This window comes from Agromyces bauzanensis (assembly GCF_014645655.1).
Taxonomy (GTDB): Bacteria; Actinomycetota; Actinomycetes; order Actinomycetales; family Microbacteriaceae; genus Agromyces; species Agromyces bauzanensis.
This window is the reverse complement of sequence record NZ_BMMD01000019.1, coordinates 1-54,247: the sequence shown is the minus strand read 5'-3', so window position 1 is coordinate 54,247 and position 54,247 is coordinate 1. Positions and strand designations below refer to the sequence as shown.

The window sequence follows — 54,247 nt, the reverse complement described above, 5'->3', positions numbered from 1 at the left end:
CCCCGCTCGATCTCGCAGGATTCGAGGGGCTGGCCGACGAGGGTCACGACGGCGCGGGCGTCGTCGTGGCCATCGTCGACACGGGTCTCGATCTGGAGCATCCCGCCTTCGAAGGCCGCGTGGTCGATGGCTGGGACTTCGTCGACGACGACGACGTCCCGCAGGACGGCAACGGTCACGGCACGCATGTCGCGGGAACCGTCGCGGCGGCGATCGACTGGGGCACCCCGTCGGGAGCGCCCGCCGCGGCGATCATGCCGGTCCGCGTGCTCGACGACAACGGAGCCGGCTCCCCCGAGCTCGTGGCACGCGGCATCCTCTGGGCCGCCGACCATGGGGCCCAGGTGATCAACCTCTCGCTCGGGGATTCCGGTGCCCTGGACCGTGTCCGCAGGAGCGGGCCCATCGGACTCGCGCTGCGCGAGGCCGCGGCGACCGCGGTCGTCGTGGTCGCCGCGGGCAACGACGGCCAGTACGAGCAGGTGTTCCGGGCGGGCGTCCCGGGTCTCGTGGTCGTCGCGGTCGACGGCTTCGGCGAAGCCGCTCCGTTCACCAACATCGGCGACGACCGCGCGGTCGCGGCGCCCGGCGTCGAGATCCTGTCGACGGCGCCCAGCTATCCGACGACGCTCTTCCCCGAGGGCACTGACGGGTCCGCGGTGCTCAGCGGCACATCGATGGCCGCCCCCTTCGTCGCGGCCGTGGCGGCGTTGCTCGTCCAAGCAGGGCTCTCGCCGGCCGAGATCCGGGACGCGATCCCCGCGACCGCCGCCAACCCGGCGGGCGATCCGCGGCTCGGGGCGGGGATCGTGAACGCGAGGGCCGCCCTCGCGACCGCGCCCCCGGCCGCGCCGACCCTGATGAGCTCGGCGGAGGAGGCCGTGGACGCGGCGGTTACCGAGCCGTACCTGTTCGTGCTCATCGCGGTGCTCGTCGTGTTCGTCGTTGTGCTCGTCGTGGCGCTCGCCGTGGCGATAAGGCGGGTCTGATCGTGGAACCGGCCGCGATTGCGACGGTGGCTCCCGCCGCGATCCGCGCGAGCGGGGTCTCGAAGACCTACCAGCTCGGCTCTATCGAGGTTCGGGCACTGCACGACGTCTCCCTCGAGGTGGCCGCGGGCGAGATGGTCTGCATCACGGGTAAGAGCGGCTCGGGCAAGAGCACCCTCCTGCGTCAGCTGAGCCTCATCGATCGTCCGAGTTCCGGGACGATCGAGCTCGACGGCGTCGATGTGTCGGGTCTCAGCGAGCGACGGCGTGCCGCGCTCCGGCTCGCGCGGCTCGGTTACGTCTTCCAGGAGTACGCGCTCATCCCCGAGCTCACGGCCGAGGAGAATGTCTTCCTCCCGGCGATGATGCTCGGAGGCCGCCGCGCCGACTACCGCGCGCGCGCGGCACAGCTGCTCGAGGGGGTCGGGCTCGGCGACCGGAGGCGGCATCGGCCGAAGGAGCTCTCCGGCGGCGAGCAGCAGCGAGTCGCGATCGCGCGGGCGCTGGTCAACACGCCCGCGATCGTCTACGCCGACGAGCCCACCGCGAATCTCGACTCGGTCTCCGGGAACGTCGTCATGGAGACGATGCAGCGTCTCAACCGCGACCTCGGCGTCACCGTGGTGTTCGTCTCACACGACCCGGACGACAGCCGTTTCGCGCGCCGGCTCGTCCTGCTGCACGACGGCGCGCTGATCGCCGAGCCCGTCGAGGTCGAGTCGTGAGCCCCGCGCGCACCGCGCGGGTCGCGGGCTTCCTCGCTCTGCGTTCGATCACACGCGGCAACGCCGGGGTGACGGCGATGGCGATCGCGATGATGGCGGTCGTCTTCGTGAGCGTGTCGTTTCTCCCCGCGCTCATCGGGGGTGCGACCGCCTCGATCGATCGCCAGCTCCGGAACACCTTGACGGGCGACCTGACGATCACCGCGGCAGAGGGCGTCGCGATCACCGCCGTCGACGCGTATCTGGCGGAGCTGCGCGCCGTCCCGGGTGTGCAGGCCGCGACCTCCGCCCGCCGGGTGGGGACCCAGATCGCCTTCGGTGACGAGTCGAACGCGTGGGGCGTCGACGCGATCGATCCGGTGAGCTTCGGCAGTGTGTTCAGCACCGCGCAGGCCCTCGTGGAGGGGGAGTTCCTCTCGCCCGGCGACATCGACGGAATCGTGCTCGGCATCGACATCGCCGGCGCCGACCGTGAGGAGTTGCGGGCGTACGCGAGCTCGTTGAAGTCGGTCCATGTGGGCGACCGAGTCGATGTCACGATGATCGGAGGAGCGGTCGAGACCTTCGTCGTGCGCGGGATCTACCAGAACAGCTTCGCGCTGAGCGATCAGGCGGCCTACATCTCGACCGCGGCCGCCGATGCCCGGGTTCCGACCGCCGACTTCGGCATGCAGGTCGAGGAGATGTACGCCGCCACCGACGAGATCGCCGCCGGGGTGGAGGAGGCTCGCGGGCAGGCTGCGAGCCTCTCGTCCGGCGCCGATGCGCTCGCCGAGGGGATCGCGGGACTGAAGCAGGGGGCCGACGAGCTGGCGAACGGAGTGTCGCAGGTCGCGGACGGGGCAGCGGAGCTCGCGGACGCCGCCACCGAGCTCGCGGCCGGCGCCGTCGCGCTGGCCGCGGCGACCGAGGGGCTGGCGACGACGCTCTCCACGCTCGCCGCAGACGCCGCCGGCTCGGCGGTCGCCGCGGCGGGCGCGGCCGCGAGCGGGACTCAGCTCGCCGCCGCGGAGGCCGCATCCCTGGCCGCGGCCTGCCCGGTCGAGTCCGACCCGGAGTTCTGCACCGATCTGGCCGCGCACGCTGCCGCGGTCCAGCTCGAGGCCGAGCAAGCGGCGGCGAGCGAAGCGCTCGTCACCGCGACGGCGACTGGCGTCTCCGCCGCCGCGACGGCGGCGGAAGAGCTCGCGGCGCGAGCGGGCGCGCTCGCCGGCTCGGTCGCCGAGCTCGCCGCGAACGCGGCGACGCTCACCGACGGGGCTCAGGCGATCGAGTCGTCCGCGCACAGCCTTGCCGCGGCCGCAGGCGAGTCCCATTCCGCGGCCCTCCGGGTCGCCGACGGCGCCGCCGGGATCGCCGAGGGACTGGCCGCGAGTGCCGAGAACGTCCCAGCCTCGGGTGAGGGGGAGCGCGAGGCGCTCACCGAGGCGCTGAGCGCCGGGGCTTCGGCCCCCGGGGCCGACACGGCGACGCGGATCACCGTGATCGGCGAGCCGGGAGTGTCCACCGCCGAGCTCACCGCGGCGATCGCGCCCCTCCGCGACGACGTCGAGTTCCAATCGCCGGAGCAGCTCGCCGCCGCGATCCAGGATCAGCTCGACACCTTCGAGCTCGTCGACGGCATCATGCGGTTGATCTCGCTCCTGGTCGCTGCGATCACGGTGTTCATCATCACCTATGTCGATCTCACGAACCGCCGTCGCCAGATCGGGATCGAGCGCGCGATCGGGATCCGGGCGAACGCGATCGTAGGCAGCTACATGCTCAAATCGATGATCACGGCGACCCTGGGGGTGGTCACCGGCGCCGCGCTCTTCGCCGTGGTGATCGTGCCGCTCGTCGAGCGCTTCCCCTTCGTGTTTCCCAACGGCCCCGTGACCCTCGTCGCCGACGTGGGGTCCTTCGTGCGCACCGCGGGCATCCTGCTCGTGGTCGCGGCCGTCTCGGCCGTCATCCCCGCTGTGCAGACGGTCAGGATGAAGATCCTCGACGCGATCTGGGGCGCCTGACCCATCGCGGGCGGCTACGCCGAGAAGCTCTGGCCCGATGCGGCGCCCTGCTCCCGCGCCTCCGTCGAGGCCCACTTGGCGAGGCCGGACGCCGGGCTGACCAGGTCAGGGCGACCCTGTACCGCGTCGAGCCCGATTGTCGACGGCGCGATCCGGCGGCGGCGCTGCGCGGCTGTTTCCACGACGGGAACATCGACGCGCTCATCCGCACGATGCCCACCATGGTCGACGCCGAGCATCCTGACCGCTTCCCCGAGCTGATCACGGTCGGCGGGCAGATCCGGGCCGAGCTCGCCGGCTCCCGCGGGCGCAGGAACGACGCCGCGGGGGCCGAGCGCGACCGTGTGCTGAGCGTGGGGCCGACCCCGCGGCTCTCGCTCCGCCGGTGCCTGCGCCCGGGGCCCGACTCGCCTCGAAGCACGGCCGATCGCGCCTCGACACGCTCGTCATCCCGGGTGCCGGGGGAGATCCGACACGCCGGGCTCTCTGCGGCGGCCGCGGCTCGCGTTGGCGGCGCGAACTCGAGCCGCCACGGCGAGGAGCCGCCGTCGCCGCGGGCACCGCGCCGGGCTCACGAAGCGCGGCGCAGCGGCATCCCCGCGAACTCCGTGCCCAGTCGGCTCGCCGCGTCGTGGGCCGCCGTTCGCCCCGGCTCGGCGTCGGCGACCGCGAGGTTCGGCCGGAACGCGATCGACGAGACATCCATGATCCCGGCCCAGCGAAGCCAGTCCTCGAAGTAGGGCTGCTGGAAGTCGCTGCCGAACGCCGCCGGGCGACCCTTTCCGTACACGGAGCTCGTGTACACGACGGCGGCGCGACGGCCCTCGAGGAGGCCCGTGTAGCCGGTCTCGGGATCGAACCCGAACACCATGCCGGGCTGGCTGACGACGTCGATGAACTGCTTGGCGATGTAGGGGACGCCCGCGTTCCACATGGGCAGGCTGAAGAGGTAGAGGTCGGCCGCCGCGAACCGTTCGAAGGCGACGCGGGCGCGATGCCAGGCGGTCTCCTGCGGGCCGGCTGGCTGCTCGCCGGCGAAGATCCGCATCTTGGCGCCGGCGCCGTCGGGGCCGAAGTCGGGCAGCGAGCCGTCCCACAGATCCCATTCGTCGACGGATGCCGCGGGGTTCGCCTCGCGGAACGCGTCGACGAACGTGCGGGCGATCGCGAGCGACTCGGAGGCCTCGCCTCGGGGCGAGGCCGAGATGTGGAGGAGGGTGGTCATCGTCTGATCCTTCCTTGCGTGCAGACGCACATATATCTGGGATGCTGGGAGTGTAACATGTACGTGCGCACGCACACAACCATGATACGATGGGCGCATGCCGAAGCCGAGCGACGCCGAGCGCACCTGGGAGGGGGTGCTGCGCCTGCACGCCGCGCTGCTGCCCCGACTCGACCGCGTGGTGGCGCGCGACGGCGGCATGCCGCTGGGCTGGTACGACGTGCTGCTCGAGCTCAACGACGGGGGCGGGCGATTGACCATGGGGGAGCTCGCCGACCGGGTCGTGCTGAGTCGCACCCGCGTGAGCCGGCTCGTCGACGAGCTGACCGCCGCCGAGCTCGTGACCCGGGAGCCCAATCCCGACGACGGCCGCTCGGCGTTCGCCGTGCTCACCGCCGAGGGGAAGCGCCGATTCCTCGCGGCGGCGCGCGTGTACCTGCCGGCGATCGAGCGGGCGTTCGCACCGGTCGACGCCGACCGGCTCGCCGAGGTCGCCGGGGGACTCGAGGCGGTGCTCGAGGCGGTGACGGGGGAGCCGGGCGCACGTGAACGTCGCGCCGGCCGGGAGCGCGGCTGATCGGGCACACGCCGGGTCGCGGCATCCGCTCGTCCGTCAGCCGCTGCGCTGCGGACCCGGCCGAAGCTACCCTGTGCGCATGGGCGCACGCCGGCCGGCGTGCCCACTCACGAGGGGGGACGACCGATGGAGGTCACCGACAACGGGCCCGAACCGAACGCGTTCGACATCGAGTCGGCGACGACGGAGAACGATGAGTATCGCACCGTCGCGTGGACCGGCAAGTACCTGCAGGTCACGCTGATGTCGATTCCCGTGGGGGAGTCGATCGGCCTCGAGGCGCACCCCGAGACCGACCAGTTCCTGCGGTTGGATGCCGGGCGCGGCCGGGTGAAGATGGGCCCGTCGAAGGACGAGCTCACGTTCCGGCAGGACGTGTGGGACGGCTGGAGCATCCAGGTGCCGGCCGGCACCTGGCACGATGTCGAGAACACGGGCGATGAGCCGCTGCGGCTGTACGCCATCTACGCGCCCGTGCATCACGCGCACGGCATCGTCCAGGAGACGGGCGAGGACGCCGAGCGCGATGAGGAGACGGGAGTGGACGAACCGCCATCGTGGAGCGTCCAGCCCCCGAAGTCCGATCCCGACCAGCACGCCTGACTCGGAGAGGATGCCCCGGCATCGGCCGGTAGTACCGGCGTCTCTGGTCGCCGCGTCGCGGGCCTGCGCCGCGCCGGATGCTGCCCGTCACCTGTTGAACGAGTGGCGGACCGCCCGATCGACACTCGGCGGGAGATCATCGCCGGATTGTCGCACCTCCGCGTCGACCGGTGTCTCGATGTCGAGAACGCGAACGCTCGGAGGACACATGAACGGGAGGACTCGGGCTGGTCTCGCCAACATGAGCGACGACGCCTTCGTCACCCACCGCAACCTGCTCACGGGTAGCCGCGGCGTGCCAATCGGTCATGCGGCTCCGCCGTGTCGAATCCGCCTGACGTGAGGCGGATTCGATACGAGCCACACGGCAGACGTGATGGTGCGATCCAGAGCTCGACGCGTGCGCGATCAGACCATCGAGCGCGTGCAGCGCCGGCGGACCGCGGCCGTGCTCGCGTTCCTGCAGAGTGCCGGCGGAGACTCCGCGTCGTAGGCTGAGGGCATCGATCATCCGCAACGGCGCGGGATGCCGCGCGAGGGGGTAGGCCAGATGGATCTCACGACCGAGGCGACCGAGGCGACCGACACGACCCAGCACGTCGTCACGACCGAGATCGAGAAGATCGCGCGCGCGTTCTCGAGCCACCGCTTCGATCAGGCGGTGCCGCACCTCACCGACGATGTCGTCTGGACGCGGGTCGGCGAGAAGCCGCTGATCGGACGGAAGGCCGTGAAGAAGGCCTGCGAGCGCACCGCCGCCGACCTCGCCGGCGTCACGACGGAGTTCCAGCGGTTCCGCACGGTGGTCGGCGACGAAAGCGTCGCGGTCGAAAGCCTGGCCAGGTACACCGGGGCCGACGGCGACGTCTCGATCGTCGCGTCGTGCGACGTGTACGACTTCGACGAGGAGCGCGTCACCGAGATCGTCTCCTACTTGGTGGAACTGCCCGGCTGACCCGTGCCGGTGTCGTGCCGAGCGTCCCCTGCTGTCCCGCGCGTCGACGTCGTTCGTCCCGACTGCCTCCGTGCATCGATGCGAATCGATAACGATTCTCGAGCGTCCATCGCCACGGGCCGATCGTCGCCGCGCGGCCGTCATAGGATTGCGCCACCCTAAGAAATCCCCCCAGAGAGGTCCTCAATGATGAGTGCACGACACCTGACCGCCGTTGCGGGCGGCTCGCTCCTCCTCCTCGCCCTTGCGGCATGTTCGCCGACGCCCTCGGGCGACACGGAGGCCGGCGGTCTCGTCGGCGCCGGCACCGGTGCCGACTGCGTCATCGAGGCCGAGATCCCCATCGCCGCGGCGTTCAGCCTCACCGGCGGCGCGGCGCAGTACGGCAGCAGCCAGAAGAACGCCCTCGAGATGGCGGTCGACGACCTCAACGAGGTGGGCGGAGTGACCTACGCGCTGACCGTCGAAGACGACGCGACCGATCCGCAGCAGGCGATCCAGGTGTTCGACGGGTTCATCAGCGACGGTGCGAGCATCATCGTCGGCCCGACGCTCTCCAACACGGCCAAGCAGACGGACCCGGTCGCGCAGGAGGCCGGGGTTCCCGTGCTCGGCGTGTCCAACACCGCCGCCGGCATCACCGAGATCGGCGACTACATCTTCCGGGACTCGCTCACCGAGGACGCGGTCATTCCGCAGACGGTGGCCGCCGCCGTCGAGAAGTACGGGCTCGAGAAGGTCGTCGTGATGTACAGCAACGACGACGCGTTCACAGAGTCGGGGTACCAGGCGTTCGCCGCCGCGCTCGAGGAGGAGGGCGTCGAGGTCATCGAGACGCTGACCTTCTCCAAGACCGACACGGACTTCCGCGCCCTCCTCGACAAGGCGAAGCAGTCCAGCCCCGATGCCCTCGTGGTTTCGGCGCTCGTCGAGGCGGCGGTGCCGCTCGTCACCCAGGCGCGTGAGATCGGCATCGACGCGCCGATCATCGGCGGCAACGGGTTCAACTCGCCCGCGCTCATCGAGGGCGCCGGGGAGGCGGCAGAAGGCGTGATCGTCGGTGCGGCGTGGAACTCCGCGTCCGACAACGAGCAGAACGTCGCGTTCATCGAGGCGTACACCGAGCGGTTCGATGGGGCACCCGACCAGTTCGCGGCGCAGGCGTACGCGGGCATGCAGATCATCGACGAGGCCGTTCGTGCGAACTGCTCGGGCGAGCGCGAGGACATCAAGGCCGGCCTCGGTGAGATCACCGACCTGCCCACTGTCCTCGGCGACGTCACGATCAACGAGAACCGTGACGCCGAGCATGAGGCGCTCGTTCAGGTGGTCGAGGACGGCAAGTTCGCCCTCCTCGACTGAAGCTCGCCGCGGCACGCACTCCAGCGTGAGCCGTGCGTCGTCGGATGGTTCGGCGGCGCACGGCTCGACATAGGGACGACATCATGCAGCTATTCCTCGATGGGATCTTCCTCGGCTCGATCTACGCGCTGTTCGCCATCGGGTTCACCCTCGTCTTCGGCATCCTCGATCGACTCAACCTCGCCCACGCCGCCGTGTTCTCCACGGGCGCGCTCGTGGGGATCGAGGTCGTCACACGATGGGGTGTCTCGATCTGGTTGGCCATCCCGATCGTCTTCGCGCTCGGCGCGTTGCTCGGCGTACTCATCGAGCGGATCGCCTTCCGGCCACTCGCCGGACGGCACGACGCGCATTTCGCCGGGCTGATCTCGTCGATCGCCCTCGGGGCCGTCATCCTGTCGGTCCTGCAGGCCCTCTACGGGGCGGACACGCGCCGCTTCCCGGCCGAGGCCTTCCCCTCCACCCGGCTGGAGTTCCTGGGTGCCACCTTCTCGCTCCTGCAGCTCATGATCCTCGTGATCAGCGTGACGCTCATGGTCGTTCTGACGTGGGTCGTCGCGAAGTCCAAGCTCGGACGCGGCATGCGCACGATCGCCGAGAACCCGCATGCGGCCGCGGTGCTCGGGCTGAACGTGGGGCGCATCAGCAGCACGACGTTCGCGATCTCATCCGCCCTCGGCGCGGTGGCGGGTGTGCTCTTCACGCTCAACGTGAACGCCGCCAACCTGGGAATCGGGCACGCGGTCGAGCTCAAGGCCCTCGCCGTGATCGTCCTCGGCGGGCTCGGTTCGCTGCCGGGCGCCCTCGTCGGGGGGCTCATCCTGGGACTCGCGGAGGTCTACGCGGTCAACACCGTGGGCAGCTCGTGGCGCGACATGGTCGCATTCGGCCTGCTGTTCCTCGTGCTCGTCATCCGGCCGCAGGGCATCTTCGGCGGTCGTAAGGTGCGTGAGGTCTAGGCATGTTCGAATACTCGTCTCTGCTCACCTTCATCGCGCTGACGGCGATCCTCGCGTACAGCTTCTACGCGGTGCTCATCGCCGGGCAGTTGAGCCTCGCGCAGGTCGGGCTCGCGTCGCTCGCCGCGTTCACGTCGTCACTCGTCGTCCCGAACGAGCCGCTGTTCGGGTTCATCCCTCCGCTCATGGTCGGCGTCGTGTTCGGCATGGCGGTCGGCGCCATCGCGGCATTCGTGCTCGGTCTGCCCGTCATGCGACTCCGCGGGGTGTTCCTCGCCATCGCCACGCTCGCATTCGGCGAGATGGTGCGGATCTTCCTCATCAACCAGTCGTGGACGAACGGAGCACAGGGACTCAGCTTCCCGAAACTCGTCGGCATCGAAACGGCATGGATCGCGCTCGCGCTGGTCGCGTTCTGGTTCTGGCGGCTGTCGGGCTCGCGCATGGGCCGGGCATTCGCCGCGATCCGTGAAGACGAGCTCGCGGCGACCACGATGGGCATCAACGTCCCCCGCTACCGCATGGCCTCGTTCGTCATCGCGGGCGCGGTGGCCGGCCTCTACGGCGTGCTCTTCGCGCACTTCACGAGGTTCGCCGACCCGAACCAGTTCTCGTTCGAGGCCGCCGTCGACGGACTCGTCACCGCCGTCGTGGGCGGCACGACGTTCTTCGTCGGGCCGCTGCTCGGATCCGTCTTCCTCTCCGCGCTTCCCGAACTCCAGCGAACCCTCGGCATCGACGCCGGCTGGATCCGTCCCGCGATCTCGGGACTCCTGCTGCTCATCGTGATCCTGTTCCTCCCGGGCGGGCTCGCCGGACTCATCCCGCGCCGAAGGTCCTCCACCCGTCTGGTGAGCGACCCGGCGGCACTTCCGCAACTCGAGCCCCTTCCCGCACGCGGCACGGAGGTCATGGCGCTTCGGGCGCTCGGCAAGTCCTACGGCGGCGTGCGGGCAGTGCACGATGTCGACCTCACGCTCGCCACCGGGGAGATCCTCGGCCTGATCGGGCCCAACGGGGCGGGGAAGACGACCCTCGTGAACATGGTCACCGGCGTGACCGTGCCGACGGGCGGATCGGGAACGGTGCTGGGCATCGAACTCGCTGCCAAGACGCGCGCGCATCAACTCGCACGCGCGGGCATCGCGCGCACCTTCCAGCAGATCAAGCTCTTCAATCGTCTCTCGGCCCTCGACAACGTGCTCGTCGGCGGCTACCGCATCAGTCGGAACACCATGCTCAGGCGGCTGGTGTTCCTTCCCTCCGCTCGCCGGTTCGAGCGAGAGGCGGCGGCCGTGGCATCCGCGCAACTGATTCGAGTGGGGCTGGGAGACAAGGCGACGACGGCGGCCGGAGACCTCTCGTACGGCGACCAGCGCCGGTTGGAGATCGCCCGCGCGCTCGCGTCGCATCCCACGCTGCTCGTGCTCGACGAGCCGGCCGCGGGCATGAACCACGTCGAGGCCGAGCGGTTGTCGGAGCTCATCCGTTCCCTGGCCGCCGACGGCGTCGCGGTGCTCATCATCGAGCACAACGTGCGGATGATGCTCGCCCTCTGCGATCGCATCACGGTGCTCAACTTCGGCGAGGTCATCGCGGCGGGCACGCCCGACGAGGTCGCGCGGGACCCGAGGGTGCTCGAAGCCTACCTCGGAGCCGAAGGGGATGCCGCAGCCACGGCCGCCGCGGAGGAACTCGCAGAGGTGGCGGCCGAAGCGGTCAAGGGCCACGACGGCGACGCGGCCGGAACGGAGGGCGCACGATGAGCGAGCCGATCCTCAGCGTCGAAGGCCTGCATGTGAGCTACGGGCGGGTCGACGCGGTTCGAGATGTCTCGTTCGCGGTCGAGCCCGGGGCCCTCGTCGCCCTGATCGGTGCGAACGGTGCCGGCAAGACGTCGATCCTCAACGCGATCGCGGGGCTCGTGCGCCCGCGGAGCGGCGCCGTGCGGTTCAACGGCCGGGACATCACCCGCAAGCCGGCGTACCGCCTGGTCAAGGCTGGCCTCGTGCAGGTGCCCGAGGGTCGCGAGATCCTCGGCACGCTCACGGTCGACGAGAACCTCAGCCTCGGCGGTTGGCATCGCAGCCGGACGATGGCCGGCAGCATCGCCGAGGTCTACGAGCGGTTCCCGATCCTGCACGAGCGCCGGAAGTTGCCGGCCGGCGCCCTGTCCGGAGGTGAACAGCAGATGCTCGCGATCGCCCGGTCGCTCGTGGCGAAGCCCGAGGTGCTGCTGCTCGACGAGCCGTCGATGGGGCTCGCCCCGAAGATCATCGACGAGGTCTTCGCGGTCATCGCCGAGATCCGGGCCACCGGCACCACCGTGGTGCTCGTCGAGCAGAATGCCCGACGAGCACTCGCGGCGGCCGATGTCGGCTACGTCCTCGAGACCGGCGAGATCACCCACTCCGGACCTGCCCGCGACCTGCTCTCCGATGAACGCGTGATCGAGGCGTACCTCGGGCTGAGCTGAGGGCAGCTGCCGCACTCGGTCACCGCCGCCGATGACCGCGACGCGCACGACGGACTACTTCACCGATGCCGGCCACCGCCTCCTGCACGCGGCGGGTCGCCAGCAGCGCCACGAGGTTCAACGGCCCGGGCGCGCGCAGGTCCATGGTGTTCGTCAGCGTCGCCCCGTTCAGCGTGACCTGGCCGTTCAGCTCCTTTCCCGACATCCCGACGAAGTGTTCATCCAGGGATTCATCCGGGTACTCCTATACGAGGAGCAGCCGACCGCCTGCGGAGAGTGTGTACCCGGATGTCACTCCCGTGCCACACTCGAGGAATCATCGCATTCCGCGGGGGTCGGAGGGAGGGCTGTGATGGTCAAGAACATCGTCATGTGCTTCGACGGCACCGGCGCCGAGGTGCGCGCGAGACGCAACTCCAACGTCGTGCTGCTCTATTCGATGCTCGACCTCTCGGATCCGTCGCAGCAGGTCGCCTACTACGATCCCGGGGTCGGGACCGAGGCGGCGGCGGGGGCGTGGTCGCCGCCGGCGCGTGCGCTCTCGAAGCTGCTCGGTCTCGCCTTCGGCGTCGGCATCCGCCGGAACCTCGGCCAGGCGTACCTCTGGTTGGCGGACCACTGGGCGCCGGGGGACCGGGTCTACCTCTTCGGGTTCAGCCGCGGGGCGTACACGGCGAGGGCGCTGGCGGGGATGCTCCGGACGGTCGGGCTCATCCGGCCCGGGTCGGAGAACCTCGTGAACTACATGGTGGCCGGGTACACCCGGCGACACCGCGACGAGCGGGACGAGGCGGGGCGGGCGTCGTTCTGGGGGGACGCCCACCGACTCGCGGCGGTGTTCGGCCAACCGGTGGACGACCGCGGCCGCACGACTCCGCCGATCCACTACCTCGGCCTGTGGGACACCGTGAAGTCCGTCGGGATCCTACGGTGGTCGGTGCACTGGCGGTACACGAACAAGCTCCCGACGGTCGACCGAGTGCGGCACGCCCTCTCCATCCACGAGTGGCGCCGGCCGTTCCTCCACGATCCGGTGACCGCCGGTCAGGAGAAGCCCGTGCTCGAGGAGGTGTGGTTCGCAGGCGTCCATTCCGACGTGGGAGGCGGCTTCGACGACGATCGCCTCAGTCGCATCGCGCTGAAGTGGGTGGTGGACGGCGCGATCGACAGCGGCATCCGGATCAGGTTCGAGAGCCACGAGGGGCGACACGGATACGAGCGCATCTGCCGGCTGGAGCCGCCGGACGCCGACGGAGCGGTGAATGGCATGAGCGGGTGGTGGCGGCTCCTCGGCGTCTCACGGCGGCGGATGCCGCCGACGGCCACCGTGCACTCGAGTGTGCGAACCCGAGTCGAGGGCGGGGCGGCCGACATCCCGGAGCTGTCCCCGACCGTGACGTGGGGCGACCCCGATTGGCTGGTGCCGAGATCGGTCACCGTTCCGGAATCGTGAAGCTCACCTGCGTCCAGCGCCCACCGGGATCGCTGGTCACCGCGTCATCGTCGATGACGTCGTCGGCCCGCACGATGTGGGCCGACTTCCCGGCGAGGGCCGTGATGAGGTCCGGCTCGGGAATGGTGTCGTCCCACGCCTTCACCGAGCCCCACGGCAGCATGGCGTAGAGGGGCTCGCGCCGGCTGTCGAGCACCTCCTCGACGAAGCGCCGAGGGGTGGCGTTGTGCGAGCCGTGGTGGCCGATCTTGTAGAACAGCAGGTGGTCGAGTTCGGCCCGAGCGTGCGGGTCATCCAGCACGTGTCGCCAGGCGCCCTCCTGCGAATCGCCCACGAAGAGCAGGCGCCGGCCGTTGACGTCGAGCACGAAGAAGACACTCGTGTTGTTGACCGACCGCTCCAGCACCGCGGCGGCGGCCAGCAGCGCATCGACCTCGGAGCCGAGATAGTCGAGCCTCGTCTTCTTCGCCGCCTCCAGCAGGCCCTCAGGGATCACCGTCGCGATGTCGCGCTCGTCGACGATGTACGGCTGCGCGAAGAGCGGGCGTGGGGCGCTGGTGACCGTCGGGTCGAGGTCGTCGGCGTAGGCGAGCCAGTGGTCCTTCTTGGGGGGATTCATGCGCTTGAGGTCGGCGGGGTCGCGCGAGGGGCCGAGCACCGAGACGGTGGCGCCCGGCACCGAGGTCGCGATCCGGTTCCGGATCGGATTCCGGTCCGGGAGGAATCGGACCGTCGGCGTGTTGGCGAATCCCGTGCCGTCGCCACCGAGGAGCCGCGTCATCGCCGCCAGGTTCGGGCCCTCGAAGACGGCGTTCATCGCGAAGTCCTCGGCGACCGCCCGGAACGACGAGTCGGAACCGGGTCGCCCGCTCGCCGCGAGCGCGCGGGTCGCCCTCGCGATCGCGGCGGCGCTCTCGTCCTGCTCGGTGCGAAGCGAGACCGCGTCGGGGTCGTCGGGATCCTCGACGAACGACACCCATACCTCGCCGACGTCGACCTGCGACCAGGCATCCTCGGCGAATCCGCTGACATGGTCGGCGTGCCGGTGCGTCGCGACGATCACGTCGACGCGGGGCGGAGCGCCTTCGGGTGCGGCCTCGAGCAGGTCCGACACGATGGTGTCGACGGTCTCGCCGATCTCGCGGCTGCTGCCGTCGATCCTCGGCCGGCCGTGCGCGTGCACGCCGCAGTCCACGAGCATGCGCCACGTGGTGCGGTCGTTCGCCACCGTGACGAGGAACGAGTCGCCGAACCCGACGGTGTACATGCGGATGGTGACGGATGTCGCGGCCATCGTCAGGTCCTCGCTTCGTCGTTCATGGCGGGTTGCCCTCGGCCGGAGTCCGTTGGGGGTCGCGGTTCGTCCTCCTCATTCGCGTGCAGCCGTGCGAAGTCGATGCGGAGGACCGACGGGGCGGTGAGCCACGCCGCGAGCGGGTCGTCGTCGGCGACGCTCCGGGCGAACTCGAGGATCGCCCGCATCCGCTTCCGGCCGGCTTCATCCTGCTGCTCCGCGAAGGCGCGAAGGGACTCGGGCAGGTCGGTCGTCGGGGTCGACCGCGGGAGCGGCTTGGGAACGATCGCCTCCACCAGTCCGTCCACCCTCGCGATGACCGTGCAGGCGGCGCGGAGCGGGACGCCCTTGAGGCCCTCCCGCGCCTCGAGGTCCTCCCGCCGCTGCATGAACTGCACCACGATGATCGGTCGCGGCTGGCGGTCGGCCGCCGTCAGGTAGGACACGTGCGCGCCGGTCATCGCGATCGGGTGCCCCGGATCCAACCCGAGCGCGTCGGCGTAGGTCCTGCTCCATGCCAGGAGGCTCTGCCTGATCCGTTTCCACGGGATGGTGCCCGACTCGCCGTGCACGTCCAGGTCGAGGGTGGTCGCGACGATCAGGCTCTCGAGGTCGGAGAGGGGATCGCCGGCCAGGGTCAGCGGCCCGCCGCCTGGGAGTTCGGGAGGCTGCGGCCACACCAGCGCCTCGTCGGCCAGGGAGGTCACCGCCTCGGGGAAGATGCCCCGCTGGCGGAGGGACTCGACCAGGGTCCCCCTGAGGTGCCCGGTGTCGGACGGGTAGAGCGAGCGGTCCGCCGTCACGATCGCGCGGACGACGTCGCCGAACGTGACGTCGACGACGGGCAGGTACTCGAACGCTCGCACGACCATGGAGAGCAGCCGGTCGGCGTTCCGTACGGCTTCGATGGTCACGCGATTCACGAGGTCGGGGTGGAGTGCGCCTGCGGGGAGCACGCCGGTGCCGCCGCTCGCGATGCGCCGGAGGTCGGCGATCCGCGACCTGTAGGTGTCGAGGAACGCCTCGAACACGGCGGTGACGAAGTACGCGCCCCGCTCATGCGGTTCGGTGGCGTTCGCGAACCCTTCGGGCGTGCGGGCCGAATCGATGGCCGTGCGCAGCGCCCCGCCCCGCGCGGTCGTGGCGCCGAACTCCTTCGCGAGATCGAGGATCGCGTCGGCCTCACGCAGCTCCGTCTGCGAACCGGCCACCGCCGCCGCGACGATCTCGGGGAACGCGAAGTGGTGGAAGAGCGCGACGAGATCGGCGAATGCCTCATGCCACGCGAACACGTCGGGATTCGTCGCCTCGGCGAAGTACCTCCGAAGGCGGTGGACGAGCGCGTGGGTCACCTCGTGCGCGATGATGTCGGTCGAGAGGCACGTGAACACGACCTGCTGGGGCAGGTTCGGGCCCGGGTTCTCGTCGGCAAGGAAGTACCCGAAGACCACGGCCCGCCGTTCGGGGTCGAAGTAGGCGTTGCGGCCCTCGAAGGCGTGCGGGATCAGGCGCAGCGGCTGGCTGCCGCGCCACTCGAAACGGCGGCCGAGGAACCGCTCGAACCGCTCGATGACGCTCATGGCGACGCCGTAGACGATCTGCTGGTGGGCGCGGGGATCGCGTTCCGATGGCGCCATGCCGCCCTGCGCCAGGAGTGCCGGGTGGTCGAGGTCGACCGGGTGGTACCACACGTGGCGTGTTGCGTCGTAGTCGACCACCTGGAGGAGCGTTCCCATGGGGCCCGGCTGCAGTCCTCGCTCGAACGGGATGTCGAGGGTCAGCACCCTTCCGTGGAGTCGGGTCGACATCGGATCGAACGCATAGGCGCGGAGCCGTCGCCGCTCCGGAAGCTGGATCGTGGGTCTGTCATTCGTCGGCAGCATCGACTTCCCCCTGAATCCGAGTGTTTCTCAGGATAGTTCCCTGCATGCGTTCGCGGGAACAGGGCACGCACTGAGGTCGAAGGTGCCCCGCCGCGCGACCTCGGCGAGAATGGAACCCGACGCGAAGGGGTTCCGACATGGGTGAGCAGGCGATCGGTTCGACGACGGATGCCACGACGCCCGCGGATCCCGCCGTCGCAGCCGCCCCGCACGAGCCCGGCCATCACGCGCTCGGCTGTACCGAGTGCTTCGAGGAGCTGCAGCGGAACCACGACTGGTGGAAGGCGCGGCCCGAGGGGTCGCGTCTCGTCGGCCTCGTCGTGCCTCGCGACGATATGCCGCCCATTCTCGAGCAGCGCAACGATCTGACGCGGTTCGGCGTGCAGATCCTCGACTTCCGTTACCCGACTCCCGATGCACCCGAGACCTGGGAACAGCGCCTCGCGCGCCTGTTCGAGACGCTCCGGGCCGGCGACGTGCTCGTCGTCGTGAACGAGCGCGCGCTCGGGCGAACGCCCGACGAGGTGGCGCGCACCATCCGCACGCTTCGTCGGCACAACCTCGTAGTGAAGGTGCTGAGCCACGGCGCGCCACATCTGGAGGACGCGCGGCCGTGACATCCGACCGCGACATCGCACGCTGGTGGCTGCATTCGCAGCTGCTCGCCTCCCCGCGCGCAGGCGCCGAGCAGGTGGTCTCCTCGCTCCCTGCCGTGCAGGCCGAGAACGCGTCGCAGTCCGCCGGAGCGGTGGCCACGCGAACGACCACGCCCCGGCAGGAAGACCTCGCCGCAGCGATCGCGAGCGATCGGGTGCTGCGGACCCACGCGCTGCGACCGACCTGGCACCGCTTCCTGTGGTGACCGTTCGGGGGGTTCGAATGCGGATGGCCGACAGCACGGCGATCGCGAGGCAGAGGACGGCGGTCGCCAGGTACGTTCCCGACCCGGCAGGGTCGTGGGCGATCAGGAGGATGGCGGCCGGCACGAAGCTTTCGCCGACGGCGCCGCACGCCACGAGCACTCCGGTCGCGCTCGCCGCTTCGGCGTCGTCGTGCCGGTCCAGCGCGAGGCCGATGACGAGTGCACAGCTCGGGGCGAGCGCGACGACGGCCAGGGCGATCGCGATGACGCCGAGCATCGGCGCGGACGGTGCGACGAGCGCGGCGACGCCGAGCAGCCCGGTCGCGGTGAGCATCGCGACCACCAGCGCGTTGCGTGGTGCGACCCCGCGTCGCAGCACGGCGGAGGAGGTGAACCGACCCACGGGGTGCCCGTCCGCCTCGATCAGCCGACCGAGCTGCTCGGTGCTCGGGAAGGGGGTGTACGACGCGGTGCCGTCGTCGCGGATCCGCGCAAGGAGCTCGCCGAGGCGCTCCTCGCGCTCGGCGGGCTGCTTCAGGTAGATGAGCTTGGGCATGTCGTGCGGGGCGAGCCGGTACTCGTCCTCGAGTCCCGAGATCTCCTCGCCGGGTGGCGACCCAGCCGTACTGCTGCCCGTAGGCCCCGACGAAGACGTCGCGCTGTTGGAGGTCGGCCCGATACAGCTCTTGCGGTGGGTGCGGCCGTGCCCCGACCCGCAGCCGCTGGTCGGGTGTGCGGATCGCGGATGCCGCGGCGCCGGCGTTCATGGCGACGCCGGCGGCTTCTCCATGGTGCATCCCCTCGGCGCCCCATGCACCTGATCGTGGGCGCCGATGGTCGGCGCCGCCAGACCCCGAGTCAGGGGGCATACATCGCCCGGTGTCGGGCACGGCTCGAGGCGATCCTCACCTCTGGCGAGCGGAGCTCGTCGGAGTACCGGAGCACGCATTCACCTCATGCCGCCCGGCTTACGCGGAGTTCGAATCGCGCCCGGCCGCCGAGTCGTGGGACTTGGGCCGGGTCGACATGCGGTGGCGGAATGAACCACACCTCAGCCGGGCTCGCCTGTATCCGCCACCCCTCGCGATGGATCATGTGGTGGCAGAAGCTGCAGAGCAAGACCCCGTTCGAGAGGTCGGTGGGGCCGGTATCGCGTTCCCACCAGTCGATGTGGTGTGCTTCGACATAGGCGATGTTCTGGCCGCACGAAGCGCAGCCACCGTCGCGCTCGCCGAGCGCGAGTCGTTGCGCTCTGGTGAACAGGCGGGCGCCCCTTCCGAGGTCGAGCGGGAGACTGTCCCCGCCGAGCACTGCGGGGATGAGTTCGGCGTCGGCCGCCATGCGGCGGGCCGTGCCTGCGGAGATGGGCTGATCGAGACCGTCGATGCGCGCGTGCCCGAGCCCGCTGACGAGCGTGTCGTGGTCGACGCGAACCACGACGGTGGTCTTCGCGAGCGGCGTGAGCGCCTGCGAGCAGCCGAGCGTATGGCGGGCGAGCGCGGCGAGCGCATCGACCTGGAGCTGCGGGATCGACCGTCGGTCGTCGACGATTGGGGTGAGATCGCCGTCGGTAGGTTCGCGTCGACGCAGCACGTCGCTGACGATCGCCTCGATCGCCGCCTTCACGGGGGCCGCGCTCTCGGGGTCGAGACGGGCATGCAGGTGCACCATGCCGCGGCCGTCTTCACGCATCGTCAGCGACCGCTCCATGCGGAGCAGGTCTTCACGGGGCTCGACGCCGTCGGGGTCGAGTCGCGCCTCGGCCTCGCGCACACCGCGCATGAGGGTCTCGAGCGGAACCCGCCCTGCCAGGTCGACGAGCGCCGCCTCGACGATGTCGACTCGGCTCGCCTCTGCCCTTGCGGATGCCCGGTCGAGCATCGAGGTGATTGCGGATGCCGCCTCGATACCGATCTCCGCCGTCTCCAAGGCGGCAGCGACGTGCGGATGCCGCGACGGCAGGTGCTCACCGCTGAACGTCTGGCGTTGCGCGGTGGCGGTTCCGACGGCAATCAGTCGCTGCGCATCGGAACGTGACGCTCCGGTGGACGCGGCAATGAGTCGCACGGGGTTGTGGAAACCCTGCGCCTTCGCCAACCCGGTGTCACCGAACTCCTGCCCGGACCGCTTCGTCACCTCGGCGGCGACCCTCGCGAGCACTACCTCGACGTCCCGCCGAACCTTCGCGAGCGCATCGGTGACCTGCATGAGCCCGGTGTCGCTCATCTGCTCCACCTCGACCTGCACGGCCCCGTGGATGGCACCCCCCGCCGGCATCGAGCCCGCCCACGCTCGGCGCAGCGCAGCGAGGTCGCGCTCGAGCGCGACCAGCGGCTGCAGCGTCTGCGTCTGCTCCGGATGCTCCGGGTGTTCCGGGTGTTCCGGGTGTTCCGGATGTTCCGGATGCGTGGGCTGTTCCATGCCTCCATCCTGCACCCACCCACCGACATCCGATCGAGCGAGGAAATCACACATGATCAGGACTTTGCCTGTGGGAAACTTGACGCACCCACCCACTGTGGAGGACAAGTGGCGCTCGAGGCATCCGTCAGTCCATGCGGGCTGCGGAGCGCGGGCGATCGTGTCGACACCATGCACGTATGGAGAGGGCCGCTCGACGCACACGCGGTGGCATAGTGGCGCGAACCCGCTGCCAGTGGTGCGCCCACCCTCGCCTCGAGGCGACGGATAGGTTCACGAGCACCACGGGCGGCCAGCCACGACGATGACCGCATGCGGGCGGTCGTCACGACTCGCGGGCGACCCGACGCCACGACCGCGAGGCATCCGGCCGTGCCGCCGGGCCGCGGGCCTCGCCGTCGCAGCGCACTACGATGCCCCACTCGTCGAGGGACGTGCCGGCCGCATGCAGTCGGTCGCGCAGTCGACGCACCGCCCTGGGCGTGGGTTCACCGCGCACGGAGAGGTGCGCCACGTGTGTTTCGACGATGGCCGCAACCGCAACCGGAACCACGAGCGGATGCGGGAGCCCGAGCCGCCGACCCATCGAACGGAACGACTCGGCGCCGAGTTCGGCGTGACCGTGCGGCGTAATCCGCCCATCCTGGCGTCGGTGGTCTGCGGCTTGCCGACGTCGTGGAAGAGGGCGGCGAGCACGAGAAGCTCCCGCCGCCCGGACCGCAGGTCGTGCTCGTCCGCGTAGACCGCCGCCAGATCGGCGGCCCACAGCGAGTGCACGAGCACATCCTCCTCGGGACCACCTGCGCTCAGCCCTCCGGTTCGAGGATGTCCCGTGCCGGCACGAGCGTCTCGGGCAGATCCGCATACCATGTCGTCATGGGTGCGGAGGAGTTGAGGTTTCAGGCGACGATCGGTGCGGAGGTCAAGGGCGAGACGTGGAGCTGCGTCGAGGTCCCCGGTTCCGCCGAGTTCTTCGGCACCGGCAAGACGGTGCGGGTCGATGCGAGCGTCGACGACGTGGTGCTCGAGAACGTGGGTGCGATGGTGACCGGAACCGGCGGCCACATGGTGTCCCTGAACGCCAAGGTCCGGAAAGCCCTCGGCAAGGACATCGGCGACCCGGTCGAGGTCACGATCACCAAGCGGTGATCCTCGGGCGGGTGGGTGTGCGGTGACGTTCCGTCGTCACGATCGGTGAGGGCGATCGCCGCGGCCCGCGTCCCGAACGCCGCATGCAGCAGCGGGATCACCGACGCCGCCATGAGCGACGGCTCGCGTCAGCGATCGAGCAGCCGCGCCGCGTACGCGTTGAGACTCGTGCCTTCTCTCATGGCCTCGGTCGCGAGCCTGCGATGCAGTGCCGGATTGGCGCGCAGGTTCACCCGCCCGGAATGCGCGCGGCCGTCCGCACTTGAATCCTCGCGGCGATCGGCGCAGAGTGAGAGGAGCGAGGGAGGCTCCCATGCGCAACTCGATGTACCCGGATGTCATGCCGATCCTGTCCGCGGGCCGGCACCGCTCGCCCCGACGCGGGGCGTGCTTCATGGAATTCGCGTCGTACCTTGCGGGCGAACGCTGGAGCGACCACCCAGCATGCACGCACGGCACCCTCGCGCATCTCGCCCGGATGGTGAACGACCTGACGAGTGACGCCGGACGAGCGCGGCTCGCACCGCTCATCCCGACGGTCGTCGGCCTGACGAGTGACGACCCGTTGCTCGACGTCCTGCTCGCCGTGCGGGCCGCCCACGCTGCATTGCCCATCGTCGCGGAGGAGCGCCAGCGATCGCTGGCCGTCGCAGGGCACGTCGCGATCTCCGTCCTCGAGGTACACAGCGGCGCGTTCGCCGCGGAGGGGAGGGAGTTGGCGGAGGCCGCCCTCCGCGCCGTCCCCGCCGCCGACGCATGGGCCACCAGGTTCATCGAGGAGGTCGGTCCGGCACGCCGCGCCGGAATGAGCGTCCGGCAGTGCCGGGACATCGTCACCGGCGCCGTCGACGGAATCGCGAGGGCGTGCGTCTGCGACGCCGACGATCGGCTCGTCTCGCTGCTCATGGCGGCGGTGTCGGACACGGCGCGCTTCGTGGGCGCGGAGCGTGCGGCGGCGGATGTTCCCGTCCGTGCGGACGCGCCCGTCGCGAGCTAGGGGCGTCGACGACACCATCGGAGCAGAGGGTCCGGCGTTCACCTCCGCGACCTTGAAGTCGAGGCTCGGTCCGCCGACGCGGGCGAGGAAGTTGCAGGCGATGGTCTCGGCGCCCACGATCACCTCGGTGGGCGCGCCGGGGAAGACCCCGCCGGTGTCGAAGTGGCCCGTGGCGTCTGCGGCGAGCACCGCGACCAGCCCGTCGAGGTCGCCGTCGGATGCCGCGGCGGCGAACCGCTCCGACAGCCGGCGGGCGGCGGCGGGATCGACCGAGAACCGCGCGGCGCCGTGCGCGGCGATCCGTCTGCGGGCGCGCGACGCGGACTGCCACGCGCTCGCCGGACTCACGCCGAGCGCGTCGGCGATGCGGTCGAAGTCGAGGTCGAACACGTCGTCGAACACGTCGTGGAGCAGGAACACCGTACGCTCGGCGGGCGTGAGCTGTTCGAGCACGACGAGCAGCGCCATCCGCACGGAGTCGTCGAGGATGACCCGGTCTGTCGCTGCGGGTTGCAGCGGTCGTTCTACGCCGAGCGACCTACTTGCGAGCCACCGCGGAATTCAGCGGCGGCCTGAGCTGCGGGCCATCCGGCGAGCTGTCATCTCCCGGTGAGCCGATCTGACGCTGGCCATGTCATCCGTACCGACAAGCCCTGTGGCGAGAAGTAGTGCGCCATCGACGTGTGCGACAGCCTCAAGCAAGGCGCCGGCCTTGAGGAGGTCGGCAACTCGGGACTTGATCGATCTCAATGCCTCGGCTCGCGCGGTGACGAGAGCGGGTGATGGCATCGCCCACCGGTCGGCTTCTCGGGGCTCCATCTTGAGGATGCCGCCGCCGTATGAGCGGCCAACCATTTCGGCGTTCAGCAGCGTGACCGAATTGAGGCTCGCAAGAGGCAGCAGTTCGCGAGCGAGTTCGCGGCTGTCGGGATTCAGATAAACGCCGTGCACGGAGTTCAAATGGTGCGCTCCTGCCCGATTGGTCGTGAGCCGAGGAGTATCGGCGTTCATGCAGGTGAGCAGCAGGTCGGCCGGCGGCACCAGAGGCACGCGGAACCAGGGGGTACGCACGCGGCATTTGTAGGCCTGATCGACCTCTGTGCGTTCACCGTGTGCGATGTAGTCGCGGGCAGCCGTCGAGACATCCGATGCCGAAGGACGAAACAACAAGGTCGCGCGACCGCGTCCATCCAGTTCGGTGAGCATTTCCTCGGTCAGCTCGAGTCCTCGAAGGTGAGAGCTGCCAGCGGGCGAGAGCTGCAGCAGTTCATGAGGGGCAAGGCCGAGCCCTTTCGCTTGAGCGCGGGTCAGCGCGAAGAATCGGTTGTTGCCGGTGACCATGCCGAGCGTCGTGTCGCCCCATGACTCGAGGTGGGTGAAATGCCCAGCCGCCGAAAGGGAGTGCAGTGGCTCGACGGCGTCGGGGCTGACGAGCAGTGAGGTCCATTTGTCCGACGGGTCGCTTGGTGTGAACGTCAGACCCGCACCGATCTCCGACAACTCGGCAGCGTTCTTGACCTCGTGGACGGTTGCGTGCTGTGCGGGCCCTTCGTCGAACCCGTCAGCGAGCAGCAGCACGACGTCAGCCTCGGCCTCAGGGAAGACCTGCTCTGTGAAGAGCACGAGATTCACGCGAGCGAATCGCTCGAAGATGAACTTCCGAACCGGCGCGGCGTAGTTGACGCTGAGGAGCTCCGCAGGCAGCACGAGACCGAGGCGCCCGCCCGAGCGAAGGAAGAGCGCTGAATGCACGGTGAATGCAGCCCAGCTCGAAGCCAGACCGGTGAGGTTGACACCCCCCGTGAACGCTGCCGCCCGCGCCCGCGCCCGCGATTCACCGGTGAAGTCCTGGTACCGGATATACGGAGGATTTCCGACGGCGGCGGAGTACTGGCCGGTGGGCTGAATGGCGAAGAAGTCGTCGACGATGATGTGCGGGATGCCACCCGCTGCCTCGACCCGGGCGCGCGCCACGGCGGCGCTGTGTGCATGGATCTCGGCACCATCAACTCGAGGAGGTGCGTCGGCGCCGAGTTCGCGCAGCCGCCGCACGGCCTCGACCAGGAACGCCGCGTCGCCTGCGGACGGCTCGAGCACCGTGGCATTCGCATCTCGGATTGCCCAGTCGGTGACGAACCTGGTGATCGCCTCGGGAGTGAAGAACGCCCCGCGCGCTTTGCGCACCTCCGCGGTGTCCTCAAGCGAGCGCTCCAGCAGTTCCTGCACGTTACTCATTCTTCCCTGCTTCCATGGGTAAGCGTTGTCGTGATGGGCAGGTTTCGGAACTCGGCACCGTTCGAAACTGTGTTCGATGATACGGGGGTCCGACGACAATCGATGCCAGCACGCCGCCACTGTGGATCCGGCGAGTTGATCCGTGTTGTCGGCCCGACCGGGCACACTGGCACGTATGGCCAAGACCGACTCGTTCAGCGTGTACGACGCGCCGCTCGCTGCTCGCCCGCCGACCGACCCCTGGGTCCATGCTCTCGGCGAGGCGGCGATGTACTCGCCCGACTACGAGTTGCTCTCGCGACTGCTCGGTATCCCGGTCGCCGCCGGCAAGGGGTCCACGACCGGGGCGTTGGCAAGCGGGGTGGATGCGTGGCTTTCCGCTGAGTTCCGGCGCGCCGGGTTCAGCGCCGACGAGGTATGGCCTCGGCCGTCCATCCCGCGGATCATGCCCCGAGACATCGCCATGCTGCTGGACGGCCTGCCAGCCAACCTCGCCGACGCGGTGCGTGAACGGCTCACATCGATCAAGTCGGTCGGGCCAGTCGATGCGCGCTATCTCGGACGCGCCTACGAGAAGCAGGTGGATGTCTCCATCTCACGTTGGGACCGAGGGCCTGAGATGCTGTTGAGCACGAAGACCCAGGTGTCGTCGTTCGGAAAGAACCTCGCCAACCGATTCGAAGAGGCCTACGGCGACGCGGGCAATCTACGAACCCGGTATCCACTCGCAGCAGTCGGATTCTTCTTCGTGCAGAGGTCGACGATCCTCGAGTTGGAGCCGGATGCGTTCGAGAAGACCATCGACATGATGCGCAAGTTGCGCGACACCGTCGGGCTCAACGGCTACACCGCCACCGGTCTCGCGTTGGTGTCGTGGGACGAGGCCGCTCCTGAAGCGGGGGTGATGGTTGAGCTCGATCGCGTACCTGCCGACGTGCGCCCGGAGCAATTCATGACACGGATGATTGAACAGGTGCTCAGTGCGACGCCCGTCAGCCAGCACGTAAGGCCGCGGGAGCTCATGGAGCGCCGGATCATACCTGTGGTAGAGGACGAGCCGGGGTCGGACACCTGATCCTGCCCATCGACAGGCCGGGTGCATGCGCACCTGGGCTGACGGATGCCTCGGGCCCGAGCCGTTCGGCAAGGTGGCGTCCGACGAATGCGGTGCCGCCGGTGATCGCGGTGCGCGGGCGTCTGGTCATTGAATGACACCGAGGCTCGCTACACACTCCACGGGTTGAGCAACGGCACCTCGAGTGGGGCGAAATCACGTACATTGCGCGTGACGACCGTGAGCCCGTGGACGGCGGCGGTTGCTGCCATGAGCGCATCTCGCTCCGGTCGTGGGTCCGGAACATGAAGGATTCCGGCGCGTATCGCCACCGTCGTGTCGATTGGAAGGATGCGGCCTGCGAATGCCGGCAGCACGCTGCCGTCGAGCCAGGCACGCAAGAGTGCTCCCTGCTCGGCATCGGCCCGTTCTTTGCGGCGCACGCCGATCTCGAGTTCGAGTACGGTGATCGCGCAGAGATGAAGCGTCTCGATCTCTTGTTCGGCGGCCCAGGCGATCACACCGGGGTCGGCCGTGCGCGCAGGCTTGCGCAACTCGCTGATCACGTTCGTGTCGAGCAGCCAGCTCACAGCTCGGGTACCCGGAGCTCGAGGTCGACTCGGGGCACCTCGAACGAGACACCCTCGCTCATGCGGAGCGCGTCGACGATGCCACCGCGCGGGCCCCTGAGCCGGGTGAACTCGCTCATCGACATCAGCACGAAGGACGGTCGGCCTCGGTCGGTGATGATCACGGGTTCGATCGCGGCGCGGCGTTTCGCGGCGGCGACATCATTGTTGAAGTCTCGTGAAGTAACGGTTGACATGGAGATCACCTCCGAGCGATCGAGCAGTTGTCATTGTAGCATCGTTGCCAACCTTGGATCGGTGTCTCGATGAAGTCGCGGATCAGCTCTTCGGCCGCCCACTTCGACCGGTCAGCTCGAGACGATGAGCGTCAGCTCGTCGCGCGCGAGGAGCGCCACCGGAATGCCAGCAGGACCCACCAAACCGGCAGAACGGCGCCGACGATGACGATCAGCGGGGCGATCGAGAACACCGCCGTCTGCGCCGGCCCTGGCGGAATCAGGAAACCGACGGTTCCCAGGGTCAGGCCGAGGAACTCGGCGAGCGCGAGCCAGCGCGCGAAGCGCAGCATCCCGCGCCCGAGGCGGCCCACGCGCCATGCTGTGTGCGCGATCACCCATCCCCACGCGACCAGCGCGAGGAAACCCGGCACCCAGGTCACGAAGGGAAACACGAGTACGAGCACCTGAGCCAGGCGCAGGATCGCGGCGAGTGCTGATCCGATCACGATGACGATGGACAGCGCGGTCAGTGAGAGCACGACGGCGTTGCGAAGGCGGCCGGCCACGAGGGCCATGGTGACCACCGCGGAGAGCGAGCCTGCGATGTTGAGCAGGTCCTGCGCATCGCCGAGCCATGAAAGCGGAAACACCCGCCCGCGCGTGGGGTCGGTGAAGAGGATGAATCCGAGAAGGCCGATGGATGCGAGCGCGAGGAACGTCCCGGTCAGCAACGCCCAGACACGAAGGCCGACGTCGGGCACGTCGGGAACGATGAACTCACCCTGCTCGGTCGCTCGCTCGGTCATGATCGGCCGCCTCCGGTTCCGCGTTGCCGCAAAGCTAGCGCATTGGAGGTGGCTCCTGAAGGTCGTCGTCGCGCTCACCCGCTGACCCGGCAGGTCGCGCCACCCGAACCAGCCGGGATCGGGCAGCGAGCCGCGGATCTGCTCGGCCGTGCACCTGCGCCGCGGGCGCAGGTCGTCGGGCACGGATGCCGCGGGCGGCGCGGCGTCCGTCACGCCCTTGGCGAGCATGCGCACCTGGGCCCAGGCCGTCTCGGTCGAATCGGGTGGTCACACGCTCTCCAGCGTGTCCGCATCGACGAGCACCAGGCGTCGCAGGAACTCCGGCGGAACCCGGTGCAGCTCCGGTGTGAGCGTGTACGGGCCTTCACCGACCGCCCACCGCCGGCGCAGTGTTCGTGTCGGGCCGTTCGCCCAGTCGGGAACCGGAAGGCTTTCGGCAACCAGATGGTGCGCGACGAGGGCGGCGATCGCGGCATCCCACTGCCGTGGTGCTCGTCGAGCAGAACGCCCGACGAGCACTGGCGGCGGCGCCGATGTCGGCTACGTGCTCGAGACCGGTGAGATCACCGATTCCGGTCCAGCCGGCGACCTGCTCGCCGACGAGCGGGTGATCGAGGCGCATCTCGGGTTGAGCTGAGGGGTCAGGTCGGTCACCACGACGCCGGGCACCACGTCAGGGTGCCCGGCGTCGTGGTTGCGGGACGTCTCAGCTCGGGTCTGTGACGTCCCAGATCTGCCCGTTGTCGGCACGGGTCAGGTGCCCGACCAGCCCTTCCGCCGAGGCCTCCGGGGTGAGCAGGCGCCCGGAGGCGTGGGATGCGACGAACCGGTCGTGGAGGACGTGGCCGACCTGGTCGGGGTCCTGAGCGCGGATCCATTCCTGCATGGCCGTGTCCACGGAGCCGGGCCGATACGCGTTGATCGTGACACCGGTGTCGGCGTACTCCGCCGCCATGCTGATCGTCTGGGTTTCAAGGGCGGCCTTCGTGGCGGCATACGTGCTGCCGCCGATCATGACTGCGGGGTGAGCGACGATGCCGCTCGACACGTTCACGACACGGCCCCACCCTCGCGCGACCATTCCCGGAAGCAGCGCACCGGTCACGAGCACGGGGGCGATGGTGTTCAACGTGAACGCGTCGAGCATGCTCGCCGCGGATCGGGTCGCGGTCGGCCCCAGCGGAGCGACCGTCGCGGCGTTGTTGATGAGGATGTCCACGTCGCCGATGGTCCCGGTCAGTTCTGCGACCACGTCGGCGATCTGCGTCGGATCGCCGAGATCCACCGGTCTCACGTGCGCCCTCGCCCCGGCGGCCTCGACCAGCCGTGCGGTGCCCTCCAGTTGCCCGGCCGAGCGGGCGAGCAGCGCGATCGTGGCGACACCGGCGCGCGCGAGGGCGACGGCGGTGGCGCGGCCGATACCTCGCCCGGCACCGGTCACGACCGCGGTGCGCCCTGCGAGGATGCCTCCCGGGTCGTCGATCGTCACAGGCTGAGCTCTTCGACTGCGCGGAGCACGGCGGCCGGTTCCGTGCGGGTGGTGTAGTCGGGGTGCACGTCGATCCACCGCAATACGCCTGCGGCGTCGATGATCGCGACGGTCGGCATCGGCAGTTCGATCGTGCCGTCCGCATTCACCGCAGTCAGGTCGAGACCGTGCTCGGCCTCCAGGTCGTGGGCGTACTCGGCGGGGCGGGTCAGGACCCCCAGGGCGCGGGCGATCTGATTGCCGGGATCGGAGAGGACCGGGAAGTCGAGGTCGTGCTTCTCCTGCATGGTCAGCGATCCATCGGGATGCTGCGGGCTCACCGCGATCAGCTTCGTGCCACGTTCGCGGAGCGCCGGGGCGAGTTCGTTCCGATACTTGCGCAGGGCCGTGTTGCAGTACGGGCACCAGGCGCCCCGGTAGAGCACGACGACTGCCGGGCCGCCGTCGCGGGCCGCGGCGATCGAGGTCGAGGTCCCGTCCGCTGCCAGAAGGGCGGCGTCCGGGAGGACGCTCCCGATCTGGGCGGACGACGGATGGGCCGCCCGCCGGAGGTCGCTCTGCTCGCGTGCGAACGCGTTGTCGGGGTCGGCCGTCGGGACTTGGCCGCCGGCATCTGCAATCTGGATCGTGGTGTCTCGCTCTTCCATGGCAGTAACGGTAAACAGAATCTGTTACCGTTAGCAAGTCCGAGTATTCCTCCGTTCGGAGGATTGCAGGGCACCCGAGGGAGAATGGTGTGATGACCTCCGCGCCCGAACCCGCCCACGGCGAAGAACGATGGCTGACGCTGGCCGCCGTCAATACTCTCGTCAGTGGCACCTTCGGCAGTTCCGACCGGGTCACTGACGAGACGGCCCTTGCCGCCTGGGTGCGGGAGCACGTCCCGCCTGCGATGCCGGCATCCGCAGTTCGGGCATCGCGGGAGGAGTTCGCGGCCGTCTGCACCGCGGCCCGCGAACTGCTGTCCGCGATCGGGATGGGCGCCCCTCTGCCCGCGGCCGCGCTGCGGCGAGTCAATCGCGCAGCGGCGCATCCGATGCATCCGGCCGTGAACGCGGCACGAGAACTGCAGCTCACCCCGGCACGGCCCGTCTCTCCCGTCGCCATGCTCGCCGCGGACGCGGTGCGGCTGATCGCTTCCGGCGATGCCAGCCGGGTGCGCACCTGCGCGGCGGTGGACTGCGACCGCATGTTCCTCCAGGACCACCGCCGCCGGATCTGGTGCTCAGCCCGCTGCGGCACTCGCATGCGGGCCCGGCGGCGTGCGGCTCGCCTCCGATCGCAGGTCGCCGTTCCTGCACAGCGCCGGCCCTGAGCTGCGGTACAGCCTGCTCGCTCCGGCCGCGCCTACGGTCCGACGAGATGGTGCCGAGCTTGTGGGCTCAATCGCGCCAGAGAGGGCGGAGTAGACGATCGCCGTGCCTACCGGCCAGAGGAGCATGCCGCGGATCCGGCGGATGATCGCTGCGCCGAGCAGCGTCGAGAGTGAAGCGGCTGGCAAGCGGTCGAGCGTTTCGGGCATCGGTGAATCTCCGGTCTCGTGTGGTCGCTGGCATCGTGGCAGCTGCTTCGAGGCAACGGTAATAGGCGAGCTCAATCGCTCATGACGGCCGCGAACTGCTTCGCGACCACCTTCGGTGCTGCTTCGACTTCGGGCTCAATCCAGGAAGCGCGCAATGGTGTCGACGCACCCGCGCGGGTCGTCCTGCCAGGGCGAGTGCCCGGCGTTCGGCACGACGGCGAACTCGCTGCGCGGGAACAGCGAGGCGTACGCCGCCGCGGGCCTGGGTGGGAGCGCGACATCGAGCTCGCCGGCGATGAGCAGCACGGGCACATCCAGGTGCGCGATCGCCGACCTCACCGCTTCCGGTTCGAGCGCGTCCGGCGCGTAGTACTCGGCCGCCGCTGCGGGGTTCGTGAGGCGCGCCTCGCGAGCAACCTGCGCTTGCTGTGCGGCATCCCATCGTCCCTCGGTGTCGGGCAGACGAGCACGAGGCGACGAAGCCGATCGCCGTACCGCACGGCGTACAGGAGGGCGAGCGCTGCACCGGCGGAGTGCGCGAGCAGGTCCATGCGCTCGAGCCCTAAGTGCGATCGCAGCGCCTCGAGGTCATCGACCTGCCGATCGACGCGATAGCTCGCGGCATCCATCGGTGTCTGAGAGTCGCCGGTACCGCGCAGGTCGAGCAACTGCAGGGTGCGTCGCTGCGAGAGGCCACCCAGGTCACCGAGATAGGCGGATGCCTTCGCGCCAGCTTGCGGCTGGTGCGCTCGACGTAGCGCAGGTGGGGGCGCGAGCGCGCCGAACTCGTCGTATGACGTCGGCAGGTCGCCCTTGCCGGCCACCAGCTGCGGCAGCCAGCGGGCGTAGAAGCCGCTTGCCGAAGCGGCGGCCTTCAGCTTGTCGGCCAAGTCCACGTGCGGATCGATCAGGTCGCCCGCGGCCTTGAGATGCGCGTCGACGGCCTCACGCGCGATCAGCAGGCGCATGATCTCCGACGAGCCCTCGAAGATCCGGTTGATCCGAAGGTCGCGGAGCGCCTGCTCGGCGCCGACAGCGCGTTCGCCGCGGGCGGCGAGTGACGCTGCCGTCTCGAAGCCGCGGCCGCCGCGGATCTGCACGAGCTCGTCGCCGATCCGCCAGCCCATCTCCGAGGCCCACAGCTTGGCGAGAGCCGCCTCGATACGGATGTCCTTGCGGTCCTCGTCGGCGAGCATCCCCGACAGGTCGACCACCGCCTCGAGCGCGAACGTCGTCGCGGCGATGAACGCGATCTTGTGTGCGACCGCGGCGTGTTCGCCGACGGGTCGGCCCCACTGCACGCGGGCATTCGACCACTCGCGCGCGATCTTCAGGCTCCACTTGCCCGCGCCGGCGCAAATGGCCGGGATCGCCAGGCGGCCGGCGTTGAGGGTGGTCAGCGCGATCTTCAGGCCTTCGCCCTCGCGGCCGATCAGGTTCTCGCGAGGCACGCGGACGTTCCGGAGCGAGGTGAGCCCGTTCTCGATCCCGCGCAACCCCATGAAGGCGTTGCGGCGGTGCACGGTGATCCCGGGAGCGTCGGCCTCGACGATGAACGCGCTGATGCCGCCGCGGTGTCCGTCGGACTTCGGCACGCGTGCCATCACGACGAGCAGTTCGGCGACCACTCCGTTCGTGGTCCACAGCTTGGTGCCGTCGAGCACGTACTCCGAGTCATCTTCGGTCGGCACCGCGGTCGCCCGCAGCCGCGCAGGGTCCGAGCCGACCTCCGGCTCGGTCAGCAGAAAGGCGCTGATGGCGCCTGTCGCGCAGCGAGGCAGGTACTGCCGCTTCTGATCCTCGGTGCCAGCGAGAACGAGCGGCTCGGGCAGGCCGACGGACTGATGCGCCGAGAGCAGTGCGCCGACGCTGGCGTTCACCGTCCCGATCATCGTCAGTGCGTGGTTGTAGTAGTACTGCCCCAGCCCGAGGCCGCCGTACTCGACCGGGATCTTCATTCCGAAGCAACCGAGCTCGGCGAGCCCCTGGAAGACCTCGTCGGGGATGCGCGCCTCCCGCTCGATTCGCGCGCTGTCGACGGTTCGCAGGTACGACTCGAGTTCGGCGAGGAACTTCTCGCCATGCTCGCGGCGCTCCGGTTCCGGTCGGGGGTGCGGATGAATCAGCGACAGGTCGAACTGCCCCAGGTACAGTCCCCTTGGCGAAGCTCGGCTTGCGCCACTCCTGTTCGCGCGCGGCCTCGGCGACGGCGCGCGACTGCTGCTCGTCGACGTGCGGCGATGGCTGCACCTCGACCTGGGAGACGGTGGACTCACGGATGGTGCTCACGCGTACCTCCTCGTTGAGCCCCAATCTACGCCGCCAGAAGGCGGACGCCACCGGACACTCGCCGACGGCCGGACTCTCGTCAGGCGTTCTCGAGTTCGGCGATCACGATCTTCTTCTGGCCCATCATCACCTGCATCTGCTCGGGCCGGCGGGTCAGTTCGCCCATGTTCGCGGGAATGATCTGCCAGCTGACGCCGAACCGATCCTTGCACCAGCCGCACTGCTCCGACGCGGGCACGTGCGAGAGCTTCGACCAGTAGTCGTCGATTTCGTCCTGGTCTCTGCACGACACGACGAAGGAGATCGACTCGTTGAAGGTGAAGAGCGGCCCGCCGTCGAGGCAGACGAAGTCCACCCCGTTCAGCGTGAACTGCCCGTTCAGCACCTTGCCCGACATCCCCTTGAAATGCTCGTCGAGCGACTCGTCGGGATACTCATCGATCCGGGTGATGCGGGAGTTCGGGAACACGTCGACGTAGTACTCCATCGCCTCGCGCGCCTGGTCATCGAACCAGAGACACGCCTGGATGAATGAGAGCTCGGCCATCGGCAACCCCTTTGTTCGGCCCCTTGAGTCGCGGGCCACGCTACGCCGATGCGTCGCCGGTATCGAGGGGTGAAGCGGTCGGATGCCGCGGCCGTTGCCGGCCCGCCCGACTCAGGCCGCCGACGTGGTTCGTCACGCACCCGGTCGGTCGCTCGCAGGAGGAAGCAGCGCGGCGATCAGCGTCTCGGCGAGCCAGGATTCGTAGGCCGCCTCGGTCCAGCCGCAGTCGGCGACGAGGGCCAGGTAATTCGCCTGGCCACAGACGGCGTACACGATGTCGCCGGCCCGCTCGGCGGTCACGCCGTTCCGCAGCACCCCCCGTTGCTCGAGCATCCGTCCGAGACCGTGCCGCAGGCCCTGCCGCCGCTCGTCGGCGATGTGCTCGCGGAGTCGAACCATCGAGTCGTCGCTGTTGGCGGCGGCGTCGAGCACCCGCAGGAGAGGGCCGACGCGAGACCAGATGCCCGGTTGCGTCGCTGCGTACAGCTGCAGCTGCCGGACCGGGTCCGTCTCCTCGTCGATCCGCCGGATCGCCGGGCGTTCGGTGACCGGGACCTCGGCGCGCTCGGCTCCGCCCGCCACGGCGGCCTGCACCGCGTCGGCGAGCAGGCCGGACTTTCCGCTCGCCGACCGGTACACGGTCTCGACGGCCACGCCGGCCTCGCCGGCGATCGCGGGAATCGTGGTTCCCGTGTATCCGCGTTCCACGAACAGCCACCCGGCGACCTCGACGATGTGCGCACGCGTGCGGGCCGCCTGCTGCCGCCGACGCGTCGCATCGTATCTGCGTCTTGACACGTCTGACATTAAGGAGAATGATACTGGCATCAATATAGATCGGGCAACGACGCTCCGATCGTTCAGGGAGGTGGCCGCAATGAAGGTCATCGAAAACCGCACCGAGGTCGCCCGCACTCCGCAGGAGGTCTTCGACTACGTCACCGACGCGGCTCGGCTCCCCGAGTGGCAACCGTCAGTCGAGGAGGCGGCGGCAGAGCCGCCGGCGATCCGGCAGGTCGGGATGCGGGGGTACGAGGTCCGCAAGGTGCCCGGCGGAGCGCAGAAGATCCGGTGGGAGGTCACCGAGTGCGAGCCCGGTGGGCGGTGGGCGATCGAGGGCATCGACGGGCCCGTGCGCGCACACGCCTCGATCTCGCTCGCGCCGCTCGACGGGAATCGCACGCAGGTCGACTACCGCATCTGGTTCGAGGGGCGTGGCATCGGCAAGCTCATCAGGCTGATGGCGACTCGCGGCGCGCGCACCGACGTTCCCGCGAGTCTCGAACTCCTCAAGCAGCGGCTCGAGACGGTCGGCGTCTGACCTCGGCGACGGATGCCGCATCCGCGCCGCCGTGCTCGGCTCGCGGTGACCGGGGTCAGCCGGCTGCGAGCACAACGTCGAGGCTGTCGCGCACGATGGCGAGACCCCGGTCGAGCTCCTCCTCGGAGATCGTCAGCGCAGGCAGGAACTTCAGCACCTCGTCGAAGGCGCCCGAGGTCTCGATCACGAGCCCGCGACGGAACGCCTCGGCCGAGATGCGACCCGCGAGCGTGCGGTCGGAATCGCACGCGAGGCCGTACATCAGGCCGCGGCCGCGGACGACGAAGCCCTCGTCGGGGTGATCGGCGGCGATGCGTTCGAGCTCGATGCGCAGCAGCTCCGACTTCGCGGCGATCGCGTCGGTGAACGCCGAGTCGGCCCAGTAGGTCTCGAGCGCAACGCGTGCGGAGACGAAGGCGAGGTTGTTGCCGCGGAACGTTCCAGTGTGCTGGCCGGGCTTCCACACGTCGACGTCGGGGCGCAGCAGCACGAGCGACATGGGCAGCCCCGAGCCCGAGATCGACTTCGAGACGGTGACGACGTCGGGCACGATGCCCGCGTCCTCGAACCCGAAGAACGCGCCGGTGCGGCCGACGCCGGCCTGGATCTCGTCGAGGATCAACAGGATGCCGCGTGCCGCCGTGATCTCGCGGAGGCGCTGCAGCCATGCCGCGCTCGCGACGTTGATGCCGCCCTCGCCCTGCACGGCCTCGACGATCACCGCCGCGGGCAGGTCGAGGCCCGAACCCGGGTCGTCGAGCATCTTCTCGAGCAGGTCGAGCGTGTCGATATCCGCTCCGAGGTAACCGTCGTACGGCAGGCGCGCGACGTCGTCGAGCCCGACGCCCGCGGCGCCGCGGTAGTGGCTGTTGCCCGTCGCGGCGAGTGAGCCGAGGCTCAGGCCGTGGAAGGCGTTCGTGAAAGCCACGACGGTGGAGCGGCCGGTCGCCTGGCGGGCGACCTTGAGTGCCGCCTCGACGGCGTTCGCGCCGGTCGGTCCGGTGAACTGCAGCTTGTGGTCGAGCCCGCGGGGTGCGAGCACGAGCCGCTCGAAGGCCTCGATGAACGCCTTCTTCGCGGAGGTGGCCATGTCGAGGCCGTGGATGATGCCGTCGCGCTCGAGGTACTCGATGAGCGCGCCCGTGAACACCGGGTTGTTGTGTCCGTAGTTGAGCACGCCGGCCCCGGCGAAGAAGTCCAGGTACTCGCGCCCGTCCGCGTCGACGAGGGTAGAACCGGTCGCGCGGTCGAACACGGTCGGGAACGAGCGGATGTATCCGCGCACCTCCGACTCGCGACGGTCGAAGACGTCCAGGGCTGCGCGGCTGCTCATGGCAGGCGTTCTCCTCTCGAGGCAGGGTGACGGTGAATCGACCCTACGTCCTCCGACCGGGCGTTCAGTTCACCCTCGGCGTAGCGAGTGCCGCGCTCTGCAGGCGCATGGCGCCCGAATCGCGCGATGATTGAGCGACAGGATCGCCACCCGAAGGAGCCGACGCCATGGCATTCGACACTCCGAACGGAACGCGAGGGGCACGCCAGCCGGGCCACAGCAGGATCGAACGCTGGGGGAACCAGCGGATGGCCGATCGCCTTCGTCGCAAGGGCGACCGGCGCGGGAACAAGCTTGTGCTCGTCACGGTGGGGAAGAAGACCGGCGTCGAGCGGATGACTCCGGTGCGATGGTTCCCCGGCGCGGGCGACACGAAGCTCATCGTCGCGTCGGCGAGCGGCGGCCCGCGGAATCCCGCGTGGTACTACAACGTCGCAGCCAATCCCGACCGGGTGCGCGTCGAGTTCGCCGGCCAGCGCATCGAGGTCATCCCCGAGCAGCTGCACGGTGCGGAGCGCGACGCGGCGTGGCGGCAGATCACGAACGCGGCCCATGGGTTCGCCAGGTACGAGCGGATCACGGACCGGGAGATCCCCGTCATCCGGCTCACCCCGCGGCCGGGCGCGCCGGTCAGTTGACCCTGAAGGCGGCGGTCCGCGTCGTCCTGCTCGGGTGCGATGTTCCAGCTGCTCGATGAAATGAGGACAACTCAAGCATTCCTTGACAGGCGGAATGGACGAGAGGAGGGTGTGCGAAGGGGGCGGGATGGCTTACGTCATGTGTGTCGAGAATCAGTGCCGGCCGACGATGCAGCAGGTGCGGCGGAGAAGCGCGTCGAGCTGAGCGGCGAACTTCGGTTCGAGCGAGGGTGCATCGAGGATCGGCGTGATCTCGATTCCGACCTCACCGGTCTGCATCGCATCAGCCTAGCGCGCGAGGGCGCAACGTAATTTGCCGCCCTGCGCTGAGATTCGCCTCCTCAGCGTCAGGGCGGTGCGCATCGCCGGCGCGGCAAGGTTGCTGCGGCTGCTGGCCTCCCCAGTGTGACGGCGCGATCTATCGCTCGATGAGGGTTGCTCGGTACGGTGTGCGCATGGGCTCGACCGAAGCGACGATCCGGGGACACATCCGCACCCCCGCCCATCCGCCTCTCAAGACTCATGGCGGCGCGCCGCGGCCCGACCCCCGGATCGAGGTCCAGGTCTTCCACGCCGCCGACGGCGTGTTCCGAACCACAGCCTCGATGGACCCCCACACCTGGGAATACATCGCCTCCGATCTTCCGACCGGCGACTACGTCGTACGCGCGCACGACACGAAGGGCGCCTACCTCGACACTTGGTTTCCGCGCTCGCCAACGCGCGACGGCGCAGAAGCGCTGCATGTCGAGGAGGGGATCATCTCGCCGCTGAACAAGGTGAACGTCGACTTCCACATGATCCTGGTGCCGCGGCTGGCGGGCCAGGTGCTGACCCTCGGCCCGCGCGCACCGCGCGACATCGAAGTGGTCGCCTTCGACGTCTCCACACGCGCGGAGGCAGGCAGGGTCACGGGCATCGACGACCGATTCTCGCTTGCACTGCCCATCGGGCGGTACGCCGTGCTGTTCCACGATCCCGCGGGCCACTTCGAGGATCAGTGGTTCTCGCTCGGCACCTCGCTCGAGACCGCAACTGTCGTCGAGCTCGGCGTCGATCTCGATGCCGCGCAGGTCAACGTCTTCCTGGTCGAGCGGGAGGAGCCGGCCGGCTCGCTGTCCGGGCGTGTGCGCGCGTCCGACGGGCTCCCGTTGGGTCAGGCCGAGCTCGTGGTTCACGACGAACAGCAACATCAGGTTGCGACGTCGGCGGCCGACGCCGACGGCGCTTTCCGGATCGACGGCCTCACACCCGGGCGCTACCGGGTCGCGGCGCACAGCCCGGACCACGCTTTCCTCCTGAGCTGGTTCGACCGCAAGTCGGCACTCGATGAGGCCGACCTCGTGACCGTGCGATCGGCCGCGGACACCGCGGGGATCGACATCGTCGTAACCAAGGTGGGTGGGTCTATCCACGGCCAAACCGTCGGGCCCGACGGCTCGCCGCCTGCCGTCGGCGTCGAGGTCCGCGCCGTACCGGCCGACCCGGCGTGGTCGCCCGTCAGCACGAACATTCGTGTCGACGGCAGCTACAAGCTCGAGCACCTCCCGCCGCACGACTACCGCGTGGTCTTCCTGCCAGCCTCAGCGCTGCTCGCTCCTCAGTGGTTCAACGAGGCGGCGAGTGAAGCGGTTGCGACCATCATCACGGTGTCCATCGGCACGGCGAGCGGAGGCGTGGACGCGCGGCTCCAGCCGCCAGGCGCCTCGATCTCCGGCACGGTGATGACAGGCGACGGCGGTGCTATCCCGGCGCGCGCCTGGGTATTCGCGTCGCGGCCCGACGGGACGTACGTCGCGCAGACCGTGATCGCTGCCAACGGCACCTACACTCTGTCCGATCTTGACCCGGGCAACTATCGCTTGGACGTCTTCCTCGACGATCCGTATGTGAAGACCTGGTTTCCAGGAGTCCCCTTTGAGGCGGACGCCGGCACCGTGAGCGTCGGCCTCAGTCAGGCGCGCACCGGCATCGATGTCAGGGTTCCCATTGGTGCCTCCATCGAGGGCCGCGTGACGACGACCGATGGGAAGGTTTTGCCTGCGCGGGTCACGGCCAGCGCAATCGGCGACGACCCGGAGAGCTGGGATGAGACGGAGGTCGCGGCGGACGGACACTATCGCCTCGACGGACTCGCTCAGGGCAGCTACATCGTCGTGATCACGGATCCCGGCGGCCGCTATGTCCGGCGCTGGTACCCCGCCGCGGCCGACGCCGCATCAGCAACGCGGCTCACGCTTGCGGCCGGGGAGGTGCGGGCCGGGATCGACGTCGTCCTGGAGGCTTCGGGCGTCGCCCTCACGGGGAAGGTCTCGACCTCCGACGCCCAGCCGCTCCCCGCCAATGTCCGCGCATACTTGGCGCTGCCCGGCACCGACGAGCCCGTCGCGAATACCATCGTCGCGGCGGATGGCAGTTACATCCTCCGCGGGTTTGGGGCGGGAACCTACGACCTGCACGTGCAGGACCACTCCGGCGAGCACGACGACGCACTCGTGCCGAACGTCGCGGTCACCGCCGCACTCGTCGATCTGGACGTCGTCCTCGCTGTGCGCGGCTCGATCGCGGGCATTCTCGCCACGTCTGACGGGAACGCGGTGCCGACGAACATCCTCGTCGAGGCATACGCCGCGAGCACCGGGGACCTCGCCCGACAGGTATTCGCAACTCCGGTCGCGGGGGATTACCGGATCGGAGGGCTGACCCCCGGAGATTACAAGGTCTTGGTCCGTCCGCTCGGCGACTACGCCGAACAGTGGTATCCGGCCAAGACCTCGCTCACGGATGCATTCGCGATCGGTGTGACCCAGGGACAATCCGTCAGCGGCATCGACATCACCCTGCTTCCCGAGTGACGGGGAAGCACGGCTCTTTCCCGCATGGTCGGGAGGTTCGGCGCCTCGACCCGGGAGATCGTTCCCGCCATGAGACTCGGGGGTGTCCGTGACCATAGCTTCGCGTCATGACTACTACACCTGTTGCTCCGGTCGTCGCTTCGACGCCTCGTCTCCTGCTGCTCGGTGGTGCCGGCCTCGTGGTCGGCGCCGCGCTCGAACTCGGGTCTGGGATCCTGCAATCCCTGTTGCCGCAGAGTGCCCTGGGCTTCATCCCTCCGATTGTGCTCGCGGTCGCCGCGGTGCTGCTCGCGCTGGGTGGAGTCGGCGGGCGCTCGGTGCTGGCGCGGATCGGCCTGTTCGTGTACGCGGCCGCTCACGTCATCCTGGTGATCGCGTCGATCGCCGCGATGACCGGCAATGTCATCGAACTGCTGTTCCCACTCGGCGGCACCCTGTTGACGCTCGGCATGCTCGTCGCCGGCATCGAGGTCGCCCGGGTCGGTGCCGTCGGCGGATTCGCGCGCTGGGGCCTGCTGCTCCTCGGCCTGTGGATGTCGTTCATCGATATCGCGACGTTCGCCGCTCTCGACCTCGGTGGGCTCGCCAACGCAGATGGGCCGGGCTTCATCGCTGGACTGGTCGGCGTCGTGCTGCTCGCGGCAGAAGGCATCGCGATCGTCGTGTTCGCGCGCGCTTCGCGCCGGTGACCCGAATCGCGTGACTGTGGAACACTGACTTCACCATGACTCAGCCTTCACCATGACTCAGCCCGTGCTCCGTGCCGTCGGCATCGCCGGCGGCACGGTCGCGGCCGCGCTCGGCATCGTGACGGTCACGTTCTTCGTCGCCAACGGTTGGACGCTGGCCGACGCGTTCGAGAGTTACGCGCTGAGCAACCTCGTCAACGGTGCGAGTCTCGCGATCTGCGGCACCCTGCTCGCGCTCGCCCGGCCTCGCAATGTGCTCGGCTGGTTGCTGCTCGCCGGCGGTCTCGCGTACCTGGTGTCCGCGGCGGCGGTCCCGACATCCGTCTACGCCGTAGACCACCGCTGGCCGGAGCAGTCGGTCGCGGTACTGGGCGGTCTGGGCGCCAGCGCGTGGAGCATCGCCATCGGCCTCGCGCTGCCGTTCGCCCTGCTCGTATTCCCCACCGGACGGCTCTCGAACGCGCCCGAGCGGGTCGCGGCGGTGATCGTCGGTCTGAGCGGCCTCGGATTCGTCGGCCTCTTCGGCGGAGTCTTCGCCAGGCTCGCGAATGCGCCGAGCGACGTGAATCCGCTCGGTGCGCCGGGATTCGAACTCCTCGCGGTGCTCTGGAGCGTCGTGAACATCGCAGCGACCATCATCTGGTTCGCCCTCCTCGCTCGCCTGGTCGTCGTGTACATCCGCGGATCCGAGACCGTGCGCCGCCAGGTGCTGTGGGTCGCACTCGCGGCCCTCGTCGCGTTCGTGGTTTCCGTGCCGCTCACGGTGTTCGGGCTGGGCGACAACACCCTGCTTCTCGTCTACACGCTCATCCCGGTCGCGATCCTGATCGCGGTGCTCCGGCACCGGCTCCTCGACATCACGCTCGTGTTCTCGCGGGCACTCGCATGGACCCTGCTCACCGCAGTCGTGGTGCTCGTCTACATCGGTGCGGTCGCGCTGCTGAGCCTTGTGCTCCAGTCGACGGTGAGCTCGATCGTCGTCGCAGTGCTGGTCGCGCTCGCGTTCGATCCCTTACGCAGGTTGCTGCAGCGGGTGGTCGACCGTCTGCTCTACGGGCGCCGATCCGAACCGGTGCACGTGATGCAGCTCGTGACACGGGAGGTGTCGAGCGGTGGGGAGTCGGCGGAGTTGCTCGGCCGGCTCGCGGCATCCCTTCGCCTGCCGTGGCTGTCGCTCGAGGTCGACGGCTTGGAGGCGGTGACGACGGGGAAGCGGGTCGAGTCTGTGGTGGAATTCCCGCTCGTGCAGGATGAGCGGCGGTCCGGCCGTCTCGTCGTCGGCGTGCGGCCCGGGCAGGCCGGCCTCACCCGATCCGACCGTGACGTGCTGGAGCTGATCGCACCAGTGCTTGCGTTGCTCGCGGGTTCGCGGCGACTGACGCAGGAGCTCATCGCATCCCGCCGGCGTGTCGTCGATGCCGCCGAAGCTGAGCGGCTGCGAGTGCAGCGCGAGCTGCACGACGGTGTGGCGTCGGCGATAACGGGGTTGTCGTTCAAGTTGGAGGCCGCCGCAGAGCTCGTGGACGAACCGGTTGCCCTCCGACCCGTGCTCTCGGCCGTGCGCACGGAAGTGGCCGGCATCCACCAGTCGATCCGCGCCGTCATCAACGATCTTCGACCCCAGGAATTGGACTCGGCCGGTCTGGTCGCAGCGCTCCGCCAGCGGACCGCGGCGATCTCGTCGGCCGGTCGACGAGTGGATGTGCTGCTGCGCGGCGGCAAGGACCTGCCGACGGTGTCGCCGAGCGTCGAGGCGGCGGCGTACCGGATCTGCACCGAGGCGGTGTCGAATGCGCTGCGCCATTCCGGCGGTGGCACGATCGCGGTGCACCTCTGGTCGGCCGGCGATCGCCTCATGCTGAAGATCACGGATGACGGCCGGAGTTCTGCTGGAGAGTGGAAGCCGGGGGTCGGCATCGCCTCGATGCAGGAGCGCGCCGAACTGCTCGGCGGCGAGTTCTCGGTGCAGCGGCGACCGGATGGCACGGATGTCTCGGTGGAACTGCCGTTGGTGGCGTCATGACGGTGCGCGTGCTGGTGGTGGACGACCACCCGATGGTGCGCGACGGGCTCGCCGCCCTGCTCGGGTCGGTGCCCGGCGTCGAGGTGGTCGGGTTCGGAGACTCCGGCGAGGCGGCAGTCTCCCTGGCGGACGAGCTCGACCCCGACCTCGTCGTGATGGACGTGTCGATGGCCGGCATCGGCGGTCTCGCCGCGACGAAACGCATCGTCGACGGGGGAGTGCGGGTGCTCATTCTCACGATGCTCGAGGATCCGGGCACGCTGGTCGCCGCGTTCCAGGTGGGCGCGAGCGGGTACCTGTCGAAGTCGAGCGGACGCGCCGAGGTCGCAGCGGCCGTCCAGGCCGTGCATGCCGGGCAACTGGTCGTCGGCAGTGCGCTGTCGGATGCCGCGCGGTCGCTGCTGGCTCGCGGCGAGGTCGGCGGCCGCGGCGAGTTCCCCGAGCTCAGCGCCCGACAGTTCGAGGTGCTTCGCGGCCTGGCGCGCGGGCTCGACAACGCGGCGATCGCCGCCGAGCTGGATGTGACGTCGAAGACGGTGGCGAACACCGTGTCGGAACTGCTCACCCGTCTGCAGGTGCCGACTCGGGTCGCGGCGGCGGCGGTCGCGCGAGAGCGCGGGTTGGGCGCGTAGGACTCCGGCGATGCCGCTCTCGAGAAGCAGGCGCCTGGTCAGCGCGTGACGAGGTCTCCCACGCGCTCGCCGGCGAGCAGGTTCGATACGAAACCGGCGATATCCCACTGCAGCTGCGGGTACGCGGCCGGATGCGGGCGCTCCGACTCGACGACGGCGGCGATCCGCTCGAGCGACGGCCGCACGAGCGCTCCCGCGGCCGCCGACCACCCGCCGAGGTGCGTCTCGAGGTCGCCGAGGGTGAGGTCGGCGTGCCGGTACACGCCGTTCACGGCCAGCGCCATCCAGCCGTCGTTGAGCTGGTGGCGCAGCGGCACGGTGTCGTAGGCGGGTGCCAGCGTGGCCGATCGGTCGAACGGATGCAGCAGAGCGAGGTTCTTCGCGTGCAGGTCGACGTTGCCGATCGCCACGGCGAGCACGACCGTCGTCGCGAGGCGTTCGACCGAGGCACGGCCGGCCTGCGATCCCACGAGCGCGCGGATGCGGTCGAGGGTCACCGCGCCGCCCTGTTCCTGGTACTTCTGGGTGCGCGAGATGCCGAGCGCCTGGCACATGTCCTCTTGGTGCACACGCCCGGTCGGGGCATCCGTCGACCGGTCGTACCGTTCGATTACGAGCGTCTGGATGCCGCCGAACTCGTCGATCCACGTGTCGTAGTCGAGAAGCCCGAGCGCGCGTGCGATGCGGGCCCCGTACTCCTCGTCGAAGACCATGGTCGGGTATCGCGCGACCTCGGGTTTCAAGATGTGCGTCGAGGGGAACCCGTCGTGCACGCGCTGCCACTCGCCGTCGATGCGGGCGAGCACGACTTTGGGTTGCACCCCGTTCAGCGAGGTCTTGCCCGTTGCGAGATCGTTGCCGAGCGGCAGGGCGGTCGGGCTCTGCATGAGCCGGCCGATCCCGGCTCGATCGATCGGGGTCGCGTAGGGCGTGCGCGGCTCGCCCGGCACCGCGGGATCGTAGATCTGCAGCGCACCCGCGACATCCCGCCCGTAGTGACCCAGCAGTCCGAGCACGTCGTACTCGGGCAGCCGGGCCTGAGCGGCGAGATCTGCGAGCAGGTCGCCTTCGGGCAGCAGTTCGGCGAAGAAGTTGCGACGGCGTGCGACGTGCGACCGATTCCCGAACGGCACGAGCGGCACGGATGTCGACAGCAGCGCACTGCCCAGCCCGAAGCGCTCGATCGCGCTGCCGGCCGCCTCGAAGTCGAACCGCCGCCAATCGGCACCGATGAGGCGGCCTACCTCGTGCCCGTACAGTTCGACAGCGAGCTCAGGCATCGTCGTCGCTCGCGATCGGAGGGTCGAGCTCGGCGTAGAGCCGCACGCCGGTCGCATCGAGCATCGTGAAGAGCCGTTCGGTGAGCTTGCCCGGCTTGCCCGCCTCCATCTCGGAGACCCACCGTTGCGTCAGCCCGAGCTCGGCGGCGAGTGCGCGCTGGCTCAGCCCGCGGGCGAGCCGGCCCTGCTGCAGCATCAGGCCCAGTGACTCGGCATTCGGCACACGTCCGCGGTAGGCCATCAAAGCTCCCTTCACTACGAATTCGTAGTCAGGATATCTCACTACGTTTTTGTAATCAAGTGTCTTGACTACGTTTTCGTGATCAGGGATCGCACATCTACACAGGCGCGCGGACGGTGACATCCGGCGGCGAACGGGGCATGCTGGGGCGCATGGGTAAGGTGACGATCTCATTCGAAATGACGCTCGACGGGGTGTTCGACCAGATGGAGCACTGGTTCGACGAGAACGATCCGGGGCTGCAGCGCGCCTCCGACGAGCTCGTCTTCGGTGCCGACGCGGTGCTGCTCGGCCGGGAGAGCTACGAGTTCTTCCGCGAGTACTGGCCCGCGCAGACCGATGACCGCGGCTTCGCCGCGCACTACAACGCGCTCCCGAAGTACGTCGCCTCGACGACGCTGTCTGGTCCGCTCGACTGGAACGCGACCCTGATCGAGGGCGACGTGGCCGACTACGTGCGAGGCCTCCGCGGCCGGTACGAGTCGATCATCTCGCATGGGTACGGCGGGCTGGCCGCCACGCTCGTCGACGCGGGGCTCGTCGACGAGGTGCACGCCGGCATCCATCCTTTCCTCGTGGGCAACGCCGAGGACCGTCTGCGCACGCCGCACCCGGTCGGCCTGCGGCTGCTCGGCGTGCAGGCCTACGATTCGGGCATCATCGCCGCCGAGTACGCGCCGGCGTCATCCTGAACGGGATGAGTCCGTAGGCCTAGCCGAGTTCGTCGCGACGGCGTGACAGATAGGTCGTCTCGGCGGTGTTGCCCGCGAGCGCGATGGCCCGGTCGTAGGCTGCGCGCGACTCCTCGCGGCGTTCCAGTCTGCGCAGCAGCTCGGCGCGAGTGGCGTGGAAGGCGTGATACCGGTCAACGAGTCCCCGAGTCGGTCGATGATCGCCAACGCGACATCCGGACCCTCGAGCTCCGCGACCGCGATGGCGCGGTTGAGGGCGACGATCGGCGAGGGGTCGATGCGGACCAGCTGATCGTAGAGGGCGACGACCTGCGACCAGTCGGTGTCACGGTACTCTAGCGCGTCGGTGTGCACGGCGTTGATCGCGGCAAGCAGCTGGTAACGACCGGGAGCGGCCCCGGAATCCAAGCGCTCGCGCACCAGCCGATGCCCCTCTTCGATCAGCGCGCGATCCCAGGTGTCGCGGTCCTGCTCGCCGAGGGGGACGAGCTCGCCGTCCGCTGAGACGCGGGCGGGGCGACGAGCCTCGGTGAGCAGCATCACCGCCAGCAGACCGGCCACCTCGCCGTCCTCCGGGAGCAGCGCGCGGATCAGACACGTCAGCCGAATCGCCTCGGCGGTCAGGTCTGGACGCACGGGGTCGGTGTCGGGGCCGGTCGCGAGGTAGCCCTCGTTGAAGACGAGGAACAGCACTGCGAGCACGCCGGTGATGCGCGCCGGCAGATCTTGCGCGGACGGCACCCGGTAGGGGATGCGGGCGGCCGCGATCTTGCCCTTCGCGCGGGTGATCCGCTGCCCCATGGTGCTCTCCTGCACGAGGAAGCCGCGGGCGATCTCCGGTACGGTCAGCCCTCCGACCATGCGCAGCGTCAACGCCACGCGTGCCTCCATCGCCAGGGCCGGGTGACAGCAGGTGAAGATCAGCCGGAGCCGGTCGTCGTCGATGGCGCCGAGCGGCTCGGGCGGGTCGTGGTCGGCGAGCATCAGCGCCTCCCGGTGCTTGTCGTCACGCTTGTGCTCGCGTCGGATCCTGTCGATTGCTTTGCGATTCGCGGTCGTGGTGAGCCACGCGCCGGGGTTGGGCGGGACGCCGTCGGCCGGCCATCGCTCGACAGCGGTCGTGAAGGCTTCCGCCGCCGCCTCTTCGGCGATGTCGAGGTCGCCGAAGCGTTTGGCGAGTGAGGCGACCACCCGAGCCCACTCCTCGTGGTGGGCACGGGTGATCGCCGCGCGCGCGTCGATCAGGCGCGCACGACCAACGGTCGCACCTCGAGCCGACGGTTGCAGGCCTTCGACCCCTCGGCCATGAGTGCGAGCGCGACGTCGAGGTCGGGAGCGTCGATGATCCACAGGCCGGCCATGTGCTCCTTCGACTCGAGGAAGGGCCCGTCGGTGAAACACCGGCTCCTCGCCTCGGCCGTCGATGACCGTCGCCGTGCTGGGGTCGGCGAGGCCGGCCGCGAACACCCAGTGACCGCCCGCCCGCAGGCGGCCATTGAACTCGCCGATCGCCACCATCTCCTCGGCGGTGCCCGAGTTGGTCTTGTCGTCGATCACGGAAACCAGGTACTGCATCTCACACCTCCACGATGTGGTTCACGGACATCTTGCTCGTGTGCTGCCTGCTACGCATACTGCGGGCGCCCGCCAAGCCGGTAGGTCTGCACCATGATGCCCGTCGGGAACCTGCGCGATTCCAGCAGCTCGAGAGCGAAATCCCTTCCCTCGTCGGGGAACAGCCGCGTGCCCGCGCCGACGATCACGGGGCAGACGATCAGAGTCATCTCGTCGACGAGTTCGTGTTCGAGCAGCCAGCGGATCAGCTGGCCGCTGCCGTGCACCTGCAGCTCGCCGCCCGGCTTCGCCTTCAGCTCGCGGATGGCCGCCTCGAGGTCTCCGGAGAGCACGGTCGTGCCGGCCCACTCCGGGTCGGTGATCGTGTTCGAGGCGACGAACTTCGGGCGCGAGTTCAGCGATCTGACGAACGGGTTGTCGAAGTCGTCGCGCACGCCCCAGTAGCCGGCGAACAGCTCGTAGGTGCGCCGGCCGAACAGGAACGCGTCGGCGCGCCGGTAGAAGTCGCCGATGTAGGCCTTCGACTCCTCGTCGCCCAGCGGCAGCGCCCACCCGCCTCGGTCGAATCCGGGGTCGAGCACCGGGTTGTTCCCACCGTTCGCCTGCATCACACCGTCGACGGTGATCTGCGTGTTGGTGATCAGCTTCATGATCGTGGTCCTTTCTGGGGGCGCCCCTCGCGGACGACCGCTCACCCTTGCTACGAACAGCGTCGCTCCGATCCGACACCACGCGCGGAAATGTTCGCGCGCGGGACGTCGCGGTCGTCTCCACGCACTCAGCCGCGGGGGCCGTGCCCGGTCGGCGAGCGGGCACAATTGGCGCATGGTCGAAATGTCCGATGACGACTTCGAGCGGATGGTCGCCGAGGTGTTCGACGCGCTCCCCGACGGCATGGTGCGCGGGGTCGAGAATGTCGCGATTCTCATCGAGAATCAGCCGTTGGGGGAGCGGCCCCGGCTGTTCGGGCTCTACAGCGGGCGTCCGCTGACCACGCGCGGGGTCTACGGCTTCGGCGAGCTTCCCGATCGCATCACGCTGTACAAGAACAACATGCAGGCGCACAGCGCCGACCTCGACGCGCTGCGCACCCGGGTGCGCATCACGCTCGTGCACGAGATCGGTCACTACTTCGGGCTCGACGATGCCCGGCTGCGCGAGCTCGGCTGGGCGTAGGGCGCCGCCGTCCCGAGATGGGCGGATGCTTCGGATGCCTCGGATGCGAGCGGCGGCGCCGCGGTCGGTGCGGTGATGGTCGGTGCGGTGTCGTCACACATCGTCGGAACGCACGATCCGGTCGATTCCGAGCCCGTCGAGTCGCTTCGGGTCGGCGAGCACGTCGAGGCCCGTGATGCGGTCGCCGTCGATCTCGAACGCCATGATCGACACGACGCGTCCGTGCATGACGGCGGCGACGCCCGGCCGGCCGTCGATGAGGATCGGCGTCGAGTGGGCGGCGAGGCGACCCGAGAGCACGGCCTGCTGGGCGATGGATGCCGCCCCCTCGACCAGTTGCGTGGACGTGCCGTAGTCGGCGCGGAGCACGGCGCCGTCGTCGAGCAGTTCGAGCAGCGCCCCGATGTTCCCGTCCTGGGCGGCCGCGAGCCACGCCGTCACGATGCGCCGACCGCGTTCGCGATCGGGCCGGGCGGGCTCCTCGGCCCCTCGAACCCGCCGCCGCGCCCGCGAGGCGAGCTGCCGCGCCGCCTCGGGTGAGCGATCGAGCACGTCGGCGATCTCATCGAAGGACTGGCCGAACACGTCGTGCAGCACGAGCGCGATGCGCTCCGCCGGGCTGAGCGTCTCGAGCAGCACGAGCAGGGCGACGCTGACCTGGTCGCTCTGGGCGACGAGGTCGGCGGGATCCGCCTCGGCGGCGACGGGTTCGTCGCGCCACGGTTCGACCTGCCACGAGTGCTCGCGCTTCCGGCGGGGTGCGCGCAGTTGATCGAGGCTGATGCGCGAGACCACGGTCGTCAGCCACGCCTCGAGGTTCTCGATGCCCGCGGCATCCGCTCGCTCGAGGCGAAGCCACCTCTCCTGCACGGCGTCGTCGGCATCGGCGCCGGAGCCGAGCAGCTGCGTGGCGATCGCGCGCAGCCGCGGTCGTTCGGTCTCGAACCGCCGGGCGAGAATTCTTCGATCGGTCATGTCACATCTCCTCGAGTTCGATCGTCGGTACGTCGACGAGGCAACGGCCTCGGATGTGACATGAGAGGAACTCCACCATGAACGCACCTCTGCTCGTGACCGGCGGCACCGGGAACATCGGCCGCCGTGTGGTGCCGCTGCTGCGCGAGGCCGGCCGCGACATCCGGATCCTATCGAGGCACCCCCGTTCTGCAGCGCCCGGCATCGAGCAGGTGGAGGGCGACACCGTTCTCGGCCACGGGCTCGCCGCCGCGCTCGACGGGGTCGACGTCGTGCTGCACCTCGCCGGCGGGGCCAAGGGCGACGACATCGCGGCCCGCAACCTGTCGGCGGCGGCGCGCGAGGCCGGCGTTCGGCACCTCGTGCTCATCTCGGTGGTCGGCGCCGACCGGATGCCGATCGGCTACTTCCGGGCGAAGGCGGAGGCGGAGCGCATCATCGCCGAGTCGGGCGTGCCGTGGACGGTGCTTCGCGCCGCGCAACTGCACGACTTCGTGCTGCCGGTCGCACGGAGCATGTCGCGGATGCCGCTGCTCCCGGTGCCCGGCGGCCTCCGGTTCGAGCCGGTCGACGGCGACGAGGCGGCGAAGCGGCTCGCGGAGCTCGCGCTCGGCGATCCGGCAGGCCGCGTCGCGGACATCGCCGGACCCGAGGTGCTCGACGTGCCGGCGCTCGTCGCGACGTTCACGGCCGCGACGGGCGCTCGACAGCGGCGTGGGCACCTGCCGATCCGTCTGCCCGGCGCCGTGGGTCGCGCGTACCGGGCAGGTGAGAACCTCGCGGGCGAGGGCGCGCTGCGCGGCGCGCGGACCTGGGCCGGCTACCTGACGGAACGCGACCTCGCGACGAGTGCCGGTTCGGGTGAGCGGCTGCGCGGAGTCAGCTCGTAGGCGCGTCGGCGGCGGGCGGCGACGACGACGGCAGAGGTGCTCTCCGAGCCCGCCGGAGGGGCTGGTGCCGTAGCCTCAGGGAAGGGCGCCGGTTCGACGGACGGCGGCTCACCCGTTGGTTCGCATCTGCACGACGGATGCCGGTGAGCGAGCTCCGAGCCAACCCCGGCCGCACAACTGGAGGCCACGATGAACACGCCTACCCCTTCACTCCTCAGACTCGGCGTGATGGTCACCTCGCGCAAGACCGACGAGAAGCGACTGCCGATACATCCCTCCCACCTCGAGCGGATCGACGCCGACCTGCGGTCGAACATGATGCTCGAGCGCGGCTACGGCGAGCGCTTCGGCATCTCTGACGCGCAGCTCGCTCCGCTGGTCGGCGCGATCGCCTCGCGCGAGGCCATCATCGCCGAGGCCGACGTCATCACACTGCCGAAGCCGCTCGCGTCCGATCTGACTGAATTCCGTGATGGGCAGGTGCTGTGGGGCTGGCCGCACTGCGTGCAAGACCGGGAGATGACGCAGCACGCCATCGACAAGGGCCTGACGCTCATCGCGTGGGAGGCCATGAACCACTGGAAGGCCGACGGGGGGTTCGGGCTGCACGTGTTCCACAAGAACAACGAGATCGCCGGGTACTGCTCAGTGCTCCACGCCCTGCAACTCTGCGGCTCGACCGGCGACTACGGTCGGCGGCTCAACGCGGTGGTCATCGGCTTCGGCGCGACCGCGCGCGGTGCGGTCACTGTGTTGAACGCCCACGGCATCCATGATGTGCGTGTGCTGACCAACCGCGACACTGCAGCCGTGGGCTCGCCGATCCCCTCGATCGACATCATCCAGTTCGAACACGACCCCGACGCCCCGTTCCTGAGCACCGTCAACACCGAAGACGGGCCGATCGCGCTCGCCCCCTTCCTCGCTGCGCACGACATCGTGGTCAACTGCACCCTGCAGGATCCGAACGCACCGCTCACCTACCTCCGCACCGAGGATGTCGCGGCCTTCCGCCCCGGCAGTCTCATCGTCGATGTCTCGATCGACGCCGGCATGGGGTTCGAGTGGGCACGGCCTACGTCGTTCGCCGACCCGATGTTCACGGTCGGTGATTCGACCAACTACTACGCCGTCGACCACAGCCCGTCGTACCTCTGGAACTCTGCGACTTGGGAGATCAGCGAAGCGCTGATGCCATTCCTCCGCACCGTGATGGAGGGCCCGGAGGCGTGGGCCGCGTCGGACACCATCAGCCGAGCGACCGAGATCGAAGGTGGCCGCATCCGTAACGACGCGATCCTGCAGTTTCAGGGGCGCTCGGCCGAGTACCCGTATGCTCCGCTCGCTACGTAGGCGAGAGTGATGTTGATCCTCGCATCGGCGAGCGCGCGCGCCATCGCACCGAACCTGCCTGGCGTTTCCACGTCGGGGTCGGGTGGCGTCGCCGCCCCGGTCGAGCATCGAGGTGATCGCGGATGCCGCCTCAATGCCGATCTTCGCAGCCTCCACGGCAGCTGCGACGTGCGGATGCCGCGAGGGGAGGCGCTCGCCGCTGAAGGTCTGGCGTTGACCAGGATGAGCCCGGGGTCGCTCGTCTGTTCCACTTCGACCTGTGCGGCCTGCGCGGGCGGCGGCGGGGTTTGTTCCATGCTTCGATCCTGCACCTACCCACTGACATCCGTTCGCGCACGAAAACCATTGATGATCAGGACTTTGCATGTGGAGAACTTCGCCCGACGGCCCGCCGTGGAGGATAAATCGCGCGGTCGAGGCATCCGCCGCCAGGGGCGCCCGATCAGGCCATTGACCGAGCACCCGATCACCCCCGCCCGCGCCGGCGGAACACCCCGGCGAACAGGGCGTGCAGGAGCGGGATCGCCGACACCGCGATCAGCACGCCGCCCCACACCGGCTCGTCGGGGCGAAGCAGGATTCCGCCGATGAACAGGCCGACGAACAGGACTGCCGAGGTGATGCGCCGGGCCATGCGCTCGAGGCTCGCCACCCGCTGCTCGAGCCGCGGCGAGTTCGCCACGAGGCGCCCCTCCTCGATGCGGTCCGCGAGCGCGTCGAGGCGCCGCGGCAGCCGCGCGGCCGTGCCGGCGACGGACAGCGCCTCCTGCCCGAGCGCCTGCACGAAGTTGCCGCGCTCGTCGCGGAGGAGCTGGGCGGCGTAGGGCTCGACGGCGTCCCACATGTTGAAGTCGGGGTCGAGCGAGCTGCAGAGGCCCGAGGTCAGCGACATCGAACGGATGACGAGCAGGAAGTTCTCGGGCAGCTGGAACGGCAGCGCCCGCATCACCTCGCCGAACTCGATCGCGAAGCTGCGCAGCTCGCGCTGGTCGATCTGCCGTACCTCGGCGAGGCCCATGCCCCCGAAGCGCGCGAACAGCTCGGACATCGCCCGCTCGAGTTCCTCCGTGTCGGCCGACGGCAGCAGGATGCCGACACCACGGATGCTGTCGACCAGGCGCTTGCCGTCACGAGCGGCGACCGCGAGCAAGAGCTGCTGCAGCCCGCGGCGCAGTCCGTCGGGCACTTCGCCCATCATGCCGAAGTCGATGAAGGTGAGCCGCCAGTCGGGGGACGCGGCGCGGGACGACCCGGGCGACGCGGCATCCGTCACCCTCGAGGCCGTCGACGAGGCATCCGTCACCTGCTCCACCGGCGTGACGAAGATGTTGCCGGGGTGCGGGTCGGCGTGGAAGAAGCCGTCGCGGAAGAGCTGGTCGAACATGACGGCCGCGAACTGCTTCGCGACCGCCTTCGGGTCGATGCCCGCCGCCATCAGGGACTCGCGGTCGTTGATCTTGATCGCCGTCACGTCGGCGAGCGTCAGGACGCGGCGCGTCGTGCGCTTCCGCACGACTTCGGGTGCGGCGACCCGCGGGTCGCCGGTGAAGCTCGCGGCGAACCGCTCGGCGTTGGCCGCCTCCTGCAGGTAGTCGATCTCCTGGAGGCTCGTGACCGCGAACTCCTCGACGAGCGACGGGAGGTCCACGCGGCTCGAGACGAACCGCACACGGCTGAGCCATCCGGCGACGCGGCGCAGCGCCGACAGGTCGACGTCGACGATCCTCTCGATGCCCGGTCGCTGCACCTTGACGACGGCCTCGTCGAGCCCCGTGTCGGCGGCGTCGATCGGCGAGAGCCGCGCGCGATGCGCTTGACCCAGGGATGCCGCGGCCAACGGTGTCGGGTCGAACCACGCGTACGCCCGCTCGAGCGGAACGCCCAGCTCGGCCTCGCCGAGGCGCCGGATCGCGTCGAACCGCACCGGCGGCACTTCGTCTTGGAGCCCGGCGAGCTCGCGCGTGATCTCGGGCGGCAGCACGTCGAGCCGCGACGAGAGGTATTGGCCGACCTTGATCATGAGGCCGCCGAGGTCGACCGCGAGCACGTGGAAGCGTCGGGCGATGCGGGTCAGCCGCACCGCTCGCCCGCGCGCCACGTACTTCGCGAAGCCGAAGCGAGGCAGAACGAGCTCGAACCACCACGTCTGCACGATGTGTCGCACGGCGAACCGCAGGATCCGCCGGTAGCGGGTGCAGCGCATTCGGGCGCGAAGCGGCACATTCCCCCGACCGATTCAGTCCGATCGCGGCTCGAGGTCGATGTCCGGCTGCGGGAGAGGAACGGCGGGCACCCCGACTCGAAGGATCATTTCGACCATCCGGATGGCGCGATCGGGAAGCACCTCGCCCGAATAGTGCTCCTCGTACAGCTGTTCGGCCTGGTCGAGCGTGGCGATGCCGCAGATCGCCATCAGCTTGGCGGCATCCGTGTCGTCACGGCCGGGACGATTGGCCTTGAGCTTCATCGCCAGGAGCGCTTCGGGTCGGGCGACCTCGATGATGACCGCGCCGTCGTCATGAAGAGTCGCCCATTCAACTGGTTTCGAACCGTACTCGGGGATGAAGCCTGCGGCCTTGCTGTTGAGCCAATCGTCGGGCCAACCGTTGGTGCGTGCGACCGCGATGGCCGCGTTCTCGACGACTTCGGGAGAGCCGATGAAATGAGCGTCGATATCCACGGTCGATTCGCGATCGAAGTAGCGAAGGGCGAGCGCGGCACCGCCGACGATTCGGATGCCGCTGCGAACGCCGGATTCCCGGAGCCGAGCGACGAGTTGACGCAGGCCAACCTCGAGCAGATCGCGATCGAAGCGGGTCATACGCTGCGGAGGGTGTCGGCGTCGATGAGAACGCGCCGTTCACGGAACGCCGCGGGGACGCGATCGAGCTCGGGCCCCAATGTGTAGGGGCCGACTCCGAACACCCAGGCACGCTTGAGAACGCGTGACGGTCGGTTCGCCCACTCTGGAACCGGCAGCTGCTCCGCCTCCAGGTGATGCGCAACGAGCGCGGCGATCGCGGCGTCCCACTGCTTGGAGCCCGTCGATTCGGGTTCGGTGATCGCCAGCGCGAACCGCACGGCACCGTGCTCGGCCGTCAGGTTGTCGTTGAACTGGATGAATCGTCGAAGTGCTCGCTCGGGTCGCCCGAACGCCAGGTCGGCTCGTATCTCGGAGGCGATGATGGCGGCGTCGTCTCGAAGCGTAGGGATGGCCACCAGACGGTGGCCGGCGCCCCGCAGGGCGCGCTCGACGGTGTCGAATGACGGGTTCTGCCGGTCTCCCTCGATGAGCGAGAGGTGCGACTGCGTCAGGCGTGCGCGACGTCCGAGGCTCGCCTGCGTGAGCCTTCGACTCTTGCGAGCCGATCGTACGAGAGTGCCAGCGGTCATGAAAAGCTCCAAAGATTCGATCTGTTGAATATTGTACCCCCGTATCCACCTTGGATCGACATTCGTCGTGATCGGGTCCGTGCAATTTGTGGGCCGCCGCTGCGTGATTCGCCCGTGATTCACCCGTTGCCCGTCGATCGCGGCGACGAGGATGTCGGTCCGCTCGCTCCTTCGCACGCCAGCGCGGCGCACGCAACGGCAACTCGCGAGCGAGTCGGGCATCACGCAGGCGGCCGTGTCGAAGGGGCTCCGCGAGATCGGCGAGGTCGCGCTTGCAGCGAGGCGTGGCTCCCTGCCAGCCGCGGAGCAACTCTGGGCGAAGTTCGTCGAGGAGTATCCAGGTGCGCGCGGCATCCGTTCGCACTGGTATTCGCTCGATTCGCCGGTTCGTCCTGACGTTCCGCACTTCTCGATCGCGTTTTGGGCCCCCGCTTCACTGGGCTTCGGTCGAGTTGTAGACGTTGGTGGGGATGTGTAGGAGGTCCAGGACCT

55 protein-coding genes and 4 pseudogenes (1 of these 59 cut by a window edge) are annotated in these 54,247 nt (G+C 69.3%); 26 read left to right on the top strand and 33 right to left on the bottom strand.

The features are described from left to right. The 3 genes in view from IEX31_RS14825 to IEX31_RS14815 are tightly spaced (at most 26 nt apart) and all read left to right on the top strand, a layout consistent with a single transcriptional unit that may run on beyond the window. Window positions 1–989 carry the 3' portion of a S8 family serine peptidase gene (locus IEX31_RS14825; protein ID WP_188744187.1) on the top strand. 61 nt of this gene lie to the left of the window's left edge, so only the last 989 of its 1,050 coding nucleotides appear in the window; its start codon lies beyond the left edge, outside the window; its stop codon occupies window positions 987–989. A gap of 26 nt (window positions 990–1,015) precedes the next feature. Further along, entirely contained in the window at window positions 1,016–1,714 is a 699-nt protein-coding gene (locus tag IEX31_RS14820) for an ABC transporter ATP-binding protein (RefSeq protein ID WP_229662394.1), read from the top strand. Further along, window positions 1,711–3,723: an ABC transporter permease gene (locus IEX31_RS14815; RefSeq protein ID WP_188744186.1), complete on the top strand. Its 2,013-nt coding sequence runs from the start codon at window positions 1,711–1,713 to the stop codon at window positions 3,721–3,723. Before IEX31_RS14820 ends, IEX31_RS14815 begins: the two co-directional genes overlap by 4 nt. Before the next feature lie 14 nt (window positions 3,724–3,737). Here the strand turns inward: IEX31_RS14815 and IEX31_RS14810 are convergent, their stop codons facing one another. Together IEX31_RS14810 and IEX31_RS14805 are read right to left on the bottom strand one after the other, a co-directional pair. After that, on the bottom strand, window positions 3,738–3,962 hold the full coding sequence (locus tag IEX31_RS14810; protein WP_188744185.1) for a hypothetical protein: 225 nt from the start codon (window positions 3,960–3,962) through the stop codon (window positions 3,738–3,740). A 332-nt stretch (window positions 3,963–4,294) separates the two neighbouring features. Further along, window positions 4,295–4,948: an FMN-dependent NADH-azoreductase gene (locus IEX31_RS14805; protein WP_188744184.1), complete on the bottom strand. Its 654-nt coding sequence runs from the start codon at window positions 4,946–4,948 to the stop codon at window positions 4,295–4,297. A gap of 97 nt (window positions 4,949–5,045) precedes the next feature. On the opposite strand from IEX31_RS14805, the gene IEX31_RS14800 reads away from it, so the two are divergent. The 7 genes from IEX31_RS14800 (at window position 5,046) to IEX31_RS14770 (ending at window position 11,880) form a co-directional block, all read left to right on the top strand. Beyond that, window positions 5,046–5,525 carry a MarR family winged helix-turn-helix transcriptional regulator gene (locus tag IEX31_RS14800; protein ID WP_188744183.1) on the top strand — a complete coding sequence of 160 codons (480 nt, stop codon included), beginning with the start codon at window positions 5,046–5,048 and terminating at the stop codon, window positions 5,523–5,525. 126 nt (window positions 5,526–5,651) lie between these two features. After that, window positions 5,652–6,128 carry a cupin domain-containing protein gene (locus IEX31_RS14795; RefSeq protein ID WP_188744182.1) on the top strand — a complete coding sequence of 159 codons (477 nt, stop codon included), beginning with the start codon at window positions 5,652–5,654 and terminating at the stop codon, window positions 6,126–6,128. A gap of 550 nt (window positions 6,129–6,678) precedes the next feature. Continuing rightward, window positions 6,679–7,083 (top strand): nuclear transport factor 2 family protein, encoded by a 405-nt coding sequence (locus IEX31_RS14790; RefSeq protein WP_188744181.1) that lies wholly within the window; start codon window positions 6,679–6,681, stop codon window positions 7,081–7,083. Between the two features lie 186 nt (window positions 7,084–7,269). Further along, window positions 7,270–8,445 carry an ABC transporter substrate-binding protein gene (locus IEX31_RS14785; RefSeq protein WP_188744180.1) on the top strand — a complete coding sequence of 392 codons (1,176 nt, stop codon included), beginning with the start codon at window positions 7,270–7,272 and terminating at the stop codon, window positions 8,443–8,445. A gap of 83 nt (window positions 8,446–8,528) precedes the next feature. Then, window positions 8,529–9,404, top strand: a complete 876-nt coding sequence (locus IEX31_RS14780) for a branched-chain amino acid ABC transporter permease (protein WP_188744179.1) — start codon at window positions 8,529–8,531, stop codon at window positions 9,402–9,404. Between the two features lie 2 nt (window positions 9,405–9,406). Beyond that, on the top strand, window positions 9,407–11,170 hold the full coding sequence (locus IEX31_RS14775) for a branched-chain amino acid ABC transporter ATP-binding protein/permease (RefSeq protein WP_188744178.1): 1,764 nt from the start codon (window positions 9,407–9,409) through the stop codon (window positions 11,168–11,170). Further along, on the top strand, window positions 11,167–11,880 hold the full coding sequence (locus tag IEX31_RS14770; RefSeq protein ID WP_188744177.1) for an ABC transporter ATP-binding protein: 714 nt from the start codon (window positions 11,167–11,169) through the stop codon (window positions 11,878–11,880). The genes IEX31_RS14775 and IEX31_RS14770 overlap by 4 nt, the downstream gene beginning before the upstream one ends. 19 nt (window positions 11,881–11,899) lie before the next feature. Here the strand turns inward: IEX31_RS14770 and IEX31_RS19030 are convergent, their stop codons facing one another. Next, window positions 11,900–12,085, bottom strand: a complete 186-nt coding sequence (locus IEX31_RS19030; RefSeq protein ID WP_229662393.1) for a hypothetical protein — start codon at window positions 12,083–12,085, stop codon at window positions 11,900–11,902. Window positions 12,086–12,232: 147 nt separating this feature from the next. Here IEX31_RS19030 and IEX31_RS14760 point away from each other — a divergent pair, with 147 nt between their 5' ends. Further along, on the top strand, window positions 12,233–13,333 hold the full coding sequence (locus IEX31_RS14760; protein ID WP_188744176.1) for a T6SS phospholipase effector Tle1-like catalytic domain-containing protein: 1,101 nt from the start codon (window positions 12,233–12,235) through the stop codon (window positions 13,331–13,333). Here the strand turns inward: IEX31_RS14760 and IEX31_RS14755 are convergent. Together IEX31_RS14755 and IEX31_RS14750 are read right to left on the bottom strand one after the other, a co-directional pair. Next, window positions 13,314–14,627, bottom strand: coding sequence for a ComEC/Rec2 family competence protein (locus IEX31_RS14755; protein ID WP_188744175.1), 1,314 nt, complete (start codon window positions 14,625–14,627; stop codon window positions 13,314–13,316). The two genes, IEX31_RS14760 and IEX31_RS14755, sit on opposite strands and share 20 nt — an antisense overlap. Before the next feature lie 2 nt (window positions 14,628–14,629). Further along, window positions 14,630–16,435 carry a gluzincin family metallopeptidase gene (locus IEX31_RS14750; RefSeq protein WP_188744174.1) on the bottom strand — a complete coding sequence of 602 codons (1,806 nt, stop codon included), beginning with the start codon at window positions 16,433–16,435 and terminating at the stop codon, window positions 14,630–14,632. Between the two features lie 212 nt (window positions 16,436–16,647). Here IEX31_RS14750 and IEX31_RS14745 point away from each other — a divergent pair, with 212 nt between their 5' ends. Together IEX31_RS14745 and IEX31_RS14740 are read left to right on the top strand one after the other, a co-directional pair. Beyond that, a complete protein-coding gene (locus tag IEX31_RS14745; RefSeq protein ID WP_188744173.1) occupies window positions 16,648–17,127 on the top strand; it encodes a recombinase family protein in 480 nt (159 codons plus the stop codon). Continuing rightward, a complete protein-coding gene (locus IEX31_RS14740) occupies window positions 17,124–17,372 on the top strand; it encodes a hypothetical protein (protein ID WP_188744172.1) in 249 nt (82 codons plus the stop codon). Before IEX31_RS14745 ends, IEX31_RS14740 begins: the two co-directional genes overlap by 4 nt. Before the next feature lie 954 nt (window positions 17,373–18,326). Here the strand turns inward: IEX31_RS14740 and IEX31_RS14735 are convergent. The 3 genes and pseudogenes from IEX31_RS14735 to IEX31_RS19650 form a co-directional block, all read right to left on the bottom strand. After that, window positions 18,327–19,793, bottom strand: coding sequence for an HNH endonuclease signature motif containing protein (locus IEX31_RS14735; RefSeq protein WP_229662392.1), 1,467 nt, complete (start codon window positions 19,791–19,793; stop codon window positions 18,327–18,329). A 325-nt stretch (window positions 19,794–20,118) separates the two neighbouring features. After that, window positions 20,119–20,307: a hypothetical protein gene (locus tag IEX31_RS19025; protein ID WP_229662391.1), complete on the bottom strand. Its 189-nt coding sequence runs from the start codon at window positions 20,305–20,307 to the stop codon at window positions 20,119–20,121. Between the two features lie 146 nt (window positions 20,308–20,453). Further along, window positions 20,454–20,663: pseudogene (locus tag IEX31_RS19650) on the bottom strand (HD domain-containing protein); the annotation flags it as partial. Between the two features lie 6 nt (window positions 20,664–20,669). Here IEX31_RS19650 and IEX31_RS14725 point away from each other — a divergent pair. Then, window positions 20,670–20,942: a DUF1905 domain-containing protein gene (locus tag IEX31_RS14725; protein ID WP_188744170.1), complete on the top strand. Its 273-nt coding sequence runs from the start codon at window positions 20,670–20,672 to the stop codon at window positions 20,940–20,942. Window positions 20,943–21,070: 128 nt separating this feature from the next. On the opposite strand, the gene IEX31_RS14720 is transcribed toward IEX31_RS14725, so the two are convergent. From IEX31_RS14720 to IEX31_RS14710, 3 genes are all read right to left on the bottom strand, one after another. Then, window positions 21,071–21,175 carry a toxin-antitoxin system HicB family antitoxin gene (locus IEX31_RS14720; RefSeq protein WP_188744169.1) on the bottom strand — a complete coding sequence of 35 codons (105 nt, stop codon included), beginning with the start codon at window positions 21,173–21,175 and terminating at the stop codon, window positions 21,071–21,073. Then, a complete protein-coding gene (locus tag IEX31_RS19020; protein ID WP_229662390.1) occupies window positions 21,172–22,407 on the bottom strand; it encodes a sigma factor-like helix-turn-helix DNA-binding protein in 1,236 nt (411 codons plus the stop codon). Before IEX31_RS19020 ends, IEX31_RS14720 begins: the two co-directional genes overlap by 4 nt. 93 nt (window positions 22,408–22,500) lie before the next feature. After that, window positions 22,501–24,174: an N-6 DNA methylase gene (locus tag IEX31_RS14710; RefSeq protein WP_188744168.1), complete on the bottom strand. Its 1,674-nt coding sequence runs from the start codon at window positions 24,172–24,174 to the stop codon at window positions 22,501–22,503. A 175-nt stretch (window positions 24,175–24,349) separates the two neighbouring features. Between IEX31_RS14710 and IEX31_RS14705 the strand changes: the two genes are divergently transcribed. Beyond that, window positions 24,350–25,249 (top strand): hypothetical protein, encoded by a 900-nt coding sequence (locus IEX31_RS14705; protein ID WP_188744167.1) that lies wholly within the window; start codon window positions 24,350–24,352, stop codon window positions 25,247–25,249. Between the two features lie 149 nt (window positions 25,250–25,398). On the opposite strand, the gene IEX31_RS14700 is transcribed toward IEX31_RS14705, so the two are convergent. The 6 genes from IEX31_RS14700 to IEX31_RS14670 form a co-directional block, all read right to left on the bottom strand. Further along, complete coding sequence (locus IEX31_RS14700) at window positions 25,399–25,818, bottom strand: type II toxin-antitoxin system VapC family toxin (protein ID WP_188744166.1); 420 nt, start codon at window positions 25,816–25,818, stop codon at window positions 25,399–25,401. Beyond that, entirely contained in the window at window positions 25,815–26,054 is a 240-nt protein-coding gene (locus IEX31_RS14695) for a type II toxin-antitoxin system Phd/YefM family antitoxin (protein ID WP_188744165.1), read from the bottom strand. The genes IEX31_RS14700 and IEX31_RS14695 overlap by 4 nt, the downstream gene beginning before the upstream one ends. 131 nt (window positions 26,055–26,185) lie before the next feature. Continuing rightward, complete coding sequence (locus tag IEX31_RS14690; protein ID WP_188744164.1) at window positions 26,186–26,920, bottom strand: hypothetical protein; 735 nt, start codon at window positions 26,918–26,920, stop codon at window positions 26,186–26,188. Window positions 26,921–27,109: 189 nt separating this feature from the next. Continuing rightward, on the bottom strand, window positions 27,110–27,361 hold the full coding sequence (locus IEX31_RS14685; RefSeq protein WP_188744207.1) for a hypothetical protein: 252 nt from the start codon (window positions 27,359–27,361) through the stop codon (window positions 27,110–27,112). Between the two features lie 187 nt (window positions 27,362–27,548). Beyond that, a complete protein-coding gene (locus IEX31_RS14675) occupies window positions 27,549–28,331 on the bottom strand; it encodes an SDR family NAD(P)-dependent oxidoreductase (RefSeq protein WP_188744163.1) in 783 nt (260 codons plus the stop codon). Then, window positions 28,328–28,978, bottom strand: coding sequence for a peroxiredoxin-like family protein (locus tag IEX31_RS14670; RefSeq protein WP_188744162.1), 651 nt, complete (start codon window positions 28,976–28,978; stop codon window positions 28,328–28,330). Before IEX31_RS14670 ends, IEX31_RS14675 begins: the two co-directional genes overlap by 4 nt. Before the next feature lie 92 nt (window positions 28,979–29,070). On the opposite strand from IEX31_RS14670, the gene IEX31_RS14665 reads away from it, so the two are divergent. Continuing rightward, a complete protein-coding gene (locus IEX31_RS14665; protein WP_188744161.1) occupies window positions 29,071–29,646 on the top strand; it encodes an ABATE domain-containing protein in 576 nt (191 codons plus the stop codon). Window positions 29,647–29,988: 342 nt separating this feature from the next. Here IEX31_RS14665 and IEX31_RS19015 read toward each other — a convergent pair whose 3' ends face one another. The 5 genes and pseudogenes from IEX31_RS19015 to IEX31_RS14640 all read right to left on the bottom strand — a co-directional run bounded on the left by IEX31_RS19015 (window position 29,989) and on the right by IEX31_RS14640 (window position 33,487). Further along, complete coding sequence (locus IEX31_RS19015) at window positions 29,989–30,192, bottom strand: alpha/beta fold hydrolase (protein WP_229662389.1); 204 nt, start codon at window positions 30,190–30,192, stop codon at window positions 29,989–29,991. Beyond that, window positions 30,189–30,527 (bottom strand): annotated as a pseudogene (locus IEX31_RS19010) (alpha/beta fold hydrolase); the annotation flags it as partial. The gene IEX31_RS19015 and the pseudogene IEX31_RS19010, both read right to left, overlap by 4 nt. Before the next feature lie 47 nt (window positions 30,528–30,574). Next, window positions 30,575–32,103: pseudogene (locus IEX31_RS19005) on the bottom strand (acyl-CoA dehydrogenase family protein); the annotation flags it as partial. 118 nt (window positions 32,104–32,221) lie between these two features. Continuing rightward, complete coding sequence (locus IEX31_RS14645; RefSeq protein WP_188744160.1) at window positions 32,222–32,689, bottom strand: VOC family protein; 468 nt, start codon at window positions 32,687–32,689, stop codon at window positions 32,222–32,224. A gap of 132 nt (window positions 32,690–32,821) precedes the next feature. After that, a complete protein-coding gene (locus IEX31_RS14640; protein WP_188744159.1) occupies window positions 32,822–33,487 on the bottom strand; it encodes a TetR/AcrR family transcriptional regulator in 666 nt (221 codons plus the stop codon). Window positions 33,488–33,566: 79 nt separating this feature from the next. Between IEX31_RS14640 and IEX31_RS14635 the strand changes: the two genes are divergently transcribed. Next, a complete protein-coding gene (locus IEX31_RS14635) occupies window positions 33,567–34,010 on the top strand; it encodes an SRPBCC family protein (RefSeq protein WP_188744158.1) in 444 nt (147 codons plus the stop codon). 55 nt (window positions 34,011–34,065) lie between these two features. Here IEX31_RS14635 and ectB read toward each other — a convergent pair whose 3' ends face one another. Further along, on the bottom strand, window positions 34,066–35,343 hold the full coding sequence (ectB, locus tag IEX31_RS14630) for a diaminobutyrate--2-oxoglutarate transaminase (protein ID WP_188744157.1): 1,278 nt from the start codon (window positions 35,341–35,343) through the stop codon (window positions 34,066–34,068). A gap of 248 nt (window positions 35,344–35,591) precedes the next feature. Between ectB and IEX31_RS14625 the strand changes: the two genes are divergently transcribed. Next, window positions 35,592–35,981 (top strand): nitroreductase/quinone reductase family protein, encoded by a 390-nt coding sequence (locus tag IEX31_RS14625; RefSeq protein WP_229662387.1) that lies wholly within the window; start codon window positions 35,592–35,594, stop codon window positions 35,979–35,981. A 153-nt stretch (window positions 35,982–36,134) separates the two neighbouring features. On the opposite strand, the gene IEX31_RS19310 is transcribed toward IEX31_RS14625, so the two are convergent. Beyond that, window positions 36,135–36,260: a hypothetical protein gene (locus IEX31_RS19310; protein ID WP_268236995.1), complete on the bottom strand. Its 126-nt coding sequence runs from the start codon at window positions 36,258–36,260 to the stop codon at window positions 36,135–36,137. Between the two features lie 176 nt (window positions 36,261–36,436). On the opposite strand from IEX31_RS19310, the gene IEX31_RS14620 reads away from it, so the two are divergent. The 4 genes from IEX31_RS14620 to IEX31_RS14605 all read left to right on the top strand — a co-directional run bounded on the left by IEX31_RS14620 (window position 36,437) and on the right by IEX31_RS14605 (window position 42,180). Beyond that, a complete protein-coding gene (locus IEX31_RS14620) occupies window positions 36,437–38,836 on the top strand; it encodes a carboxypeptidase-like regulatory domain-containing protein (RefSeq protein ID WP_188744155.1) in 2,400 nt (799 codons plus the stop codon). Window positions 38,837–38,943: 107 nt separating this feature from the next. Further along, the gene (locus IEX31_RS14615; protein WP_188744154.1) at window positions 38,944–39,525 is read left to right on the top strand and encodes a hypothetical protein; all 582 of its coding nucleotides are present in this window, start codon (window positions 38,944–38,946) and stop codon (window positions 39,523–39,525) included. Window positions 39,526–39,577: 52 nt separating this feature from the next. After that, a complete protein-coding gene (locus IEX31_RS14610) occupies window positions 39,578–41,548 on the top strand; it encodes a sensor histidine kinase (protein ID WP_188744153.1) in 1,971 nt (656 codons plus the stop codon). After that, window positions 41,545–42,180 (top strand): response regulator transcription factor, encoded by a 636-nt coding sequence (locus tag IEX31_RS14605; RefSeq protein ID WP_188744152.1) that lies wholly within the window; start codon window positions 41,545–41,547, stop codon window positions 42,178–42,180. The genes IEX31_RS14610 and IEX31_RS14605 overlap by 4 nt, the downstream gene beginning before the upstream one ends. Before the next feature lie 38 nt (window positions 42,181–42,218). On the opposite strand, the gene IEX31_RS14600 is transcribed toward IEX31_RS14605, so the two are convergent. Both IEX31_RS14600 and IEX31_RS14595 read right to left on the bottom strand, forming a co-directional pair. After that, window positions 42,219–43,460 carry a HipA domain-containing protein gene (locus IEX31_RS14600; protein ID WP_188744151.1) on the bottom strand — a complete coding sequence of 414 codons (1,242 nt, stop codon included), beginning with the start codon at window positions 43,458–43,460 and terminating at the stop codon, window positions 42,219–42,221. Further along, window positions 43,453–43,701 (bottom strand): helix-turn-helix domain-containing protein, encoded by a 249-nt coding sequence (locus IEX31_RS14595; RefSeq protein WP_188744150.1) that lies wholly within the window; start codon window positions 43,699–43,701, stop codon window positions 43,453–43,455. Before IEX31_RS14595 ends, IEX31_RS14600 begins: the two co-directional genes overlap by 8 nt. Before the next feature lie 152 nt (window positions 43,702–43,853). Between IEX31_RS14595 and IEX31_RS14590 the strand changes: the two genes are divergently transcribed. After that, entirely contained in the window at window positions 43,854–44,393 is a 540-nt protein-coding gene (locus IEX31_RS14590) for a dihydrofolate reductase family protein (RefSeq protein WP_188744149.1), read from the top strand. 19 nt (window positions 44,394–44,412) lie between these two features. Here IEX31_RS14590 and IEX31_RS14585 read toward each other — a convergent pair. The 3 genes and pseudogenes from IEX31_RS14585 to IEX31_RS14575 form a co-directional block, all read right to left on the bottom strand. Then, window positions 44,413–45,638: pseudogene (locus IEX31_RS14585) on the bottom strand (RNA polymerase sigma factor). Beyond that, window positions 45,635–45,754: a YciI family protein gene (locus IEX31_RS19645; protein WP_229662386.1), complete on the bottom strand. Its 120-nt coding sequence runs from the start codon at window positions 45,752–45,754 to the stop codon at window positions 45,635–45,637. Before IEX31_RS19645 ends, IEX31_RS14585 begins: the two are co-directional and overlap by 4 nt. 264 nt (window positions 45,755–46,018) lie before the next feature. Further along, on the bottom strand, window positions 46,019–46,618 hold the full coding sequence (locus IEX31_RS14575) for a dihydrofolate reductase family protein (RefSeq protein ID WP_188744148.1): 600 nt from the start codon (window positions 46,616–46,618) through the stop codon (window positions 46,019–46,021). Window positions 46,619–46,793: 175 nt separating this feature from the next. On the opposite strand from IEX31_RS14575, the gene IEX31_RS14570 reads away from it, so the two are divergent. Beyond that, window positions 46,794–47,144 (top strand): metallopeptidase family protein, encoded by a 351-nt coding sequence (locus IEX31_RS14570; protein WP_188744147.1) that lies wholly within the window; start codon window positions 46,794–46,796, stop codon window positions 47,142–47,144. Between the two features lie 93 nt (window positions 47,145–47,237). On the opposite strand, the gene IEX31_RS14565 is transcribed toward IEX31_RS14570, so the two are convergent. Continuing rightward, window positions 47,238–48,119 (bottom strand): sigma-70 family RNA polymerase sigma factor, encoded by an 882-nt coding sequence (locus IEX31_RS14565; RefSeq protein WP_188744146.1) that lies wholly within the window; start codon window positions 48,117–48,119, stop codon window positions 47,238–47,240. A 77-nt stretch (window positions 48,120–48,196) separates the two neighbouring features. On the opposite strand from IEX31_RS14565, the gene IEX31_RS14560 reads away from it, so the two are divergent. Together IEX31_RS14560 and IEX31_RS14555 are read left to right on the top strand one after the other, a co-directional pair. Continuing rightward, complete coding sequence (locus IEX31_RS14560) at window positions 48,197–49,009, top strand: SDR family oxidoreductase (protein ID WP_188744145.1); 813 nt, start codon at window positions 48,197–48,199, stop codon at window positions 49,007–49,009. A gap of 189 nt (window positions 49,010–49,198) precedes the next feature. Next, entirely contained in the window at window positions 49,199–50,362 is a 1,164-nt protein-coding gene (locus IEX31_RS14555; RefSeq protein WP_188744144.1) for a N(5)-(carboxyethyl)ornithine synthase, read from the top strand. A gap of 466 nt (window positions 50,363–50,828) precedes the next feature. Here the strand turns inward: IEX31_RS14555 and IEX31_RS14550 are convergent, their stop codons facing one another. Genes IEX31_RS14550 through IEX31_RS14540 form a run of 3 tightly spaced genes read right to left on the bottom strand, consistent with a single transcriptional unit; the run spans window position 50,829 to window position 53,755 of the window. Beyond that, a complete protein-coding gene (locus IEX31_RS14550) occupies window positions 50,829–52,565 on the bottom strand; it encodes an ABC1 kinase family protein (RefSeq protein WP_188744143.1) in 1,737 nt (578 codons plus the stop codon). Window positions 52,566–52,598: 33 nt separating this feature from the next. Beyond that, window positions 52,599–53,183: a hypothetical protein gene (locus tag IEX31_RS14545; RefSeq protein ID WP_188744142.1), complete on the bottom strand. Its 585-nt coding sequence runs from the start codon at window positions 53,181–53,183 to the stop codon at window positions 52,599–52,601. After that, window positions 53,180–53,755: a helix-turn-helix domain-containing protein gene (locus IEX31_RS14540; RefSeq protein WP_188744141.1), complete on the bottom strand. Its 576-nt coding sequence runs from the start codon at window positions 53,753–53,755 to the stop codon at window positions 53,180–53,182. Before IEX31_RS14540 ends, IEX31_RS14545 begins: the two co-directional genes overlap by 4 nt. Between the last annotated feature and the right edge of the window lie 492 nt (window positions 53,756–54,247).

What these genes read in the sequence shown, in the direction of transcription:
- IEX31_RS14605 (WP_188744152.1), top strand. Translation starts at nt 41,545, where the DNA reads ATGACGGTGCGCGTGCTGGTGGTGGACGACCACCCGATGGTGCGCGAC.
- IEX31_RS14555 (WP_188744144.1), top strand. Translation starts at nt 49,199, where the DNA reads ATGAACACGCCTACCCCTTCACTCCTCAGACTCGGCGTGATGGTCACC.
- IEX31_RS14770 (WP_188744177.1), top strand. Translation starts at nt 11,167, where the DNA reads ATGAGCGAGCCGATCCTCAGCGTCGAAGGCCTGCATGTGAGCTACGGG.
- IEX31_RS14610 (WP_188744153.1), top strand. Translation starts at nt 39,578, where the DNA reads ATGACTCAGCCCGTGCTCCGTGCCGTCGGCATCGCCGGCGGCACGGTC.
- IEX31_RS14800 (WP_188744183.1), top strand. Translation starts at nt 5,046, where the DNA reads ATGCCGAAGCCGAGCGACGCCGAGCGCACCTGGGAGGGGGTGCTGCGC.
- IEX31_RS14590 (WP_188744149.1), top strand. Translation starts at nt 43,854, where the DNA reads ATGGGTAAGGTGACGATCTCATTCGAAATGACGCTCGACGGGGTGTTC.
- IEX31_RS14615 (WP_188744154.1), top strand. Translation starts at nt 38,944, where the DNA reads ATGACTACTACACCTGTTGCTCCGGTCGTCGCTTCGACGCCTCGTCTC.
- IEX31_RS14755 (WP_188744175.1), bottom strand. Translation starts at nt 14,627, where the DNA reads ATGGCCGCGACATCCGTCACCATCCGCATGTACACCGTCGGGTTCGGC.
- ectB (WP_188744157.1), bottom strand. Translation starts at nt 35,343, where the DNA reads ATGAGCAGCCGCGCAGCCCTGGACGTCTTCGACCGTCGCGAGTCGGAG.
- IEX31_RS14645 (WP_188744160.1), bottom strand. Translation starts at nt 32,689, where the DNA reads ATGGCCGAGCTCTCATTCATCCAGGCGTGTCTCTGGTTCGATGACCAG.
- IEX31_RS19645 (WP_229662386.1), bottom strand. Translation starts at nt 45,754, where the DNA reads ATGGCCGGCCTGTGGATCATCGACGCTCCCGACCTCGACGTCGCGCTC.
- IEX31_RS19030 (WP_229662393.1), bottom strand. Translation starts at nt 12,085, where the DNA reads ATGTCGGGAAAGGAGCTGAACGGCCAGGTCACGCTGAACGGGGCGACG.
- IEX31_RS14625 (WP_229662387.1), top strand. Translation starts at nt 35,592, where the DNA reads ATGGCCGATCGCCTTCGTCGCAAGGGCGACCGGCGCGGGAACAAGCTT.
- IEX31_RS14750 (WP_188744174.1), bottom strand. Translation starts at nt 16,435, where the DNA reads ATGTCGACCCGACTCCACGGAAGGGTGCTGACCCTCGACATCCCGTTC.
- IEX31_RS14575 (WP_188744148.1), bottom strand. Translation starts at nt 46,618, where the DNA reads ATGAAGCTGATCACCAACACGCAGATCACCGTCGACGGTGTGATGCAG.
- IEX31_RS14665 (WP_188744161.1), top strand. Translation starts at nt 29,071, where the DNA reads ATGACCTCCGCGCCCGAACCCGCCCACGGCGAAGAACGATGGCTGACG.
- IEX31_RS14560 (WP_188744145.1), top strand. Translation starts at nt 48,197, where the DNA reads ATGAACGCACCTCTGCTCGTGACCGGCGGCACCGGGAACATCGGCCGC.
- IEX31_RS14795 (WP_188744182.1), top strand. Translation starts at nt 5,652, where the DNA reads ATGGAGGTCACCGACAACGGGCCCGAACCGAACGCGTTCGACATCGAG.
- IEX31_RS14550 (WP_188744143.1), bottom strand. Translation starts at nt 52,565, where the DNA reads ATGCGCTGCACCCGCTACCGGCGGATCCTGCGGTTCGCCGTGCGACAC.
- IEX31_RS14760 (WP_188744176.1), top strand. Translation starts at nt 12,233, where the DNA reads ATGGTCAAGAACATCGTCATGTGCTTCGACGGCACCGGCGCCGAGGTG.
- IEX31_RS14540 (WP_188744141.1), bottom strand. Translation starts at nt 53,755, where the DNA reads ATGACCGCTGGCACTCTCGTACGATCGGCTCGCAAGAGTCGAAGGCTC.
- IEX31_RS19310 (WP_268236995.1), bottom strand. Translation starts at nt 36,260, where the DNA reads ATGCAGACCGGTGAGGTCGGAATCGAGATCACGCCGATCCTCGATGCA.
- IEX31_RS19020 (WP_229662390.1), bottom strand. Translation starts at nt 22,407, where the DNA reads ATGGCGCTGCTCGTCGTGCTCGAACAGCTCACGCCCGCCGAGCGTACG.
- IEX31_RS14805 (WP_188744184.1), bottom strand. Translation starts at nt 4,948, where the DNA reads ATGACCACCCTCCTCCACATCTCGGCCTCGCCCCGAGGCGAGGCCTCC.
- IEX31_RS14670 (WP_188744162.1), bottom strand. Translation starts at nt 28,978, where the DNA reads ATGGAAGAGCGAGACACCACGATCCAGATTGCAGATGCCGGCGGCCAA.
- IEX31_RS14735 (WP_229662392.1), bottom strand. Translation starts at nt 19,793, where the DNA reads ATGGAACAGCCCACGCATCCGGAACATCCGGAACACCCGGAACACCCG.
- IEX31_RS14545 (WP_188744142.1), bottom strand. Translation starts at nt 53,183, where the DNA reads ATGACCCGCTTCGATCGCGATCTGCTCGAGGTTGGCCTGCGTCAACTC.
- IEX31_RS14790 (WP_188744181.1), top strand. Translation starts at nt 6,679, where the DNA reads ATGGATCTCACGACCGAGGCGACCGAGGCGACCGACACGACCCAGCAC.
- IEX31_RS14710 (WP_188744168.1), bottom strand. Translation starts at nt 24,174, where the DNA reads ATGAGTAACGTGCAGGAACTGCTGGAGCGCTCGCTTGAGGACACCGCG.
- IEX31_RS14595 (WP_188744150.1), bottom strand. Translation starts at nt 43,701, where the DNA reads ATGGCCTACCGCGGACGTGTGCCGAATGCCGAGTCACTGGGCCTGATG.
- IEX31_RS14600 (WP_188744151.1), bottom strand. Translation starts at nt 43,460, where the DNA reads ATGCCTGAGCTCGCTGTCGAACTGTACGGGCACGAGGTAGGCCGCCTC.
- IEX31_RS14565 (WP_188744146.1), bottom strand. Translation starts at nt 48,119, where the DNA reads ATGACCGATCGAAGAATTCTCGCCCGGCGGTTCGAGACCGAACGACCG.
- IEX31_RS14810 (WP_188744185.1), bottom strand. Translation starts at nt 3,962, where the DNA reads ATGCTCGGCGTCGACCATGGTGGGCATCGTGCGGATGAGCGCGTCGAT.
- IEX31_RS14620 (WP_188744155.1), top strand. Translation starts at nt 36,437, where the DNA reads ATGGGCTCGACCGAAGCGACGATCCGGGGACACATCCGCACCCCCGCC.
- IEX31_RS14785 (WP_188744180.1), top strand. Translation starts at nt 7,270, where the DNA reads ATGATGAGTGCACGACACCTGACCGCCGTTGCGGGCGGCTCGCTCCTC.
- IEX31_RS14780 (WP_188744179.1), top strand. Translation starts at nt 8,529, where the DNA reads ATGCAGCTATTCCTCGATGGGATCTTCCTCGGCTCGATCTACGCGCTG.
- IEX31_RS14725 (WP_188744170.1), top strand. Translation starts at nt 20,670, where the DNA reads ATGGGTGCGGAGGAGTTGAGGTTTCAGGCGACGATCGGTGCGGAGGTC.
- IEX31_RS14745 (WP_188744173.1), top strand. Translation starts at nt 16,648, where the DNA reads ATGGGTGAGCAGGCGATCGGTTCGACGACGGATGCCACGACGCCCGCG.
- IEX31_RS14570 (WP_188744147.1), top strand. Translation starts at nt 46,794, where the DNA reads ATGGTCGAAATGTCCGATGACGACTTCGAGCGGATGGTCGCCGAGGTG.
- IEX31_RS14635 (WP_188744158.1), top strand. Translation starts at nt 33,567, where the DNA reads ATGAAGGTCATCGAAAACCGCACCGAGGTCGCCCGCACTCCGCAGGAG.
- IEX31_RS14775 (WP_188744178.1), top strand. Translation starts at nt 9,407, where the DNA reads ATGTTCGAATACTCGTCTCTGCTCACCTTCATCGCGCTGACGGCGATC.
- IEX31_RS14695 (WP_188744165.1), bottom strand. Translation starts at nt 26,054, where the DNA reads ATGTCAACCGTTACTTCACGAGACTTCAACAATGATGTCGCCGCCGCG.
- IEX31_RS14705 (WP_188744167.1), top strand. Translation starts at nt 24,350, where the DNA reads ATGGCCAAGACCGACTCGTTCAGCGTGTACGACGCGCCGCTCGCTGCT.